Source organism: Phytobacter palmae (assembly GCF_039409775.1).
In the GTDB taxonomy this organism is placed as follows: Bacteria; Pseudomonadota; Gammaproteobacteria; order Enterobacterales; family Enterobacteriaceae; genus Phytobacter; species Phytobacter palmae.
Map to the genome: position 1 here is coordinate 1 of NZ_JBCIVJ010000014.1, position 57,671 is coordinate 57,671.

The window sequence follows — 57,671 nt, forward strand, 5'->3', positions numbered from 1 at the left end:
AAAAGCCAGCTTACGCTGGCTTTTTGGCTCATTGACGATGTCTTATTTGGCAATCTGCGCATGCATTTCCTGAACGGAGGTCACCTTGTCGGTGGCATCAGCGTTCAGCGCCATCGCGGTAGCAAAACCACCATTCAGCGTAGTGTCGTAATGCACCTTGTACTGCAGCGCGCTGCGGCGAATCAACTTGGAGTCTTCAATCGCCTGACGGCCTGCGGTGGTGTTGATGATGTAGGTATATTCGCCATTCTTAATACGATCCTGAATGTGCGGACGACCTTCATGCACCTTATTCACCAGACGCGGATTAATACCGGCTTCACCCAGTACAATCGCCGTACCGTGGGTCGCATCCAGTTCGAAACCGAACTTGAGCAGTTTCGCTGCCAGGTCAACCACACGCTCTTTGTCTCCTTCACGCACAGAGAGCAGCGCACGACCATATTTCTTCATCGTTGAGTTGCTACCCAGTTGCGCTTTAGCAAACGCTTCAGCAAAGGTACGGCCCACGCCCATCACTTCCCCGGTAGAACGCATTTCTGGTCCTAACAGCGGGTCAACGCCCGGGAATTTATTGAACGGCAGCACCACTTCTTTCACCGAGTAGTACGGCGGGATAATTTCTTTGGTGACGCCCTGCTGTGCCAGAGTCTGGCCAACCATCACACGTGCCGCCACTTTCGCAAGCGCAACACCGGTGGCTTTGGAGACGAACGGTACGGTACGCGCCGCACGCGGGTTAACTTCAATCAGATAAACTTCGTTATCTTTCACTGCGAACTGGACGTTCATCAGACCACGAACCTGCAGTTCGAAGGCCAGTTTCTGCACCTGCTGGCGCATCACATCCTGAATATCCTGGCTCAGGGTGTAAGCAGGCAAGGAACAGGCGGAGTCACCAGAGTGCACGCCTGCCTGCTCGATATGCTCCATAATGCCGCCAATCAGCACCATTTCGCCATCACAGATAGCATCCACATCCACTTCTACCGCGTCGTCCAGGAAGCGGTCCAGCAACACCGGCGCATCGTTGGAAACGCTGACGGCAGTCTGGAAGTAACGACGCAGGTCGGCTTCGTCGTAGACAATTTCCATCGCACGGCCGCCGAGCACGTAAGACGGGCGTACTACCAGCGGGTAGCCAATCTCTTTCGCCCGCTCAACAGCTTGTTCGATAGCCGTTACGGTAGCGTTCGCCGGTTGTTTCAGTTTCAGACGATCAACCGCCTGTTGGAAACGCTCACGGTCTTCGGCACGGTCAATGGCATCCGGGCTGGTACCGATAACCGGCACACCTGCCGCTTCCAGCGCGCGCGCCAGTTTCAGCGGTGTCTGGCCGCCGTACTGCACGATAACGCCTTTCGGCTTCTCGATGCGCACGATTTCCAGAACATCTTCCAGGGTTACCGGCTCAAAGTAGAGGCGGTCAGAAGTGTCATAGTCGGTGGAGACGGTTTCCGGGTTACAGTTGACCATGATGGTCTCGTAACCATCTTCACGCAGCGCCAGCGAGGCATGTACGCAGCAGTAGTCAAATTCGATACCCTGACCGATACGGTTCGGGCCGCCACCCAGAACCATAATTTTATCGCGGTCCTGGTTCGGATTCGCTTCGCACTCCTCTTCATACGTGGAGTACATATAGGCGGTGTCGGTGGCGAATTCTGCCGCACAGGTGTCCACACGTTTGTAGACCGGGTGCAGATTGTACTGATCGCGCAGCTTGCGAATTTCCGCTTCACGCACGCCTGCCAGTTTAGCCAGACGCGCATCGGCAAAGCCTTTACGCTTGAGCAGACGCAGGAAGTCGGCGTCGAGGCCGTTAATGCCCACCTCGGCGACTTTTTCTTCCAGGCGCACCAGTTCTTCAATCTGCACCAGGAACCAGCGGTCAATGTTGGTCAGGTTAAAGACGCCATCAACGGACAGGCCAGCACGGAAAGCATCAGCGATGTACCAGATACGCTCGGCGCCAGCATCTTTCAGCTCGCGACGAATTTTGGTCAGCGCTTCCGGGTCATCCAGGCTCACTTTCGGATCAAAACCCGTCGCGCCCACTTCCAGACCACGCAAGGCTTTCTGCATAGATTCCTGCTGCGTGCGACCAATCGCCATCACTTCACCGACAGATTTCATCTGGGTGGTAAGGCGGTCGTTAGCACCAGCGAATTTCTCGAAGTTAAAGCGAGGGATCTTGGTAACAACGTAGTCGATAGACGGTTCGAAAGATGCCGGAGTACGGCCACCGGTGATATCGTTCATCAATTCGTCGAGGGTGTAACCCACCGCCAGTTTCGCCGCCACTTTGGCAATCGGGAAGCCGGTCGCTTTCGAGGCCAGTGCGGAGGAGCGGGATACGCGCGGGTTCATTTCGATAACAATCAGACGGCCATTTTTCGGGTTAACCGAGAACTGCACATTTGAACCGCCTGTTTCCACGCCGATTTCACGCAGTACCGCCATCGAGGCGTTACGCATGATTTGATACTCTTTATCAGTCAGGGTCTGTGCAGGCGCAACGGTGATGGAATCACCGGTGTGGATGCCCATGGCGTCGAAGTTTTCGATGGAGCAGACGATGATACAGTTGTCGTTTTTATCACGCACCACCTCCATCTCATACTCTTTCCAGCCAATCAGCGATTCATCTATTAACAGCTCTTTGGTCGGTGACAGATCCAGGCCGCGGGCGCAGATCTCTTCAAACTCTTCACGGTTATAGGCGATACCGCCACCCGTACCGCCCATGGTGAAGGACGGACGAATAATGCACGGGTAACCCACGTCAGCCGCAACGGCCAGCGCCTCTTCCATATTGTGCGCGATACCGGAACGCGCGGTTTCCAGACCGATTTTCTTCATCGCCACGTCGAAACGGCGGCGGTCTTCTGCTTTATCAATCGCGTCAGCGGTCGCACCGATCATGGTGACGCCAAACTCTGCCAGGACACCCTGACGTTCCAGCTCCAGCGCACAGTTCAGCGCTGTCTGGCCGCCCATGGTCGGCAGAACTGCATCCGGACGCTCTTTTTCGATGATTTTGCGCACCACTTCCCAGTGGATCGGCTCAATATAGGTTGCATCCGCCATTTCCGGGTCGGTCATGATCGTCGCCGGGTTGGAGTTGACCAGGATGACGCGATATCCCTCTTCACGCAGCGCTTTACACGCCTGCGCGCCGGAGTAGTCGAACTCACAGGCCTGACCGATAACAATCGGACCGGCGCCAAGGATCAGGATGCTTTTTATGTCTGTACGTTTTGGCATGGCTCTTTTTCGCTCCTGATTATTTAGCAGACTGACGGTAAATCTTAATTAACTCGATAAAATGGTCGAACAGCGGCGCAGCATCGTGCGGACCAGGGCTCGCCTCCGGGTGGCCCTGGAAGCTGAATGCCGGTTTGTCCGTGCGATGAATCCCCTGCAGGGTGCCATCAAACAGCGATTTGTGCGTAACACGCAGGTTGGCAGGCATGGACGCTTCATCCACCGCGAAACCGTGGTTCTGTGCGGTAATCATCACGGTGTTGTTATCGATATCTTTTACCGGGTGGTTGCCGCCGTGGTGGCCGAACTTCATCTTCACGGTTTTCGCGCCACTCGCCAGCGCCAGCAACTGGTGACCGAGACAGATACCGAATACCGGAATATCGGTCTCAAGGAATTTCCCGATCGCCTCGATGGCGTAGTCGCAAGGTGCCGGGTCGCCAGGGCCATTAGAAAGGAAGATACCGTCCGGGTTCATTTTCAGCACATCTTCTGCCGACGTCTTCGCCGGAACCACCGTCAGGCGGCAGCCTCTGTCCACCAGCATACGCAGGATGTTACGTTTCGCGCCAAAATCGTAAGCCACAACATGCAGCGGCAGTTCAGCTTCGCTTTTCGCTTCCGGCAGCTCGCCTTTCAGTGTCCAGCTCCCCTGCGTCCAGCTATATGGCTCGGCAGTCGTCACTTCTTTCGCCAAATCCATACCGTTCAGCCCCGGGAAGCTTTTCGCTTTCTCCAGCGCCAGTGCGGCATCCAGGTTGTCCCCGGCGATGATGCAGCCATTCTGCGCACCTTTTTCACGCAGCAGACGCGTCAGCTTACGGGTATCAATATCGGCAATCGCCACGATGTTATGGCGTTTCAGATAGGAAGAGAGATCTTCGGTATTGCGGTAGTTGCTGGCAATCAGCGGCAGATCACGAATAACCAGGCCTTGCGCATGTACCTGAGAGGATTCTTCATCGGCGGCGTTGGTGCCGACATTACCAATATGAGGATAAGTAAGGGTGACAATTTGGCGGGAGTAGGAAGGATCAGTGAGGATTTCTTGATAACCGGTCATTGAAGTATTGAAAACGACTTCCCCAACCGCCGAACCTGTTGCCCCTATGGCCCGACCGTAAAACTGGGTTCCGTCTTCCAGAACCAATAGCGCTGACTTAATCAAAACACCCTCCAGAGAATATTCACTCACTTTATTTGCATATTAATTCAATTATAAGCCTTGAATCAATGCAAATTTGCGTAACCGCGAATTTTTTGCAAACGGCGGCATTCTGGAGACATGAAGGGTAAAAGTCAACTCATAGCGCATCTTTTTCATGTCTTTTTGCGCCCCAGAAAAGAATAGCACGATTTATAGGGCAAAAAGATCACATTACCAGAGCAAGGAAAACGCTTGCGTCGCCATTAAACTGGTTACATTCACCATGGCTTAGTAAAAAGTAGACCAAATGGTCAAAATTTACATTTTAGCAACCAAAATGAGATGAGATATTTGAATTAACAGGGAACTAAAGGAGAAAATCATATGAAATCGACAAAATAAAAGGGCAATAAAATATTGCCCTATGCAATCAAGAAATTACGACTGCAACAACCACATCACGATGGGTAATAACTCTTACAAATTGTTCAGATCCAGCACATCTCGCATATCAAAAAGGCCAGTATCTTTATCTTTTAGCCACAAAGCGGAGCGAACAGCGCCATTGGCAAAAGTCATTCGGCTTGATGCTTTATGGCTAATTTCAACGCGTTCACCGATATCAGCAAACATTGCCGTATGTTCACCGACAATGTCGCCCGCGCGGACGGTCACAAAGCCAATTGTGCCCGGTACGCGTTCGCCGGTATGACCTTCACGTGCATAAACTGCGCAATCTTTTAAATCTTTATTCAGTGCATGGGCAATAGACTCCCCCATGGCCAACGCAGTCCCCGACGGCGCATCCACTTTGTAACGGTGATGTGCTTCGATAATTTCGATATCGGTGTACTCCCCCATCACCTTTGCCGCTTTTTCCAGCAGCTTAAGCATCACGTTCACGCCAACACTGAAATTCGCCGCGAAGACAATGGCAACCTCTTGCGACGCATCGCGAATTGCCGCTTTGCCCGCGTCATCAAAACCGGTTGTACCAATAACCATCCCTTTGCGGTGCTGGCGACAAAATGCCAGGTGAACCAGGGTCCCTTCCGGGCGGGTAAAATCAATCAATACATCAAAATCGTCTTTTACCGCCTGCAGATCGCTGCTCACGATAACGCCTGTTGTACCCACGCCAGCGAGCTCTCCTGCATCACTACCCAGCAGGGAAGAACCTTCTCGCTCCAGCGCTGCGCCAAGCGCAACGCCGTCCATCTGCAGGGTTGCCTGAATTAACTGGCGGCCCATACGCCCACCGGCGCCCGCGATGGCTACGCGGATTTGTGCATCATGCATAGTTGTACTCTTTTGTTAATGAAATGCTGAAAATCGTTCTCAGATTAACCAGCCCACGGCGGGGCTACCAGCCGAAAACACCGATAATTAGAATTAAATGATAAACAGCGGTAAATATCAGTAAAAGACATGAGTTCGCATGTTGCGAATTGAGTAGCAAAACCCACAGAAGACACTGATCATCGGAGTACTAAGAAGATTTTCCGCTACGGCGAAGCGTTACCGCCTCGCCTTTTGCTGAAAGACAACACACCGCGCGTCAGTGAACGATCAGCCTTCATCCACCGTATAGCTGACAATGAGCTGGCCTTTTTTCATTTTGATACTGGTGAGTGTGATTTGCCCGATTTCACGCAGCGAGCAAACATGAGTACCACCACAGCCATAGGCAGGCAATTTGCCAAAGCGAACCTGCCGCTTCCCTTCGGAAAAATCGATGTGGCGCGGCAGATCTTCATCTATCCATGCGTTGATTTTTGCCGTCAACATCTCTGCGGTGACATTCCCGTTACCGTTAAATGTGATGCGCCCTTCCCCTGGCCAGTGATGAGCTTTGACAGGCTGCCAGCCGAATTCTTCACCCGCAGTGCCAATGAGATGCCCGGCCGAATGCCAGCGCGCATGAACGCGGCGTAATTCATCATCGACACAGAGTGTAACCGGGCCTGGCGCGACTGGTGTGGCCGTACGATGCCATACGGTCTCGCCGTTGGCGAAAACCCGCTGTACGGGTACGTCGCCTATTGTGCCACCGTCAGAAGGCTGCCCGCCGCCCTGTGGATGGAAGAGCGTGGCATCCAGCTCAATCACAAAACCGTCCTCCCCATCGGGAATGCATTGCACAACGTTGGCCCGACCGTGCGTCTCATCGCAGGTGTAGTAATTTCGTGTTGTCATTTTTTCCTCCTGATTGCACGACCAGTATATTATTTTCACTGACTATGATAATCCGTTGTGCTCTCAACACACTTTTGCCTGGCAGACACAAATGAATACCACCCTGCTTCCCGATCTCGCCACCTTTGTTCTGATTGTCGATCAGGGCAGCTTTTCTGCCGCCGCGCGTATTTCCGGTGCGACGCCATCGGCAATGAGCCGCTGTGTTTCCCGCCTTGAACAGGCGCTGGGCAATAAATTATTGCACCGCACAACGCGAAAACTGCGGTTGAGTGAGTCTGGTCGCAGCGTGTACGAACATGCACAGATGATGCTGGAAGCCGCGAAGCAGGCAATGAATGCGGGCAGCAGCGTGCAGGATTGTGCACAAGGCACCCTGACCATCAGCGTCCCCAAAGCCGTGGGGCGATTTGTTATCCACCCGCTCATGGGCGAATTTCTGACCCGTTACCCGCAGGTTGATATACGGCTGCGTCTGGAAGATCGTTATATGGATTTAATTGATGACGGCGTCGACCTGGCACTGCGCATTACCAACTCGCCTTCTCCCGGCCTGCACGGTAAGCCGTTGATACCGATTAAGCACTTGATTTGCGCCACTCCGGCGTATTTGCATCAGCACGGCATTCCCGAGAAGCCAGAAGATTTGCGCGAACATAGCTGCATAAGTCTTGGCGAAACACCCACCGATTCACGCTGGAAATTTCGTAAACGTGGCAAAAGCGAAACCATTCAGACCCATGGGCGCTATGCCGCGAACCATACTGGTGTTCGCCTTGATGCGGTGTTAAATCATCTGGGGATAGGCAGCCTGCCGCTGTTTACCGCCAGTGCGGCACTGGCGCGAGGCGAGATAGTCCAGGTGCTGCCGGACTGGGAATTTATTAGCGACTATTCAGGACAACTCTGGCTACTGTGGTCGTCAGGAAAACATATGCCCGCCAGGATGCGGGCAATGATTGATTATTTAAGTGAGAAAATGCCCCTGGTCTCGCTTACGGCGCCTTACTGAGCACCTCTGCCACCCAGGCGCGAAATGCATCAATATCAATGTCCAGTGCTACCTGCGCATTCGCGGGTTTACCCAGACGATTTTCAATATCCACAACAGTCGTGCCAGCGGTGTACATCCCCTGGGTTTCCACCGCCACAAAGCAGGATTTCAGGGTAAAAATCTCCGGGCGCACCAGCCAGGCAATCGCGCAGAGGTCATGCATACGTAACCCGGTCACCATGCTACCGCTGCGGTAGTGACTAAACAGGGCATGCAGCATTTTCCCGGTTTGATTTCCCGCAGGCAGGGTGGCCAGATAATCCGGGGTGAGTGTGGCAGAGTTAGTCACATCCAGGCCGCACATCACAATCTCCAGCCCGCTTTCAAAGACACGCGCGGCCGCTTCCGGGTCAATGGCGATATTGAATTCGGCATTTGGCGTGAAATTACCACGCCCGGCAGAACCGCCCATCATCACCAGACGACGAATGTTGAACTGGCATTCCGGATAGTGGGATAACAACAGGGCAATGTTGGTCAATGGGCCAATCGCCACCAGCGTGATCGGTTCAGGTGATGCCATCAGCACATCGCGGATCGCCTGAAACGCCGGCTTTGCCAGCGGCTGGCGCTGATGTTCAACAAAGTTATAGCCTTCCATGCCAGATTCACCGTGCACACTCGCCGCATCGCGCAATGGGCGCAGCAACGGCGTCGCGGCACCCTGCGCCACCGGGATACTCGCATTCCAGAAATGAAGCAATTGCAGGGCGTTGCGGGTGGTTTTCTCAAGCGAGACATTACCTGCAACTGTGGTCATCAGTTTGAGATCAAGCTCAGGAGCAAAAAGCGCGGCGGCAATAGCCGCAGCGTCGTCAATTCCAGGGTCGGTGTCGAGAATAATGGGCAGGCGTTCCATAAGTGATTATTCCTCCAGTCCTTATTAGCCAATTGACCGGCGATTAGCTTACTATGTAGCGCATGACTGTGAACGTATTTAGCCGAGAATTGCAATGAAAGTCCCACAGGCCAGTATTTCTGAAACGGTAACTCAGCATCTTGCTGGTCGTATCCTGCGTGGCGAGCTCCTGCCTGGCACCGCGCTGCCGGGTGAAAATGAGCTGGCGACAGAGTACGCCGTCTCACGTACCTCGATTCGCAATGCACTGGCCGTGCTCGCCGCCAAAGGGTTGATCTCTATTCAGGCTAAAAAACGCAGTACGATCACTCACCGTGACCAGTGGAGCCTGCTCGATCTTGATGTTCTCAACTGGCTTTCAAAAGGCCATGTTGACGCACAATTGGTTGAACAGTTGATGATCACCCGCCTCATTTTCGAACCCAACGTCGCGACGCTTGCTGCAATGAACGCGAATGGGCATGACCTCGCAGCGCTGGAAGACGCCCTGACGCTGATGCGGCGCGGACAAAAAGAAGCCGATCGCGAACCGTTTGAAGAGGGCGATATCGCATTTCACCAGGCGCTTCTGCGGGCAGCGCATAACCCTTTTCTTCTGGCGTTAGGTAATGCGTTAAGCGCGGCAATGGTGCTTTCGTTCCGTCAAACACTGGAAGAGGACGTGCGGCTTACCAAAACCGCCATTGATGAGCACTATCGTCTTTTCGAGGCTATTCGTCTGCGTAATGCCGATGATGCTCGCCAGCACATGCGTTCAATCCTTCTCCATGCCGCGCAAAAAAGCATCTGGCAACAGCGGCCTGCTTTCATCGACAGCATTCTCTGATCCTTTTCTGATGTAATTTCGATCAATCTCACAGATTGCGGTTATCTTTTACCCTAGCATTCTTGTATTACAAGATTAACATTGTTGTATTACTTGAAATGAAAAGAGACTGGATAGCCGTTGACTGGGGTACGACCAATTTTCGTGCCTTTCTCATGAATGAAAACCGCGTCATTGCCCGCATATCCGCACCATGCGGCCTGTTGACCATCGAGAACGGTGCGTTTGCTGACACACTTCACCAGCAGTTACGGCCCTGGATCGTCGAGGCTGGCCCTGTTCCGGTGTTGATGGCAGGAATGGTAGGTTCGCAACAAGGATGGCAGAACGTGCCTTATGTCACTCTTCCCGCTGCGGCAAAGGATGTACTGGCCGGTGTACAGCCGGTTGAGACACCCTGGGGAAGTCTGGCATGGATCACGCCGGGTTTATGCGGACAAAGCGCGTGGGATCAACCGGATGTGATGCGCGGTGAAGAGATTCAGTTGCTTGGCCTTAACGCCCTCCATCCGGCACAAGAGCACTACGCACTGTTGCCGGGTACGCACAGCAAACACGCATGGATGAAAAATGGCTGCATCACGGCATTTTCTACGCTGATGACAGGCGAACTCTTTTCCGTCCTTAGCGAACACTCTCTGTTAGGCCGCGCGCTGCCACCGCAACAGGAAGATAATCGTAGTTTTCTCGCTGGCGTCAGCGCGGCGCAACGTTCTGTCCCATTCAGCCACCTGATTTTTTCCGCCCGAACCCGGCGTTTATCGGGAGAGATCGCCGCTGAGCATATCCACAGTTTCCTGTCAGGGCTGTTAATTGGCGACGAACTTTCTACCTTGCCGTCAGGGCAACGGGCCTGGATAGTGGGCTCGACATCACTTACTGCACGCTACCAACTCGCGGCCACTGTGACTGGCGCATCTCTTACTACCGTTGATGGCGATGACTGCTTCCTCCAGGGACTGGCGTTGCTTCGTTCACATCTTCAGGAGCTTACTCCATGAACCACACCTCCTTTTTTGAGCTCTGGCGCCATGAGCCGTTACCTCTGATCGCCATACTGCGCGGCATCACACCGGATGAGGCTGCCGACGCTGCGCAAATCCTGATCTCTGCCGGATTTCGCTGGATTGAAGTTCCGCTTAACAGCCCATCCCCGCTGGATTCCATCAGGATAATGCGCGACGTTGCTGGCGATCGCGCCAGGATTGGCGCAGGCACGGTATTGACTGTCCGCCAGGTCGATCAGGTTGCAGAATGCGGTGGGCAACTGATCGTCTCGCCCAACTGTAACCCTGATGTCATTCGCCATACTCGCCACCTCGGTCTGGTCAGTCTGCCGGGCGTGATGACACCCTCAGAAGCCTTTACCGCCATCGATGCGGGAGCCAGCGCACTGAAATTGTTCCCCGCCGAGTTTCTCAGCGCAGAGTTAATGAAGGCTTTCCGTACCGTATTGCCAGCGGACATAGCCTGCCTGCCCGTTGGCGGAATCCGCCCGGACAGTCAGCAAATGCAACGCTTTCTCAACAATGGTGCCAATGGATTTGGGTTAGGGAACGGTATCTATCAGGCCGGGATAAACCGTGACGAACTTAAGCTCCGCGCCGGGGCATGGCGCAATGCCTGGCAAGAAATAACACGCTGACCTTTTGCACTTTTCAGACAGAAGAACGCCGCACTCTGGCGGCTGATTATTGATTCATACGAGACAATAAAAATGAAAACACCTACCGTCTTTGAAAATGCTGTTTACAGTAAAGTGACCCGCAGGCTGATCCCGTTTCTGATCCTCTGTTACTTTTTTGCCTATCTTGACCGCGTCAATGTAGGTTTCGCCAAACTGCATATGCAGGATGCGCTCAGTTTCAGCGATACCGTCTACGGACTGGGAGCAGGAATCTTCTTTATCGGCTACTTCCTGTTTGAACTGCCAAGCAACCTGTTAATGCAGCGTTTCGGGCCGCGTTTCTGGATCGCCCGTATCATGGCGACCTGGGCGGTACTTTCGGCAGGGATGATGTTTGTGACCACGCCGACCCAATTCTATGTGATCCGCTTCCTGCTCGGCGTCGCGGAAGCTGGCTTCTTTCCAGGGATTGTCTTTTATCTCACGCTGTGGTTTCCGTCCTGGCGTTCTGCGCGCACGCTGGGACTATTTATCCTGGTGACGCCCCTCTCCACGATTATCGGCAGTCCGTTATCGGGTCTGATTCTTAAACTGTTCGAAGACGTTGGCGGGCTGCATAACTGGCAGTGGCTGTTCCTGATAGAAGCCATTCCCTCATTCCTGTTGGCGTTTGTGGTCTTGCGCTATCTGGATAACGACGTTAAATCAGCGAAATGGCTGAATGACTCTGAAAAACAGGTGATTCTGGACGATCTGGCAAAAGATGCTTTACATCGTGCGCAAAGCGCCCACGGAAAGGTCGACAGTTCTCTCAGCGCTATGTTCAAAAACGGCTATGTCTGGCTGCTGGCGCTAACCTTCTTTAGCTTCAATATTGGCTACTACGGCATCAATTTCTGGCTCCCCTCCATCATCAAAACCTCCGGTATCAGTGACGATTTCCAGATTGGTTTGCTGGCTGCCCTGCCCTATATATTCGGCGCGGCGTTTATGGTCTGGAACAGCCGTCACTCCGATTTAAAACAAGAGCGTCGCTGGCACATCGCCATTCCCGCCATCATTGGCTGCGTGGGTTTGACGCTCAGTGCATATTGCAGCGGTTCTACTTTCTGGATGATGACCTGGATTTGCCTCGCCATGTCCGGAACGCTGGCGTTAATTCCTACCTACATCAGTCTGCCAGGCGCCATGCTGTCGGGAACGGCGGCCGCGGCGGGCATTGCGCTGGTTAACTCGATTGGAAACCTCGCGGGTTTCTTTGGCCCAACGGTGCTCGGCTGGTTGAAAGACACCACCGGCAGCACAGACAGTGGGTTGTACATCCTTGCAGGATTTTTATTGCTGGTCGCCCCGCTGATTATGGCGTTACCTGCACGGCTCGCGAATCCAGGGCGGAGTTCTGTCACGACAGCCGCTGACAAGCAACACAACGCCACCCAACACACCTACCGTTAGATTAAATGAGACTGCTATGAAGAGTGAATGTGGAGGATGTGCCCATTGCGGCACGCATTTCAGCCCAATCCTCGAGGGTGACGATGGCGCACTGAAACGCGCCCTGTATAAATCGATGGGGCACACGGACGAACAACTGCGCCGTCCGGTTATTGCGGTTGTGAATAGCTACACCAACGCCACCGCCGGACACGCTAATCTTAACGAGCTTACCGCTCATGTATTAAAAGGGATTGATGAGGCGGGCGGCGTCGGCATGGTCTTCGGCACAATTGCCCCCTGCGATGGCATTGCCGAAGGGCATCTGGGAATGCGCTACATTCTCGCCGCCCGGGAAGTAATCACGATGTCCATTGAGAGCATGATGCGCGCCCATCGTTTTGACGGCATGGTGTTACTCGGCTCTTGCGACAAAATTGTACCCGCCATGTTAATGGCGGCCGCACGGCTGGATCTCCCCGCCATCATGGTCAACGGCGGGCCGATGTATCCGGCGGAATACAAAGGCAAACACTGGGATGGCAATATTGTCACAGAAGCCATCGGCTGGAAAAAACGCGGCGAAATCGACGACGCCGAGTTTGCCCATATTGAAAATATCGCCGAACCGGGGCCGGGTTCCTGCACCATGTACGGCACCGCTAATACCATGTGCAGTATCGCCGAAGTGCTGGGGATGAGCCTGCCGGGCAGCAGCATGTTGCCCGCCGTCTCGAAAGAGAGACGCGCCTGTGCTCTGGAAACGGGCAAACAGGCGGTGACGCTGGTCCGCGAAGGCATAAACGCCCGTAAAATTATCACCCCGGATGCGATTCACAACGCAATGGTCTATCTGCTGGCAACCGGCGGTTCAACCAACGCGATTCTGCATCTCCAGGCTATTCATTACGAAGCGGAGTTAGGCCATTTGCCACTGTCGGCGTTTGACGAATTAAGCCACCACGTACCGCTGGTCGCCTCGCTCTATCCGGCATCCGAGTACGACATGATTGATTTCTGGGAAGCAGGTGGCGTACCCGCAGTGGAGTATGAAATCGCTGCGCTGATGAAGCCAAACGCCCTGACCGTTGTGGGTAAAACCAAGGGCGAGCTGTTGCAACAGGGACATCGCACTTCACGCCCGGAGGTGATTCATACACTGGCGATTCCGGTGCGTAACGAAGCGGGCGTCGCCGTGCTGCATGGCAATTTATCGCCGCTGGGTTGCGTCGTGAAACCAGCGGCCGTCCCGGAAAATCTGATGACGTTTAGCGGCCCGGCGGTGGTGTTCAACAGCGAACAAGAATCTGTCGACGCGATTCTGTCCGGACATATTCAGCCCGGAAGTGTGCTGGTATTGCGCTATGAAGGGCCAAAAGGCGGTCCGGGCATGCCGGAGATGTACAAGCCGATGAAATGTCTGGAAGGGATGGGATTATCCGACAGTTGCGCGCTGATCACCGATGGTCGTTTTTCCGGCTCCAACCGCGGTCTGTTTGTCGGGCATATCTCGCCGGAAGCGACCGACGGCGGCGCGCTGGGTCTGGTGGAAAATGGCGATACGATCAGTATCGACATACCAACACGCACGTTAACACTGCATGTTGATGATCAGGTACTGGCTGCGCGTCGTGCATGCTGGCAACCGGTGAAGAAAGAGGTGCCGCGCGGCTTTTTACGTCTTTATCGTCGCTGGGCGTTACCCGCTGCGCAAGGCGCTGTACTGGCTGACCGGGAGGAGATGGAATGAGTACACATTACACCGCAACTGATATTCGCGGCGTCAATCCAATCGTGGCAATGCCGTTCACTTCACAGGGCGAAATCGACGAGCGCAGTTTTATCCGCCTGCTGGAACATCTCGCCAGCACCGGTGCGCACGGTGTAACGCTGTTTGGCATCGCCAGCGAATTTCCAAAACTTGACGATAACGAACGCGACAGACTGTCGCAGCTTTTCATCAGTACGCTGGCGGGCGGCCCCTTATACCGTGCAATGTCCATTACCGACCACAGTACGGAGCTTGCCGTAAAACGCGCGAGGCGTTACCGCGCTCTGGGCGCAGATGCGCTGATGTTACTGCCGCCGTTCTTTCTGTCACCCAGCCCACAGGCGGTACAGGCGCATATTTATGCGGTACTGGAGGCGGTCGATATTCCGGTGATGGTGCAATATGCGCCAGGTGAAACCGGATTGCCGATCACCCCACAGCAGCTTGCGGATGTGGCTGAACGCTATCCTCATGCCGTCTTTAAAATTGAGTGCAATCCGCCGGTGGAGTACACGCGGGAGTTCTTGCGCTTCGCCCCACAGGCCAGCGTGCTGAACGGTTACGCCGGATTGTATATGTTAAAAATGCTCGAAGCGGGCGGCAAAGGCGTGATGCCAGGATGTTCATTCACCGAAGTGTATGTGCAAATTTATCGCCACTGGCAGGCCGGGGAATACGGGCAGGCCGACGCCCTGCATCAGCGCCTGTTACCCTTTATCCAGCGCTGGATGAGCCACTGTGAGTACATTATTCAGGTGGAAAAAACGGTGCTGCTGGAGCGCGGCATTATCGCCAGCGACTACTGCCGCCGTCCGGGCTGGACGCTAACAGAGACAGATCGTTCAGCAATAGATGATTTCCGCCAAACGTTCGGTTTGTGCTGATGCCATTGAAAAAGGGGTCATCACCCCTTTCATATTATTGACCAACTCTACGAAACTTTTGCCGGATAGCGGCTAATGCCTTATCCGGCCTACAAAAATTTGTATTCTGTAGGCCAGATAAGCTTACGCCATCGGCATTTTAACGTTTGTCTGCAGTCTCACGGAAAGCCTGGCTCCCGTTTATTAATCCACTTGCTGAATATCAAGACGCAACTCTTTCGGTACTTCGAAAACGATGTTCTCTTCACGACCTTCCAGGGGAATGGCTTCCCCGCCGCCGAGTTCCTGCAGACGGGAGATAACGTTTTGCACCAGCACGTCAGGCGCCGACGCCCCGGCGGTTACGCCAACGCAACGGATATCGCGCACCCACTCTTCCTGAATATCAGAGGCATCATCAATCAGGTAAGCGGATTTACCCATACGCTGGGCCAGTTCAGCCAGACGGTTGGAGTTCGACGAGTTCTTCGATCCGACAACCAGTACCACTTCCGCCTGTTCCGCCAGCGCGCGCACGGCTTCCTGACGATTGGTTGTGGCGTAGCAAATATCATCTTTACGCGGCCCGACGATTTTCGGGAAACGCTGACGCAGCGCATCAATCACGTCGGAAGTATCATCCACGGAGAGGGTCGTCTGGGTCATAAAGGAGAGCTTATTGGTATCTTTGATCTCAAGCGTTTGTACGTCTTCCGGCGATTCCACCAGGTACATTCCCCCTTTGGGGTTGCTGTACTGGCCCATGGTGCCTTCAACTTCCGGATGGCCAGCATGGCCAATCAGGATAGCCTCTTCCCCACGACGGCTGGCGCGAGCAACTTCCATATGCACTTTGGTCACCAGCGGACAGGTGGCATCAAACACGGTCAGATCGCGGCTTTTCGCTTCGTTACGTACCGCCTGTGAAACACCGTGCGCAGAGAAAATCAGGATCGCGCCATCCGGTACTTCACTGATTTGTTCAATAAAAATGGCCCCGCGTTCACGCAGGCTGTCTACCACGTAACGGTTGTGGACCACTTCGTGACGGACATAAATGGGCGCCCCATAGATCGCCAGCGCGTTTTCAACAATGCTAATCGCGCGGTCTACGCCTGCACAAAAACCACGTGGGTTAGCCAACAGGATCTGCATGCATCCCCTCCAGTGCCGGTTCCACTTCCAGCACGTCGACATCAAAATGAACGGTCTGTCCTGCCAGCGGGTGATTGAAGTCAACGGTAATAGAATCGCCGTTAATCTCACGGATCACGCCAGGCATTTCGCTGCCATCCATTGCGGTAAAAAGCATAATCGCGCCGATTTCTGGCTCGCCCGCGTCCATAAAATCACGGCGCGAGAAGTACTGAATCAGATCGGGAACCGGCGTGCCAAATGCCGCGTCCGGTTCAAGCGAAAACGCTTTTTTGTCGCCTGCTTTCAACCCCAGCAAATGCTGCTCAAGCCCTTCAGACAGCGAACCGTCCCCCAGACGAAACAGTGCAGGTTTACCATTATTGCGGGTTGACTCAGCGGTGGAGCCATCTTCGAGTTTGAGCGTAAAGTGCACCAGCACCGCGCTATTACTCTGTACAGATTTTGACATGCAGGTTCGCTCACTTGTTTTGCCCGGTGACGATAATGCTTACCGGATCTACGGATAACCCAGGCCGGGCAAGCGTAACGCCGCCCGGCAGGTTTTGTTACGCCTGTTTCTTCGCAGCCGCGTTTGGCAAGAAGCCTTCCAGCACAATCAGCGCCGCGCCGACGCAAATGAAGCTGTCGGCCAGGTTGAAGGTGGCGAAATGCCAGTCGCCGACATAAAAGTCGATCATATCAACGACAAAACCATGCCACAGGCGATCGAACAGATTGCCTAACGCGCCACCGATAATCATCGCGTAGGCGATATTGTTCAGCTTCTGCGACGCTTTTGAACGGTACATCAGCACCGCCAGCACGACGGAGATACCGATGGCGATACCGGCGAAGAACCAACGCTGCCAGCCACCGCTATCAGCAAGGAAGCTAAACGCAGCGCCATAGTTACGCGCGTAATGCAGATTAAGCGACGGGAACAGCGACACCGTATCCCCCAGCGCAAAGTGCTGGAGGATAAGGAACTTGCTGCCCAGATCGATAATCAGCACGACTACCACCAGCCACAACCAGCGTAGCCCTGTTGAAAAGATCGGTTTACTCATCAGGCAAACTTACGTTTTTCGCCGTCACCGGCGACGTTGCTGACACAGCGTCCGCAGATTTCTGCGTGTTCCGCTACCTTGCCGACATCCTGAGTGTAATGCCAGCAACGCGGGCATTTCTCACCTTCGGCTTTGCTTAACGCCACTTTCAGGCCTTTGAGCAGTTCGCTCTGCTGAGCATCAGCAGAAGCCTCGGCATAATCCGCAACTTTCGCACCAGAGGTCAACAGGACAAATCGTAATTCGTCACCCAGCGCCGTCAGCTTCGCCGCCAGCTCCGGTTCGGCGTACAGGGTGACTGCCGCTTCCAGAGAGCCGCCGACTTTCTTGTCTGCACGCGCCTGCTCGATAACCTTGTTCACTTCGCCACGGACTTTCAGCAGCTCGTCCCAGTAGGCGTCGTTCATGGCTTCGGTTTCCGCCAGACCAAACAGCCCCTGGTACCATTCGCCGGTGAACACATATTTCTCGCGCTCGCCTGGCAGGTAGCCCCAGATTTCATCAGCGGTGAAGGACATGATCGGCGCCATCCAACGCACCAGTGCTTCTGCGATATGGTACAGCGCAGTCTGGCAGCTACGACGAGCAACACTATCGGCCTTCGCGGTGTACTGACGGTCTTTGATGATGTCGAGGTAGAAAGAGCCCATCTCGATGGAGCAGAAACGCATCAGACGCTGCACAACTTCATGGAAATCATAAGAGTCATACGCGCTGATGATATCTTTCTGCGCTGCCTGCGCGCAGCCAACCGCCCAACGATCCAGCACAACCATCTCTTCCGGTTTCACCATGTCTTTTGCCGGATCGAAACCATTCAGGTTCGCCAGCAGGAAGCGCGCGGTGTTACGAATACGACGATAGCTGTCGGCGGCACGTTTGAGGATCTCGTCAGATACCGCCATTTCACCGGTATAGTCAGTTGATGCCACCCACAGACGCAGAATATCTGCGCCCAGTTTGTTCATCACGTCCTGTGGAGAAACGGTATTACCGATAGATTTGGACATCTTACGGCCCTGACCATCTACGGTGAAACCGTGGGTCAGTACCTGGCGGTAAGGTGCTTTACCTTTCATCGCGACGCTAATCATCAAAGAGGACATAAACCAGCCGCGATGCTGGTCAGAACCTTCCAGATACATATCCGCGGCGTGACCACAGAATTCCGGACGCGCGTCAACAACAGAGTAGCTTGTTGAACCGGAGTCAAACCAGACATCCAGGGTATCCGGCACTTTCACGTAGTTGTCAGCGTCATCGCCCAGGATTTCACGTGGGTCAAGGTCCCACCATGCCTGAATACCGTCTTTCTCAACGTATTTAGCCACAGCTTCCATCAGTTCAGTGGTGCGCGGATGCAGCTCTTCGGTGTCTTTATGCACGAATAGCGCCATCGGCACGCCCCAGGTGCGCTGGCGAGAGATACACCAGTCAGGACGGTTCGCGACCATCGATTCGATACGTGCTTTACCCCATGCCGGGATCCAGCCGCTCAGGTTCTCTTTTGCCAGACCTTCCTGCTCAATGCGATCGATCTCTTTCAGAGACTGAATGCGCAGGCCTTTCTGATCCATGCTGACGAACCATTGTGGAGTCGCGCGGAAAATGATCGGCGACTTGTGACGCCAGCAGCATGGATAGCTATGTTGCAGTTTTTCAACATGCAGCAGTGAACCATTGTCACGCAGCAGATTGACGATAATGTCGTTTGCTTTGAAGACATTAACACCATCCAGAATCGGATACGTACCCGGCAGGTAGGCACCATCCGGGCCAACCGGGTTAGCGATTTCCAGACCGTATTTTTGGCTGATCGTGTAGTCATCAGGGCCGTGACCACCTGCGGTATGCACCGCACCTGTACCGGCTTCCAGCGTCACGTGATCGCCCAGGATCGCAGGCACATCAAATTCAAGGAACGGATGCTTAAAGCGCATCAGCTCCAGCTCAGAACCTTTCACTACACCCAGCACGGTAAACTCACTGATGCCAGCGCGTTTCATCACGCTGTCTACCAGGTCTTTCGCGAGGATCAAGGCCTGGCCTTCAATCTGCACCAGCGCATAGTCAAATTCCGGGGACAGGGAGATTGCGCGGTTCGCCGGTAGCGTCCATGGGGTGGTGGTCCAGATAACCAGGGAAACCGGGCCGCTAACGCTGGCAACGCCAAACTTCGCTTTTACCGCGTCAGCATCAACGGCATGGAACGCCACGTCGATGGACGGAGAAGTTTTGTCGTAATACTCAACTTCTGCTTCCGCCAGAGCTGAACGGCAGTCTACGCACCAGTGCACCGGCTTGGCGCCCTTGTGCAGATGGCCGTTGCCGATGATTTTACCCAGCGCACGGATGATGTTGGCTTCGGTTTTGAAATCCATGGTGCGATACGGATGTTCCCAGTCGCCCAACACGCCAAGACGGATAAAGTCTTTGCGCTGGCCGTCGATCTGGGCGGCTGCGTATTCACGGCATTTTGCACGGAATTCCGCCGCGGTGAATTTCTCACCCGGCTTACCAAACTCCTGCTCAACTTTCAGTTCGATCGGCAGTCCATGGCAGTCCCATCCTGGCACATACGGCGAGTCGTAACCCGCGAGGCCTTTGGACTTCACGATAATGTCTTTCAGAATCTTGTTAACCGAGTGACCAATATGAATGCTGCCATTCGCATAAGGGGGGCCATCATGCAGAATGAAGGTTTTTTTGCCTTTTTTGGCTGCACGAATGATGCCGTACAGGTCATCATCAGTCCAACGCGCCAGCATTCCCGGTTCGCGTTTGGCGAGATCGCCACGCATCGGGAACCCTGTTTCCGGCAAATTCAGGGTTGATTTATAGTCACTCATCAGATTCTCGGTTCCGTATTTATCACGTAGGCATTTAAGCCGGGTTTGATAGCCCAAACAATGCGCGGGCCGTTAACTCATCACGCGCGATCTGCGCTTTTAGCTCATCCAGCGAAGTAAATCGCTGCTCGTTGCGTATTTTTTTACGCAGTACTACATCTATATGGCGTCCATAGAGGTCCATTACAACATCCAGCAGATGGACTTCAAGCTGCTGGCGAACCCCGGCTACCGTCGGGCGCGTACCAATATTGGCTACACCGGGCAGTAAAGTATCGCCTAAGCCAGCCACTTCTACCGCATAGACCCCTTTGACCGGGGAAACCTGGCGGCGCAGCGGTATGTTCGCCGTCGGAAAACCAATAGTACGTCCCAGTTCGTCACCGTGAACCACACGCCCGGAGATACTAAACGGATGGCCCAGCAGTTGTTCCGCGAGCTCAAGGTTGTCGTCGGCCAGCGCCTGACGAACCGCCGTACTGCTCACACGTGCCCCGCCAGAGCAGAAGGTTTGTGTGCTGGTAACATCAAAGCCGTATTTCAGACCGGCTTTCTGTAATAACAAGAAATCACCCTGGCGACCAGCGCCAAAGCGGAAGTCATCACCCACGGCGAGGAATTTCACGCCGAGTTTGTCAACCAACAGATCGCTGACGAAGGCTTGCGCCGTCAACGCGGCAAAACGTCGGTCAAAACGTACGCACAGTACGTAATCGACGCCACATTCAGCCAGCAGGCGCAATTTTTCCCGCAGACGGGTCAGACGCGCGGGCGCTTTATCACCAGCGAAAAGTTCGAGAGGTTGCGGCTCGAATATCATCACCACTACGGGGAGATCACGGGTACGGCCCTCTTCGCTAAGCCCTTGTAAAAGCGCCTGATGGCCGCGATGCACGCCGTCGAAATTACCAATAGTCAGCACACACCCGTGCGGTGCCTGGCTGAGATTATGTATGCCGCGTATCAGCTTCATGTCTGGCTCAAAACAGTGAAAATCGTCAGAGTATACCTTGTACAACGTGCGACGTTAACCGACGATTGCCCGAACCCGCCAGAAAGGAGAAGGATTTCATCAGGCTGCCTTCTTACCGCATGAAAAACTGGCCCGGAAAGCGATTTTTATAGTGGAAAAGCTGTATTCGATGACCACAAGCTGGTAGAATCCTGCGCCATCACTACGTAACGTAGCGTCGTAGATTAACGGCGCTTATTTGCACAAATCCATTGACAAAAGAAGGCTAAAAGGGCATATTCCTCGGCCTTTGAATTGTCCATATAGATCATATTTGGGAGTTGGACCTTGGCTAATATCAAATCAGCTAAGAAGCGCGCCGTTCAGTCTGAAAAGGCTCGCAAACACAACGCAAGCCGTCGCTCTATGATGCGTACTTTCATCAAGAAAGTGTACGCTGCGATCGAAGCTGGCGACAAAGCTGCTGCACAGAAAGCATTTGACGAAATGCAACCGATCGTGGATCGCCAGGCCGCTAAAGGTCTGATCCACAAAAACAAAGCTGCGCGTCATAAAGCAAACCTGACTGCACAGATCAGCAAACTGGCTTAATCGCCCGCTTGTTGTGCTTTGTGAAAGAACCCGCGTAAAGCGGGTTTTTTTATGCCTGCTTACCTGAGGTCAATGCCGAGTAATGTCCGTAACCCCTGCCGACCTTTCGCGGTGAGTGTGACTTCACGAAAACCGGGCGTCCGGCGGATCCACCCCTGCGTTTCAAAATAAATAAGCAAAACCGCTCCCGCATGACCACCCAGATGAAAGCGCCGCTCACTCCAGTCAAGACAGGCACAGCTACGTTTACGCGTTGATTTACTTTCCAGCGGTAACCCCATCCGGGTAAAAAATGCCAGCCCATTTTCGGTAAGTGACGCCTCATCAGCGGTCAGGTAACCTTTCTCCACCAGCGCATCATAAATGTTTACCGCCAGTTCACCCGCCAGATGATCGTAACAAGTACGCGCATGCCGCAGCGCCACGGGCGTGCGCGTTGCTAAAGGTTTATCCCGCCGCCAGGAAATTCCCATCATCATTTCTATCAACCGGGCAACCTCTTTGCCTGCCAGGCGGTAGTAACGATGGCGTCCCTGTGAAAGGAAACAGACCAGTTGACTGTCAACAAGTTTACTCAGATGTGCGCTGGCGGTAGAGGCGGCAACGCCTGCCGCTACACTTAATTCCGTTGCCGTCCATGCCCGCCCATCCATCAGCGAGCATAGCATTTTGACCCGTGAAGGCTCGGCCATCGCCGCAGCAACCGCCGAGACCGAAAGTTCAAGTGCGTCGTCATCAGAAAGATGCTCAGGATGATGTTGCATAAACCGCCCAGGGTTCTGTTGCCTCGCTGGCAACAATATCATTATCCGTCACCAGTATGAGCTGATTCGCGTGATCGCTGTACTGCACGAGAATATTTACGCCCTGCGTCGCAAGCGCTGCCGCTATCTCACCCAGCTCGCCGGGTCGCTCCTGTTTGAGCTTACGAATAACAGGGCGGCGCAGATCGCGGACATCAAACCCATCATGCTCCAGTACCGCTTTCGCCCGTATGCCCTCTTCCACCAGAAAGTGCGCGTGCCCTTCGTTGCCACAGGTAAAGACGCCACCACCCTCAAGGCCAATACCATTGCTGCCCAATGTCTTGCCCAGTTTCGCCAGTTCACCCGGCAGGTTTTTCAGCACTACGTGAATGTCGTACATCACCTTACCCCCCGGCTTTCCGATGAATATTCCCGTTCCAGCCGGGCAATGCGGATGCGATAAAACGAAAAAATTGCTTCTCGCCCCTCCGTCTGAGCCTCGCGGTGAAAGTGATTATTTTTCCACGTCTGAATGGCCTCCTCATCGCGCCACCAGGATAACGAAAGTATTTTCCCGGGCGTAGCCAGGCTTTGAAAACGTTCGATCGCGATAAAGCCGTCGATATCGGCAAGTAGTGGTTTCAGCTCCGCAGCCAGTTCAAGGTAGCGCTCTTGCTTTGCCGCAACCGCATCGGCTTCGAAAAGTACTGCAATCATGATTTATCTCCTGTCCAGTTAACGAGAGATAAATCTACCGTGCTGAAAAAGTCATGCTTCGGCGGTTAACGAACTATGGAACGTGTTACCCGGGGTCATTAAACAGTCGGGAATAATCACGATTACAGATACGCTGAACGGCGGGATGCTGGATCATTCGTTCGGCAAAAATAGCGTGATACTCTTCCATCACGTTATCCACACGCCCAATTTCAACGATATTCTCATCGGCAAAATAATCTTTTGCATAGAGCGTCGGAGCGACAAAAATGGCATTGTGCGCTGCGCCAAAAGATTTCATCAACGCCGCATCATCAAACTCGCCCAGCACTTCAACGTTCAGTCCCTGCGAATTAAACCAGTTAAGTAACTTGCGTCCAAGCATCGAGCGGCGGCCAGGAATCAGCAAACGGCGCTCTTCAAGGCAGGCAGGAAAGGGCTTTTTAAGTGCGGGTTTCTGGCACCAGAAGCTGACGCTGCACTCGCCAATTTTCACCGAGAAGAGCCCTTCCTGATGGGTGGAATCAATCGGGCAATCCGAAATAATCATATCGAGCTTATGCTGGCTCAACTGTTCGAGCAACATCTCATGCGTGGATTCAAAACAGCGTAAATGGATGGGCTCACCTTCCTGAACCGCAGCATCAAGAATACCACTGACCAGTTGTTTAGACAGGGCATCCGCTACCCCGACGTCAAACAACAAATGCGACTCTTTGCGATAATTAACAATATCCAGCATTTCCTGGCTTAACGTAAACATCTTATCGGCGTAACGAAAAACCAGCTCACCAAGTTCGGTCGGTTCCAGTCCCCTTCCGCGGCGCTTAAAGAGCTTGCCTTGCAGGCGCTCTTCCAGCGCCTTGATTTGCCCGGTGATGGTTTGTGGCGTGAGGTATAACGCTTCCGCAGCGCCTACGACAGATCCCGCCCGGTAGACCTGCCAGAAGTAGTACAGATGGTTGTAGTTGATGTTTGACATCGTGTCTTCGCTCCCTGACTGGCGTTTTCGGGAAGGCCATCGCCCGCCTTCCCATCCTGGGATCAGCGGACTATGCGCGAACGCAACAGGCAGTATCCCACCACCGCCGCCAGGATTGAACCCGTAAGAATGCCTAATTTCGCCCAGGCAACCATATGTGTATCGATGTCACCAAACGCCAGGGTAGCGATGAAAATCGACATGGTGAAACCAATCCCGCAAAGTACGCCGACCGCCATAATTTGTTTAAAAGCAGCCCCCTGCGGTAATTTTGCCAGTTTGAGGCGAAGCGCCAGCCAACAAAAGAGAGTAATGCCGACGGGTTTACCGATAAACAGACCAGCAATCACCCCCAATGGCAACAGTGATGTCAGACCGGCAAAGGTGACCCCTTCAAGCGATACGCCCGCATTGGCAAAGGCAAACAAGGGCAAAATGAGCCAGCCGACCCAGGGATGAATCGCATCGACCACCTGACGAGCCGGAGAGACGCCATCTTTCTCTTTCAGAGGAATAAAGAAGCCCAACACAACACCGGCCAACGTGGCATGAATGCCCGATTTCAATACCGCCGTCCACAACACGACGCCCACCAACATATAAATACCTATCCGGCGAACATTCAGGGCGTTCAGTACTGCCAGCACCATAATGGCCGCCGCCGCAATACCCAGCGATAGCAGCGACAGATCGCTGGTATAAAACAGTGCGATAATGATGATCGCGCCAAGATCATCGATAATCGCCAGCGCCATCAGGAAAATTTTCAGCGCCGGGGGAATGCGGTCACCGAGCAACGCCAGAACGCCAAGGGCAAAGGCAATATCTGTCGCCGCAGGAATCGCCCAGCCGTGGCGGGCTAAGGGATCATGGAAATTAAACACCAGGAAAATAAGTGCCGGGGCGATCATACCGCCCACCGCGGCTATCACAGGGAAAATAGCCTGCTGGCGACTGGCAAGCGAACCTTGCATCAGCTCATATTTCACTTCAAGGCCAACCATCAGGAAAAAGACCGCCATAAGCGCGTCATTAATCCATAACAACATATTTTTATTGATTTCCAGTGCAGCAAACCTGAATGCGACCGGTGTATCAAGAAAAGCCTGATAACCGGCTTTGGTCACATCCAGATTGGCGCAGAACATCGCCAGTACGGCAGCAATGATGAGGACAATCCCGCCTGAGATATCACTGCTAAAAAAACGTTGTAGAAATTTCATGTTCTTCTCTCGATTTACAACTCCCTGGGGGCGCTTATATTACCCCGGTAGAATCTTCGATAAAATCAGATAAATTTTGAGGATAAACTCGGTTTTATCGAGTTTATATAATAATACGGTTAACAATGAGGTGTTCAGGTTTTGCGCGCTTCGCCTGAACAGGGGGCATTATCTAATGGCAGAGAGAGGGCTCGCACGGCAGCAAAGTGCGAGTCTGGTTGTATTCATATTTCATGAAATCAAGGGCCATTGTGAGATTTGCCGGGGACAGGCGCGTCATCTGACCATAAAAAGGATGCGACTCGACATAATGAATAAATCGCGTTGCGGGTAACAGTGTCGCATAGCGCAACTGTCCTGGCTTTTTACTGCCGGTCAAATTGGAGACGGCCATCGCGTAGTCAGGCGTTGAAAAATAGCGCCAGACATTGTTACGAATCCCTCCCGCCAGAAAATATCGCGGTGGACGCGTCTGCTGTTGCGGTACAAGTCCGCGCTCAGCGACAAACGATATATGGCAACGCCCGCGTACCACATCTTCATGATTGGCTATCAGGCATCCTCCATAAATAAAGCATTCATGATCAAGGAAATGCTGAACATTGATAGACCGTTCATCCGTTAATTTTTTCACCAAATCGAAATGACGATATGCAGGCAAAACGGGCTTCACTATCATGCCTGCATCGTTTTTACGCAACGCGGCTATGCCGTAATCAATATCGAATAACGTCGCCCGTTGCGCAGTCAGCTTCTCTTTTCGTTGAACTATGTGAGCAAACGTTCCACTCAATGAACGCTCAGTAAAGCTATGGGTGTACTGATACTCTCTTTCTACGCAGACAGGAGAATAGTTGGTGGAGACGGCAACAACTTTGCCACTGTCCGCCTCGGCGGTTACCAGAATATAAAGCAAATTGCCTGAACCCAAATAAGGCAGTACAAAAGCGCGCGTACATAAAGCAATGTCATACGCCTGGAACATAAACTGTGATTCAAGACTATTAACCTGACGCGCCAGTCGGGAGAATTGTCGGCTCAGTGCAGTACTGTCCAGACGCAGTTCTTTACGCAAATCCATTAAGGTAGCACCTGCCGCAATGCCTTTACTCAACTCGCATAAATTCTCTTTTCCCGAACTCACCTGAGTAAAAAGGAAGGTTCTGCTGCAATGACGGCAAAGGAGCCGATTTTTACCATTCGAAGAATAGCCGTGTCGTTTAAAAGCCGTACCGCCACAAAAAGGACACTGTTTTATCAGTCCTTTCCAGTCTTTATTAACTGCTGTACGAAAAACATTCAGAGAGTGTCTGGAAATCCGTGGAAAGGTAAAACCACATTCGCGACAAAGAATATCTTTATCCTGCGGTTGATAATCGGGGCTGTTCAGAATACCAAGGTTTTTGCAGCCGAATGTTTTGCAGCAGTCCACATCGTGATGACGAAACATAGCTTTTCCTCCCTGAAATGCTCAGTTTGCCGATAAAACATGCTTTATATCTGCCGGAGAGTATCCATTCTCAAACAGGGTTTTCATTGCTTGCATTAACGCAGAGGTGTGAGAAAAGAAGCGCTGATAGCCCTGGCAAAGATAATTATGCGGGAATGCTCCCCCTGCCGGGGGTAAAAAGCGATGTTTCGGACACCCTCCATTGCAGGCAAACATCCAGGGGCAGGTACGACATTCATGAGAGAGATATTTGTTTTTAGCGTCGGCAAAATTGTAGTTTTGCTGACTATTGTTCATCTCTCTGATTGTGGTGTTACAGATATTGCCCAGCTTATATTGCGGGTACACATAATGATCGCAGTTATAAACATCGCCGTTCATTTCCATAGCAAAAGCACTGCCGCATGTCGGGGCAAAAACGCAAACCTGGGGTGGCAACCCACACCACGCCGCGAGAGTTTGATCAAAGAGTTGCACTGAAATGTCGCCAATGTCCTCCCGAATCCACACATCAAAAATCGTCGAAAGAAATTCGCCAAATGCCAGCGAACCCACTGACCAGGGCATCATTTCCGCTTGCCGTTCCTGTGGATGAGCAAGTGATTGTGCATCAGGAGCCGCACTTCGTCGCTCCACCAGCGGGATAAACTGCATATATTGACTACCCAGTGCTTTCAGATAGTGGTAAACCCGAAGCGGGTGGGCGGCGTTTGTTGCATTGACCACTGTCAGGGTATTAAACGCGACCCCATGACGGGCAAGAAGATGGATTGCGCGCTCAACTTTTTCATGCGTTGGTTTTCCCGCCCGCGTAACCCGCCATGCATTATGCAACGCCGCATCGCCGTCAATTGAGATACCAACCAGAAAAGCATTCTCACGGAAAAACTCAGCCCAGCTCTCATCAATGAGAACCCCATTGGTTTGAAAGGTGTTCACAATCTGTTTGCCATTCGCATAGCGTTTTTGTAGCGCGATAGCCTGCTGATAAAACGCAATCCCCATCAGTGTGGGTTCGCCTCCCTGCCAGGCGAAAATAACCTCGTCAACATCCTGTGCAGCGATATGTTGGGCGACAAAGCGCTCAAGGATAGTTTCGCTCATGCGGAAATGTTTGTTTCTCTCGGGGTAGAGTTTCTCCTTTTCGAGATAGAAACAGTACCTGCAATCAAGGTTACATACCGAACCGGTGGGTTTGACCATGACCTGGCAGCTTTTTCTTAACACAGTTTTCGTCCCTGAAATAAAATAACCCGATCCCTCTGTGTGAAAGATCGGGCGGGCAACGCCCTGAGTGGCAAAATTACTTCTTCTTGTTATTAAATGCGTTTAACCCCAGGTAACGGGTGTAGGTTTATCACCGCGCGCTTTCATCAGTGAATCGTTATCAATATCCTGTTTATATTTCAGGAACTCTTCATAGAGACGCTTTTCAACCTCCGGATTTTTGCCAATCTGATTCATGGTTTCAGCCCGATCCTGTTTGAGGTTGTAGAGATATTTCGCCTTCCCTTCGCGATCAATGATCATTTTCCAGTCACCATCACGAAGCGCCCACAAATCAGTCGGCTCGTCCTGGAAAGGCATATCAATACCAAAAATGAGCGGTTTTTCGCGTTTCAATTTAGCCTTCCCGAAGAGAGGCATCAGAGACTGGCCATCAATGGTGCGATCTTTCGGCAGATCGAATTTCATCATCTGTGCAAGCGTCGGCATCCAGTCGAGCCCGGAAGCCGGAGTGTCGGTTACCATCCCCTGCGGCAGATGTTTGCCATATTTAATAATCGCCGGAACACGGATCCCCCCTTCCCAGAGGTTATCTTTGCGTCCACGCAGGCCATCGGTTTCACCGGCCATGTTCAGCTCATAGACTTTACGAGCTTCACGCGTTACCGGCCCGTTATCGCTGGTAAAAATAATGATGGTATTTTCTTCTTCACCCATCGCCTTAATTTTTTCTACAACTTTACCCACCTGCTCATCCATGTAGCTGATATTGGCATAATACTCACCCGGCCCACGCCAGGGTTTATCTGCCCAGTCGCCGTAGTACATATCCGGATGTTTCTTCTGAAATTCGCTCATATATTGCGAATACATATCGAGGTATTTTTTCGGCGAGGCCACAGGGGTGTGCACTTCGGTGAAGGCAACATACAAGAAAAACGGCTTATCCTCTTTCTTCTTCTCGCGCTCGTCCAGCCAGTTGACCACTTCGGTACTGACCAGCTCACCGCTGAGTAATTTCGCTTCGCCTATTGGTTTACCATTACGAATAAAGGCATCCGGATAAACGGCACCATAGCGAGGACGCTCTTTTGCATTTGCCAGTCGTTCGTTAGTAATAAATCCACCCGCATGAACCAATGAGTAATCAAACCCAACGTCTTTAGCCTGGGGCTGGTCTGTGCGATTCGCCCCGGCGTTGAGGTGCAATTTACCCATTAACGCCGTATCGTAGCCCTGCTCACGCAATAAATTGGCTATAGTGACTTCGTTACGACCGATCGCAACATCTTTGCCTGCCGGTATCCAGGAACGAATACCAGTGCGGAAAGGCATACGCCCTGTAAGTAAACCCGCGCGTGAAGGAGAACAGAGCGGCGCGGGGGCGTAATAATCGGTAAATTTGACCCCCTCCTGCGCTAATTTATCGATATTGGGCGTTTTGACAATTTGATGACCATAAGTACCCAGATCACCATAGCCTAAATCATCAGTTAAAATTATCACCAAATTGGGGCGTTTCGCCTCTGCTGCATAAACGGGAGATAATGTGCTTCCTGCATATAACGCCAGACCAATCATACTGGCAACAAATGTTTTCTTCATTTCAGATCCTCTGAAAAATTAAAACTCATAGCCCAACATATAAATCATTTGATCGCCGAATCCGTCATAACCAAGCTTATTATCAAAATAGCGCCAGGTGACAGATGCTTTCCAGCGGGGATAAAATTTCCACGCTAATGTCAAACCGCCATTAATTCCGGTATGTCCATGTTGTTGTTCGGCATACGCATCATTTCTGTCGAGTTCAATTTCATTCCAGTTTGACAAGACAAACTTCTCATTAAAAGCATTAAAGAAGTATGCTGCGCTCCAGCCAATAACGTAACCATTCCAGCCACTGGTTTGCCCATATTTTTTTGAATTGTAATCTCCGGATTGGTTATGTAACCCAACATAGGGTTTGAAAAATCCCCATTTCCCTTGCCAGCCCAGATAACCAAGCCCATAAAACATATCTAAATCATCGCTCCATGCGTTATCCCACTGACCATATAGTTTTCCAAAGAAGGTGTAGTCAGAATCGAAGAGACGGACATGAGTCATCGCGGACACTGTATGGTTTCGTCCCGCAACGGCGTGATTTAAGACATTGCTTTCAAAGAATGAATAAATTTCTGCTTCGCGAAAATTAACGCCAAAATCGGCAGTCGCTTTCCATACTTCACCACGGTGAACATTTTCGAAACCACTATTCCAGTCAGCATAACCGGCATTTACAGAACCAAAAGCCCCTTTATACTCCAGAGACCATGCAGGAAGACTGCACAATATGGTCGTCGATATTAGAGCACACGCCAGCAACTTTCCCTTTTTTTGGGGCATATAATATATTCCTCATTATTATAGTTAACTTGAATGCTTCCATAATAAAAAACGATCTCAGGTAATAATGTAAACGTGGCCAGTTTATTAAAAAGGACAGATTGGTTTGTGATAGAGATATCACATTGATGGATTAGCTAAGTGGCTACATTTCAGGTGTCAGAAAATGTTGTTTTCCGTATCGTTAGCTTATGAAAATAAGAAATTGAACTAATAATTATTTTTTACAACCAGCAGGAAGGATATTGAATTTAGCAGGAAGAATAATCCAGAGAGTTACGTTAATAACATGAGGCACCGTGTGAGGTAATTCTTTTCACACCACGGCGGCAAGAAAAGTACCGTCAAAGAAGGCAAGTGATAAGCCATTTTTGGCTTTGGGAATAAAAAAGGGTTGCGTTAAGCAACCCTCTAAAAATAACGCCTGGTTAACGCGTCAGGTCATCAAAGAACTTTTTGACGCCATCGAAGAAGCTTTTGGAGCGTGGGCTGTTGTGTTCACCTGTCGGCCCACCAAAACTTTCCTGCAAATCTTTAAGCAGCTGTTTTTGCTTATCATTCAGGCCAACCGGCGTTTCAACCACCACGCGACACAGCAGATCGCCCTGAGCGCCGCCACGCACTGATTTCACGCCTTTACCGCGCATGCGGAACAGCTTGCCGGTCTGGGTTTCACCAGGGATCTTCAGATTTACGCGACCATCCAGCGTCGGAACTTCGATTTCTCCCCCCAGCGCCGCCATCGCAAAGTTAATGGGGACTTCGCAGTACAGGTTGTTACCTTCACGCTCAAAGATAGCGTGCTGTTTCACCTGCACCTGAACATACAGATCGCCTGCCGGTGCGCCGTGCTCACCCGCTTCGCCTTCGCCTGCCAGGCGGATGCGATCGCCCGTATCCACGCCTGCCGGAATTTTAACGGACAGGGTTTTGGTTTTTTCTACGCGGCCGTGACCGTGACATTTGTTGCAAGGATCTTTAATCAGCGTACCGCGACCCTGACAGTGCGGACAGGTCTGCTGAACGGCGAAGAATCCCTGACGCATCTGCACCTGACCGGAACCGTGACAGGTCGGGCAGGTCTGCGGCTGAGTACCGGCTTTCGCGCCGCTGCCGTGGCAAATGTCACACTCTTCCAGCGTCGGTATACGGATCTCTTTACTGACGCCGCGAACGGCTTCTTCCAGCGTCAATTCCATGTTGTAACGTAAATCGGCGCCACGCGCTGCACGCTGGCGACCACGGCCACCGCCAAAAATATCGCCGAAGACATCACCAAAGATATCGCTAAAGTCAGCACCGCCGCCAAAACCGCCGCCGCCGAATCCACCGCCGCCCATGCCGCCCTGTTCAAACGCCGCATGGCCATACTGGTCATACGCAGCACGCTTTTGCGCATCGGTCAGAACTTCGTAAGCTTCTTTAATCTCTTTAAATTTGGCTTCGGCCTCTTTATCACCCTGATTACGGTCCGGGTGATATTTCATGGCCAGGCGCTTGTACGCCTTCTTGATTTCGCGCTCTTCCGCTGTTTTGGAAACGCCCAAAATCTCGTAGTAGTCTTGTTTCGCCATCTTTTTTTATCTACCCCTAACATGCGAGCACGGGCGTGGAGAAATCTCCTACGCCCGTGCCGATTAATTACCCTGCATCAGGGCGATTATTTTTTGTCTTTTACTTCTTCGAACTCAGCGTCGACAACATCGTCGTCTTTCGCGTTGTTCGCAGAAGCGTCAGCACCACCAGCCTGCTGCTGAGCGTGCTGTTGCTGTGCGATTTCCAGCAGTTTCTGAGAAGCCTGAGCCAGAGCCTGCATTTTCGCTTCGATATCCGCTTTGTCTTCGCCTTTGAGAGACGTTTCCAGCGCGGTCAGCGCAGCTTCGATAGCGGTTTTGTCTTCCGCTGGCAGTTTATCGCCTGCTTCTTCAACCTGTTTACGGGTGCTGTGCAGCAGGTGGTCGCCCTGGTTACGGGTCTGAACCAGCTCTTCGAACTTACGGTCAGATTCCGCGTTCGCTTCTGCTTCGCGAACCATTTTCTGGATTTCTTCCTCGTTCAGACCGGAAGAAGCCTTGATGGTGATCTTCTGCTCTTTACCGCTGTTTTTGTCTTTCGCGGAAACGTGCAGAATACCGTCAGCATCGATATCGAAGGTCACTTCGATCTGCGGCATGCCGCGCGGTGCCGGGTTGATACCATCCAGGTTGAACTGACCCAGAGATTTGTTATCAGCAGCACGTTTACGCTCACCCTGCAGCACATGGATGGTCACCGCAGACTGGTTATCTTCTGCAGTAGAGAACACCTGGCTGTGCTTGGTCGGGATCGTGGTGTTTTTGCTGATAAGCGCTGTCATCACGCCGCCCATGGTTTCGATACCCAGAGAGAGCGGGGTAACGTCCAGCAGCAGAACGTCTTTAACATCACCCGTCAACACACCGCCCTGGACCGCAGCACCGATAGCAACGGCTTCGTCCGGGTTAACGTCTTTACGCGGCTCTTTACCAAAGAACTCAGCAACTTTCTTCTGCACCATTGGCATACGAGTCTGACCACCAACGAGGATAACGTCGTTGATATCAGATACAGACAGACCAGCGTCCTGCAGCGCAACTTTCAGCGGCTCAATGGAACGGTTTACCAGGTCTTCGACCAGGCTTTCCAGTTTCGCGCGAGTCACTTTGATGTTCATGTGTTTCGGACCCGTCGCGTCTGCAGTGATGTACGGCAGGTTAACGTCGGTCTGCTGAGCGGAAGAAAGCTCAATTTTCGCTTTTTCTGCCGCTTCTTTCAGACGCTGCATCGCCAGCGGGTCGTTACGCAGATCAATGCCCTGATCTTTCTTAAACTCTTCAACCAGGTAGTTGATCAGACGGCTGTCGAAGTCTTCACCACCCAGGTGGGTATCACCGTTGGTTGCCAGTACTTCGAAGGTTTTTTCGCCATCAACTTCGTCGATTTCGATAATAGAGATATCGAAGGTACCGCCACCGAGGTCATAGACCGCGATAGTACGGTTGCCCACTTCTTTATCCAGACCGTAAGCCAGTGCAGCGGCAGTCGGTTCGTTGATAATACGTTTGACTTCCAGACCCGCGATACGGCCAGCATCTTTGGTTGCCTGACGCTGAGCATCGTTGAAGTATGCAGGTACGGTGATAACTGCTTCGGTTACCGGCTCACCCAGGTAATCTTCAGCCGTTTTCTTCATTTTTTTCAGCACTTCGGCAGAGATCTGCGGCGGTGCAGTTTTAGTGCCTTTCACATCAAGCCATGCGTCACCGTTGTCAGCAGCGATGATTTTGTATGGCATGATAGAAACGTCGCGCTGAACTTCTTCGTCCTGGAAGCGGCGGCCAATCAGGCGTTTAATCGCAAACAGGGTGTTTTGCGGGTTTGTCACTGCCTGACGTTTAGCCGGCTGACCAACCAGAGTTTCACCATCCTGGGTATAAGCAATGATAGAAGGCGTGGTGCGGTCGCCCTCGGCATTCTCCAGCACACGCGCGGTGGTGCCATCCATAATCGCTACACAAGAGTTGGTAGTACCCAGGTCGATACCAATAATTTTACCCATCTAAACGTCTCCACTAAAAATTCGGTCAACATGTGGTTGTGAACCTGTAATAAGGGCGAATCGTGCGGTTTCAACTACCCTCGTTCGTTTTTTTTCAGGTCCACACATTGCGGTTGACTACAAGATGGGGTCGCAACGAAGCTCATCAAGGGGTAAGGAATAAAAAAATTTATAATTTCCACCTGTTCAGATCATAGACACAGCCAGTGGCGCTATTTATGATGCCGCGCCCCGCTTCCTCTACATTGATGCGGGGAATACATTTCATCCTTCAATGTTGATTTATTTTGAGGAATTATGGGCAAGCCAAAATTCATTTTGGCAAAGAAAATATCACATAAATAGCAATGATAATCATTTCCAAATAGAAGATTTGATGATAAAATAGAAACTGACCAATAAACCACACAAAATAGGAGACCTATTGACCCCAACGCCCATGCTGCCAACATTTGCAGCCCCGGCCGATAAGGAACGCGTGATCCTCGCTGCGATCCTGAATGACACCGGCCTCCGTGCTACAGTCCCCCGGATTAACGTCCTCCATTACCTGAACACAATCGATATTCCCGTAACCGCTGAGATGGTTTCTCGCTGCGTTGATCTGCCGCTATCGACTGCGTACAGAACGCTCACGGCGCTGGAAGTCACTCACCTCGCCGGGGTCACTTTCGGACGCGGGGACGTCACTCGCTGGTTTAGATTCTGCCCTGAGACACCCCAGCATTGCGCCTCCTGCGGGCAGAGTTTTTACGGCGAATACGCCTAACCACCTGATACACAAATACTGACGAGATGACCGCATGAACGGTCACATCAAATGACGCTCAACACAGAGCGCCAGCGGCCTGCTATGGCCTTTATTCAACGATTACAGAGGATTATCAAATGGCAAAGAAGACCGCACAGAGCGCTGCTGAGAGCGATTTAAAGGCGTTTATGACTGAGGCCGCCACCCGCTATAAACCCGACGCCGCCGTGCTGGCCGCGCGTATAGATACAGCCGTCCAACGGTACACAGCTACAAGCACCACACAGCGTTTCAACGCCGCCGCGCCGCTGGCAATCCAGCAACTCCAGGAGAGGATATTGGAAGGGTGGAGGTACGATATCGGCATCCCTCAATCCGTTTATGTTGCCGGTACGGGGAATATGAGTATCACGCTTCGCAAACCGGCGGAGCTGGTGGAGCGGGAGATCGCCGGCCTGAAACGACAGGTGGAAGAGGGCTATCACAACGAACTCGCCGCCGCGATGGAGCGTGAGGTAGACAAACTGGTTCAGGACGCCGCTAACGAGGCACAGCGCCGAGCAGAGGAAGCCGCCGCCGCAGAGCGTGATGCTATGCGCCAACGCCTCCGCGATATGCTCCTGACAGGGGCCACTGTATGACCGCCACTAAAAAGGGGCCACCATGCCCCGCTTACATCGACCCGGATGCACTGGAACGAGCTATTGCCGCCGCTCGCAAAATCAAAGATGCCAACCCGGACAAGTACAAATCGCTGCCCGTCCAGCCGGAGGTTAAACAATGAAAATTTATGACATCACAGTGACAGGAACTACCGCCGACTGGCTGACCGCCACGCGCGGGAATATGCCTCTGCCGGTATTCGTCCGTAAGCTGCTGACTGAGATCGCCAGCCAGCCCGAGAAATACAGTGATCTGACCAATACAATTAACGACTCAGTGGAGTGCAAATGCCAAACCCGAACAACGAAAAAATAATTGATAACGCCGCCAATGATTCCGATGGGATCTACATCGACGAAAAAAACGGACATGAGCGACTGGCACACCAGTTTGCGGAATACCTGATTAACCTGGGCTTCATCTATCTGTCCCGGAAAAATGGCGCAGACCTGTACAGCACGTTGACAGGTAAATTCCATCCGTTCCACGCGGAGACTAACCTCTATCAGCAGTGGCTGCGAAAACAGTCAGAGCACAGACGTAGTGGTCACAATCCCCTGTTACACGATATTCTCCGCCAGCGGATTAAATATGCATCGGCGCGCGAGTTTATCCCCGGAGGCGCACGCCCTCTGGTATACGAGGCGGACGGTGTACCCGTGCTGAATACCTGGAAGCCATACGAACCACAGACAACCGCCGCAGCCGGTATTGATTTGTCACTCTGGACAGAATATCTGGAGCGCCTTTTCCCGGACGCTGACGAGCGGCACACCGTTGTGCAATGGCTGGCGCATATGTTCCAGTACCCGGAGGTTAAACCCTCATGGCACCTCATGCTGACGAGTGCGACCGGCACAGGGAAGGGATTCCTGTTCGATCAGGTTCTCTCACCTCTGCTATGCGGGCAGGCATCGTTACTCAGTTCGTATGACAAACTGACTGGTCAGTTCAGCAATGTGATCGCCAATAATTTGCTGGTGTTTCTGGACGATTGCCGCAGTAGCTCAAAATCGCTGCATACCCGGTTGAAATCCCTGCTGACAGAGCGCCGCCAGCAGATCGAGGAGAAGCAGGAGCAGGCCCGGATGGTCTCAACCTATACCCGGTTTATCCTCGCCAGCAACGAGCGACGCCCGATCCGCTTTTCACCGAACGAGCGCGAGCGCCGTTGGTTCGTCGTCCGGTTCATGGAGCATCGCCATAACCCAGAGGAGACCGGCGAATTTATCGGTCGATTAGCACAATGGTTAACGCAGGATGGCAGCCTCGATGCCATTTACTGGTGGTTGATGGCCTGTGACCTGACCGGATTCAACCCGCATCATTGCCGTGCGACTGAGACACTGGCGGAGATGCAGGAACAATCGCGATCCATGCTGGATATCGAGTTATCCGACTGGCTGGAGTCAAACCGGGTATTCAAAATGGAAACGGTACGCCTGCTGTTTGATGCACCGGCAGACCTGATTAAGCACAGGCTGGAGGAACTTGGATATCGACAAGCGCCAATCAATACCAATGGTGCTGGTGTTGACCGTTCCCGCTACTGGTTCCCGGCAGACTGGAAGCCCAAACAAGCGGCGCAGTGGCTGGAGGATGCAGCAGACGGTACGACAGAGCAATTCTGACAGGGAGCTATACGCTCCCTTTTTTGCATCCATCAGTCGAAAAATCCCAAATAATCCCACCCATAAAGCAAATAATCCCACGATAATCCCAGCATGGAAATCAATAAAACACCTATAAATCAATACGTAAAGTGAATAATCCCAACAATCCCAATAATCCCACGACCTTATTTATATACAACGTAGTTACTGTGGCGCACGCCAGTAAGCAACAGGGGCAGCCGTAGGCAAAGCGTAGCGCCGTGTGCAAATCCTAAAGCGGCTCTGTTCCTGCTCAGGGACAAAGACGGTGCTGGTGGAGGAATGCATATGCAACGCCGGATCGCTAAACAAGGTTCGACTCCACCGGGCCAGCCTTACGCACACGAAAAAATATCTGGGGTCATTTCCCATGACAAATTTGACGACAGCAGACGCACCAACGCCCACGGCGATCCGCACGTTGCCGATTTTCTCACATTAAAAGGCTACAAAATAAAGCGTTGTATGAGTGAAAGAGAAAACCACGTTCAAGTTTTCACAAAGGGTATACCCGAAATGAAGAGCGTAATCGTGAATAAGGTCATTCACAATGAGTAGTAAAAATTGACTCTATGTAGATTATTCACGTAAGATACCAATATGACAACTTAATATGAAAAAAGATAATGACAACGACACACGCATACCTCAGGGCATCCACCGACGACCAGGACGCGACACGCGCTCTTGATACACTTAATGAGTTTGTGGAAAAACACCAGCTAACAAATGTTGTTCACTACGTTGAAAACTTCTCTGGTGCCAAGCTGGAACGCCCGGAACTTACCCGCCTGATTGCCGCAGCCAAAAAAGATGACTTTTTGCTGGTGGAATCTATCGACCGCTTGACCCGACTCCCCGCAGCACAATATGAAGCCCTAAAGGCTCGTATTGAAGTGCGCGGCTTACGTGTCATTGTTGTGGATCTGCCAACCTCCCACGATGCATTAAAATCCAAACCAGGTGATCGCATAATAGAGCTTATCAATGGTCTGATGATGGACATTGCCGCCCATTACGCACACGAGGACTACACCAAACGCCGCCAGCGTCAGGCACAGGGCATCGCCAAGGCTAAGGCTGAAAACAAGTACAAAGGGAGACCGGCAGATATCAATCTGCGAAGTAAGATTGAGTCGTACCTCAACAAAGGCGGGAATACCTATGCGGAGATCGCGAAGTTATGTGATTGCTCCGTCGGCATGGTCGCCAAGGTGAAGAAAATTATTGAGGCGATCTGACATACTGCGACCACCCGCACACTACGGATATTTGCCCAAGATCCTTCATGGCGTTTTCGAGTGGAAGCAATCAGTTAGACAGTGCAGCCCATGCGCCAGCCGTACAATCACCGGCAGGATATTTGCAGCCCGCCGGTTTAGATATGGTGGGGATATCAGCGATCTCGCGCCGGGGCGGGGGTCAATACGACCTGCCATATTCAGTTGGTCAGTTAAACCGGCAGCGGCTTCCAGATGGCGAACCAATAAGGAACATCATTTTTTCGCAAAGAATACTTACTGTCTGCCCTTTTCTCAAACTGGCGGCTTTGTTTTTTTCAGTTTCTTCCATACCAAATCGAGCAGGCATGAATTCATTACCACTTTGTAGTAAAACCACTACACTACCGGTGAAATCCTTATCAATACTCTGGACTACACCTTTAACCTCAACTTTTCGACCACCAATCTTGTCATCCGCTGCAACTTCATTTTCATCGTACATTGCCGTTAATGCTTTGGCCGTGGTTCGATAAATGCCGTCATCAGAGGCGACACTACCGTTTTCGGTCGCAGTAGATTGCTTCGGATCACTTAATCCAGCAGTGAACTGAGACATAAAACCCTTTTGCACTATATAACTCACGAATTCACTACAAGTATGAATTTCAGTCTTGTCTTGTGCGATGGTTTTCCCTTTCTTCTTAAGATTCACGCCTACGGCAGCCCCGAGCATAACGGTATCATGGATTGTAGAATAGGCAGAGGTGCCTTTCTCCATGCCCTGTGTGGCTTGAACTACCAACCCTTTTGTAGATTGCTCAACCGGCATGTTCGCATCGATCCCACCTTTCAATGCCAATTCACAGGTAGTGCTAAATAAAGTGCTAATGTATCCCTCGGCAGAATTACGATATGGTTGCAGGTTAACAGCAGAGCTGGGAGATGGTTGCTGGTCAGCTACAGAAGCGAAAGAAAAAACGATTAAAGACAGGGTTATAATTTTTTTCATATCCATTCCTGAGAAAAAATAAAATTGAATTAATGTTTAGCTACTTACTAACAAACCACGACGCTTTTAGCGGAGGAAAAGCGGATAACATCTCATCAACTTTGTCATACTGCGCCTTTATCAACTCGCCGAACTTTGAAGACAGGTCAGACTCAATGCCATCATGCATATCAACATTCCGATCTTCGATATGTATGGAGTACCCTCGGGAAAGCCTGCCTCTATCATCAGCCAGAATCTCCCCCCGGAAAATAAATCGCTGATGATCATAACCATCAAAGATTAACCTCAAGGCTTTATCTCCTCCTTTACTGATCGTGACGCGGCCTATAACAGCCCGGACAACCTCCCGGATATTCAACCGGTCTGGATCTGTTGTGTCCTCAAGCAATGCAGGGGTTATCAACTCCATCGTATCAACGATTTTTTCAATCTGCTGGTCACGGGAACCTTGCAACAATTCGCGCTGAGTTAACTTGTCCAGATCAACCAAAATGGCGGACTTTCTGGACTCCAACCCTTGAAGTAAAGCTACCAAAGAGCCAAGATTTCCGCCCATTGATATCGCGGTAGTGGTGTTATCGATCTGCGACTGTATAGCCTCCAATTCACCCCGTTTAGAATCTATCAGCCCGGAAATGGATTGCTCTGAATCCTGCTTATCCATCACCAGCGAGATATAACCGGTTATGAGCGGCTGTAACAAACATCGCTCAACCAATTCCCCCGAGACGCTCCATGCTTTGCAAGACGACATGCGCTTTTTACCTGACTCACACATATAGCGGATTTTTTCCTGTTTACTAAAGGAGGTCATAGCACCGCCACAGTGACCACAACGCAGAATCCCCATACCAGAAAGCAGTGTGATCACTTGCTTCTGCTCCCCTTGCGGCATCTTGTTGTTGCTGGCTACATCTTGAAGTCTTGCAAACTCAGCGGGTGTACAAACGGGCGGAAAATAGTTTTCCAGATGATGAGTAACGTTGTTCAGGGTTAAAACCTTCTCCCCCATCAACGCACGATTCAACCGCATCTTCTTAATATTCGGCACCGTCCAGCGCACTTCTTTTTTTTCGTTCTTACTCTTCTTACCTGCCGGTGGCGGATAAATCTTACAGTTATCGTTCAGATAGTTGGTCACCCGATAGTTACCCCAGCCGGACAATAAGAGCCTTACGGCCTCTTTTGCGGCTTTGAAGTGTATCGGGTGCTGCTTGACAGATTCATTATTTGGCCCGGAAGCGTCGATCCACCAAGGAGAAGAACCCGCACTTTTTATGTTTACAGGAAGCCCGGAACGGTATCGTTCTATAAGTTTAAGCGTGGTTTCAAAAGCACGTTTTTGCTTGGTGAGGGATTCCTCATTGGCTCTCATGAATAGCAGTATGGACAACATCAGATCCGTGGGATTCTGATTCACGCTATCGCGGGTAAAGGTCTTCCCATCCATACCGGTGACCAGAGTCAGCCCCAGACGCAGGAGACGGAGGAATAATTCATTGGCGGTAGTGGCATCGGCACGACTCAGACGATCAAGATTTTCTACATACAGCCACGAATCAGAGGGAATAACCCCACTTTCTACAGCAGAAATAAATCCTGCCAATTTACCGCTTGTGCTATTCTTCGCGCGAAACGCTGAGACGCCCGCATCAAGGAGCTGGACGTACTCCAAACCATGAATAGCAGCGTACTGTTTCGCCTTTTCAGTCTGACGCTCCAGGGAGGTATTCCCTGTTTGTTTGTCAGTGGACCACCTTACATAGGAATAGAGTTTTTTCATGGCTCACACAGAAAATAAGAAAGATTCTGAGATTATCACCTTTTCGAACTTGGGCAACATCAAGTTGGCTAATCCGGCTCCGCTGGGCCTTATGGGCTTCGGCATGACCACTATTCTGCTTAACCTGCACAATATTGGCATGTTCCCGCTGGATGGTATTATCCTGGCTATGGGTATTTTCTATGGTGGTATCGCGCAGATTTTTGCGGGTCTGCTGGAATATAAAAAAGGCAACACTTTCGGTTTAACCGCATTCACCTCTTACGGTTCCTTCTGGCTCACCCTGGTTGCAATCCTGCTGCTGCCTAAAATGGGTCTGGCAGATGCGGCGAATGGCCACTTCTTGGGTGTCTATCTGGCTATCTGGGGCGTGTTCACCCTGTTTATGTTCTTCGGCACGCTGAAAGGCGCACGTATGCTGCAGTTCGTCTTCCTGAGCCTGACCGTGCTATTCACACTGCTGGCGGTAGGACACCTGGCGGACAATGAAGGTATCGTTCATGTAGCCGGCTGGATTGGTCTGGTATGTGGCGCAAGCGCTATCTATCTGGCGATGGGTGAAGTTCTGAACGAGCAATATGGCCGTACCGTTCTGCCGATTGGCGAACAAGAGCAGCACTAATCCCTGTTTCGTGCCTGCACTGCGGGCACGAATTCCCCCCTTTTTGCCCTCCTGTTGATTACGCATTCACCCACTTTATGGGATGATGACGGCATTTCTTCGCAGACAGAATCTGACAATGACTACGCTTTTCCAGGGCCGTGCTTACTGGTTACAACGTTGGGCTGCGCTTCTTCTTACCGGGATGATGGCCGGGCTTGGCGGGATGTTGCTCGCCATGCTGCTACATGAAATTCAGCATCTTGCATATGGGTATAGTCAGAACCAATTGATAAGCCCTCGGACATTTTTAGAGGGTGTGACGGATGCCAGCGCGCAGCGACGCTTTATCGTGCTGGTCGCCGCCGGCATCGTTGCCGGCGCAGGATGGTGGCTACTTGCGCGTTATGGCCAAAAGCGCGTCAGCATCAGTACGGCGGTAAATACCCCCGAGAAACCGATGCCACCGCTCACCACACTTATTCATATTCTGCTGCAAATCATCACCGTGGCGATGGGCTCGCCGCTCGGGCGCGAAGTCGCTCCGCGTGAAGCGGGCGCGTTCTTTGCCGGGGGCACAGCGCGGACATTGCGCCTTACCCCCGCCGAAATCCGACTGATGACCGCCTGCGGTGCGGGTGCGGGACTTGCTGCGGTATATAACGTGCCGCTGGCGGGAGCTATATTTACACTCGAAGTCTTACTGGTGAGTTTTAGCTGGGATGCGGCTATCGCGGCGCTGGTCACATCGGCGCTGGCAGCCTGGGTCGCGACCCTGGGACTGGGGGATGAGCACCAGTATCACTTCACGACGGAATTTGCCGCCACCTCGTTGATTTTCTGGAGCGTGCTTTGTGGGCCATTTCTGGGTGCGGGCGCTTTTCTTTTTCGTCGCCTCACCCAATATGCGAGCAGCAAAGTACGGGATAACTGGCAAATGCCCGTGGTCAGTCTGATTGCCTTTACGCTGTTGGGTATCTTTTCCATCTGGTTTCCGCAACTTCCCGGCAATGGCAAAGGGGCCGCGCAGCTGGCGTTAAGTGGCGAAATGACGGCCTGGCTTGCTGTCGTTTTACTGGTACTGAAAGTATTGGTTATCTGCGCGGTGATTCGTGCAGGGGCGGCTGGCGGATTGTTGACGCCTGGCCTTGCCGTCGGTGGGTTACTGGGGTCGCTGCTGTTTATGCTTGTCGGGCCGCTTTTCCCCGGTAGCGACATGGAAAGCTTCGCCCTGTTAGGCGCTGCCGGGTTCCTGGCCGCCTCAGCGCATATGCCCGTCACCACACTCGTCTTAGTGATGGAATCAACGCGAATGGACCACAGCTTCCTGATACCTGCCGCATTATCAATCGCAGGGGCGTATGCCACCTGTCGCGCGCTGGAAATGTGGCAGGATGCGCGTTTTTCGACCAAAACCATAACCGCAGCTAAACGAGATAGTAATAAAAATCCCATTTAATTGATAAGCATTATCATTTCAAATATGGTCGCCGGGAGCATCCCGGATATTGGATATCATGCAACAGCCTGGACAGGAACGTTGGGGGATACATCGATTCTGTTGTGTTGCATAAGGTAAGCCAATGAGTTCCCCTCTTGTCGCCAGTATTAAGCCTGACGAATCCGCAGTGTCGTCACATTACAGAAAAATCGTGCTGCGGCGTTTCGCGCTCTCTGGCGTGATCCTGACGTTTATTCTGCTGTCACTGGTTCTGGATTTCACCATCGGGCCTTCCGGGCTCTCTCTTTCTGCGCTCTGGCATGCGCTTGTTGATGCCGGATCTGCCGATGCGGGAACGCGCGTTATTGTCTGGGAGTTACGCCTGCCCATTGCATTAATGGCGATCGTTGTCGGGATGGCGCTCGGTCTGGCGGGGGCAGAGATGCAGACCATCCTCAATAACCCGCTCGCCAGCCCCTTTACTCTCGGTGTCTCCTCCGCCGCGTCATTTGGTGCCGCGCTGGCTATCATTCTTGGCTTTGGTATTCCGGGCATTCCCGACCAGTGGGTTATCTCAGTTAACGCCTTTGTCTTCGCCCTGCTGGCCTGCTTTATTCTTGATGGCATCAGCCGCTGGACGCGGGTGGCAACATCGGGCGTAGTGTTATTTGGCATTGCGCTGGTATTCACCTTCAATGCGCTGATTTCCATTCTGCAATTTGTGGCCAGCGAAGATACATTACAGGGACTGGTCTTCTGGACCATGGGCAGTCTGGCGCGCGCCTCATGGGACAAGCTTGCTATTCTCAGCATCGCCCTGCTTCTTATCGTGCCCCTGTCGATGAAAAATGCATGGAAGCTTACGGCCCTTCGCCTGGGGGAAGACCGGGCCGTCAGTTTTGGTATCAATGTGCGCAAACTGCGTATGGCGACACTGCTGCGCATTAGCATAATCTCCGCGCTGACCGTGGCCTTTGTTGGTCCGGTTGGCTTTATTGGCCTGGTGGCTCCACATATTTCACGCATGCTGTTTGGTGAAGATCACCGCTTTTACTTGCCCGGCAGCATGTTGACTGGCGCCCTGGTACTTTCGCTGGCGTCTGTGTTATCGAAAAACATTGTCTCCGGCGTCATCATTCCCGTAGGTATCGTTACCTCACTGGTCGGCGTCCCGTTCTTTCTGAGCATCATCATTCGCCATCGGGGGAATTTATGACCGACGGACTGCGCATCCATGCTCTGCATACCGGCTATCGTAAAAAGAAAATTATCGACGGGCTGACCACGCCAGTACTGCCACGCGGGCAAATCACCGCCCTGCTTGGGCCAAACGGTTCGGGCAAATCCACCCTGCTGCGCGCGCTTGCCGACCTCAACCCGGCCCGGGGACAACTGTGGCTGAATGGCGAAGATTTGATGACGCTGCCCCCGGCAAAGCGGGCGCAAAAGGTGGTTTATCTGCCGCAGTCATTGCCGCAGGGTGTGCATCTGCATGCGCTGGAGTCAGTCATTGTAGCCCGACGCGCCAGCGGCTTCTGTTCCGGGGAAAACGTTGAGCAAGAGGCCTACGACATTCTGCATAAGCTCGGCATTTCACATCTGGCGATGAGCTTCCTCGACCAGCTTTCCGGTGGGCAGAAACAGCTGATTGGCCTTGCCCAGTCCCTGATCAGGAAACCGGACCTTCTGCTGCTGGACGAGCCACTTAGCGCACTCGATCTCAACTATCAGTTCCATGTAATGGATATCGTCGCACGCGAAACGCGTCTGCGTAACATCGTGACGGTGGTGGTGATCCATGACATCAACATTGCGCTGCGCCATGCCGAATATGCGGTGATGTTAAAAAACGGCGCACGGGTTGCCAGTGGTATTCCAGGCGAGGTCGTTACACCCGCGAACCTGGCGACAGTCTACGGGGTAAAAGGCCGGGTCGAATATTGTTCGCAGGGACTACCACACGTGGTAGTCGATGGATTAACAACCTAAAACAGCTATCAGACGGGGAAGAGATGAATCTGAAAAAGATAATCATGGGGATCGCGCTGATCTTTGCGCCACTGCTGGCGATGGCGCAAGACTGGCCAGTTACGGTGACGGATCTGGATAACCGCAGCGTTACGATCCCGCAGGAGCCGCAGCGCATCATCCTGCAGGATGGCCGCGATATTCTGGCGCTGGCACTGCTGGAGCGCGACGATCCTTTTACCAAAGTGGTCGCGTGGAACAACCTGCCGAAAAAACAGGACACGGAAACCTGGAATGTCCTCAAGCGCAAATGGCCGGAAGCCGAAAAGATCCTGGATATGCAGTTTTCGGATCAGGGTAATGTCGATCTGGAAACAATCATCTCGCGCCATCCTGATCTGATGATTGCGCAGCTGCGCGCCAAACCTGCACTGGAACAAAGCGGTGTGCTGACCAAACTTGAGGCATTGCATGTACCGGTGGTGTTTGTCGATTATGAATTGCATCCGGTAAACAACACCCTGCCCAGCATCGCGCTGCTGGGTAAAGTGCTCGGCCAGAATGAGCGCGCAAAACAGTACATCAATTTCTATCAGCAGCGTCTGAACATGCTGCATCAGCGTCTGGCCAATACCCACAAAAAACCACTGGTGTTTATCGAACCCATTGCAGGTGTCGCAGGGCTGGATAATGGCTGTTGCTTTACCCATGCCCGCAATGGCTGGGGTGGTCTGGTCGAAGCGGCGGGCGGCGTGAACATCGGTTCACAACTGTTGCCAGGGGCAGCGGGAAATGTCTCAGTAGAGAAAATCATCGCCATGAACCCGGACTACTATCTGATGACCGGTTCAAAACGCCCGGGCAAAGGGACGGCTATTATTCCATTCGGCTACAACGTGGACGAAAAAGCGGTAGCGTCTGCCTTCGGTGCCTTACTGGCACGTCAGGGCGTCAGCAGCATTCCTGCCGTTACCCAGGGTCATACTGGCGCGCTCTATCACCACTTCTACAATAATCCGTACAACATCGTCGCCATTGAAACGCTAAGTAAGATCTTCTACCCGGACCTGTTTAAAGACATCGATCCGCTGGCGGATTATCACACCATCATCAAGGATTACACCAGGATCCCCGATGACAAAATCATCCTGAGCTACACGCCTTCGCATTAATCTTTCTGAGCGCCATCGTCCGATGGCGCGTTTTTTATCAAACTTGCGCTTAGCGTGTGGACTTCGCCAGCATCGGGCTCTCTGTAGCGACCAGATCCTGGCGCAGCCATAACCCCAGCCCCAGGCCAATCAGCGACAGCGCCAGCACATACCAGGCGGGCGCCATTGGTGAAATGCCCATCAGCATCGTTACCGCAATCGGCGTCAAACCGCCAAAAATGGCATAAGAGACATTGTAAGAGAAAGAGATCCCGGTAAAACGCACTTCCGCCGGGAAAGCGCGAACCATTACATAGGGCACAGCCCCTACAACCCCAACGCAGAAACCGACCAGCCCGTACAAGACAAACAACTGCTCAGGGTGGTTGCCCGTCAGGTGATAGAAGGACCAGCTTGAACAGGCCAGCATGATACTGCCGACAATAAAGGTTTTGCCGGGGCCAACGCGGTCTACCACCAGCCCGGCGGTCAAACAGCCGAAACAGAGCATGATCGTAGCAATACTGTTCGCCTGCAGGGTCAATGCCGGCGCGAAACCATACTGTTTTTGTAGCCAGACGGGAGACATCAGAATAACCACCACAATCCCGGCCGAAAGCAACCAGGTCAGCAGCATTGAGATCACTACCGCTTTTTTATGCTTCATGACGACGGCTTTCACCGGTAGCTCTTGCGCCAGCGCTTTACGCTGCTGCATTTCGAGGAAAATTGGCGTCTCCTGTAACCAGCGGCGCAGGTACATCGCCACCAGACCAAACGCGCCACCCAGCAGGAAAGGTATACGCCATCCGCCATCGTGAATCGCCTGCTGCGTCATGCTGGTATTGATGAGCGTTGCGACAACAGAGCCAAGCAGAATCCCGACAGTCAACCCGGCAGTTAATGTTCCGCAGGCAATCCCGATACGGCGTTCCGGTACATGCTCCGCCACAAATACCCACGCGCCTGGCACCTCGCCACCAATCGCCGCCCCCTGTAACACGCGCATTAACAGCAACAGCAATGGTGCAACGATGCCCATTGAGGCATAAGTCGGCAACAGACCAATCGCCAGTGTGGGTACCGCCATCAGCAAGATGCTCAGGGTAAACATTTTCTTACGCCCCACCAGATCGCCAAAATGGGCCATCACGATGCCCCCCAGCGGGCGCGCCAGGTAACCCGCAGCAAAGATTCCAAACGTCTGCACCTGACGTAGCCACTCCGGGATGTCTGCCGGGAAAAACAGCTCACCGACAACGGCGGCAAAGAAAACGAAAATGATGAAGTCGTAAAACTCAAGCGCACCGCCTAACGCGGCAAGCGTGAGGGTTTTGTAATCCTGCTTATTGAGGGGACGTGTGTAGTTTGACATAACGGACCATTTGTAAAGAGGAAGTGTTGATTTCGTTTTTACGTAAACTGTAAATTTAAAATTACTATACCGTAAATAAATCAACACTCCAGTGCCCGTATAACTTAATTTAAAAAACGCCTGTTTTTAGGATATTGTCGCGCGAATCGCATTTTTTGGGCGAAAAGCCGCTACCACACTGGGATCGGTTTCAATATAAGGCCCTTCGAGGAGCTGTACACAATACGGTACACTGGCAAAAATACCCGGCACAATAACCTGACCATCTGCCTGTTTCACACCTTCAAGCGTCTCTTTGATGGATTTTGGCTGTCCTGGTAAATTCAGGATCAGCGCTTGCTTGCGGATCACCCCCACCTGACGGGAGAGAATGGCGGTAGGCACGAAATTCAGGCTAATTTGGCGCATCTGCTCGCCAAACCCCGGCATTTCGCGGTCAGCAACGGCAAGTGTTGCATCAGGAGTGACATCACGACGCGCCGGACCAGTACCGCCAGTAGTTAAGACCAGATGGCAGCTCATCTCGTCCACTAACTCGCAAAGCGTTTGTTCAATAATGCTCTGCTCATCCGGGATAAGTCGTTTTTCGATGGTAAAGGGGGTCGTCAGCGCCTGCGCCAGCCACTCTTCCAGAGCCGGGATGCCTTTATCCTGGTAAACACCGCTTGAGGCACGATCGGAAACAGAAACTAAGCCAATGCGTAATGTATCCATATTCATTCCGTTAAAAAAATAATGGTTAACGGAAATGATACACGCTGAGGGGAAATGCAGACAGAGGGGAAAGCGTGGCCGGGTATCCGGCCACGCCTGAATGATTACAGCAGATCGCCGATCATTTTTTCCAGTTTTTCCTGGTCAACAGCAAACTTACGGATACCGTCCGCCAGTTTGTCTACTGCCATCGGATCCTGGTTATGCTGCCAGAAGAATTGCGCTTCGGTAATACGTTCCGGGCGCGCTTTTACTTCGCCAGAATAGGACAGTTTACGCTCAATAGCACCTTCGCTTTCTGCCAGTTCTTTCAGCAAGCCCGGAGCGATAGTCAGGCGGTCACAGCCTGCCAGTTCCAGAATCTCACCAACGTTACGGAAGCTTGCACCCATCACAACGGTTTCATAACCGTGCTGTTTGTAGTACTGATAGATTTCCGTTACGGAAACCACGCCCGGATCTTCTGCCGGTGCGTACTCTTTTTTATCCGTATTGGCTTTGTACCAGTCGAGGATACGGCCCACAAACGGAGATATCAGATAAACGCCAGCTTCCGCACAGGCACGTGCCTGCGCGAAGGAGAACAGCAGCGTCAGGTTACAGTTGATACCTTCTTTTTCCAGTTGCTCAGCTGCGCGAATACCCTGCCAGGTGGACGCCAGTTTGATCAGGATACGATCGTTGCTGATACCCGCATCGTTATACAGTTTGATCAGGCGTTTTGCTTTCGCGATGGACGCGTCGGTATCATAGGACAGACGTGCGTCGACTTCGGTAGAAATGCGACCAGGGATCAGTTTGAGGATTTCCAGACCGATATTCACCGCCAGTTTGTCCGTTGCATCTACCACTTGCTGCGCGCGGTCGCTGCTCTGTTCTTTCGCCCAGGCAATAGCGTCATCAATCAGTTTGCGGTATTCAGGGATTTGGGCAGCGCCAAGAATCAGAGAAGGGTTGGTGGTAGCGTCCTGCGGCTGGTACAGCTTCATAGCCGCGATATCTCCGGTGTCAGCAACAACAGTCGTGTATTGACGCAGAGAAGTCAATTTATCCGTCATGATAGTGTTTCTCTTTGAACTTGTTAGGGGGATGTAACCGGTCTGCCCTGATGATAACACGACGCCCTGCCAGCGCAACCGCAGACATTGCGCACGCCCGGTATGGTAAACTAGATTTATTAATTGCCTGCAAAGTAGTGCCTTATTAATAATAGCGCTGCTTATCAATCTGCGAACCGGCATAAACAAGAGGGATGTTGATGCCTGAATTCTTCTCTTTTATCAGCGAAATCCTTTGGGGTTCATTGATGCTCTATCTGCTGCTTGCGGCAGGTATCTGGTTTGCTTTTAAAAGCAAATTTGTACCATTTCGCCTGATTGGCGACTTTTACCATAACCTCAAACATAGCCGCGCCCAGTCAGGTGGACTGACTTCGTACCAGGCGCTGTTTCTCAGCCTTGCCGGACGAATGGGGTCCGGTAATTTAGCTGGGGTAGCATTAGCTATTGCGGCAGGCGGTCCCGGCGCGATTTTCTGGATGTGGGTATCGGCCTTGATTGGCATGGCTACGTGTTTCGCCGAAAGCATACTGGCGCAACTCTACAAAGAACGCGACGCCAATCAGCAATTTCGCGGGGGGCCTTCCTGGTATATGGCGCGAGGCCTTGGCATGCGCTGGATGGGAGTGCTGTTTTCTGTCTTCCTGTTGTTAGTTTACGGGCTGTTATTCAATACCATTCAGGCCAATTCGGTAGCGCGTGCCGTCCATTTTGCCTGGCATATTAATGAGATCTACACCGGTCTTATTTATGCAGGCATGATTCTGTTAATGATTACAAAAAGCATGAAACAGATTGCTTGCATCATGCAGTGGGTTGTTCCACTCATGGCCCTTGCCTGGGTAATGACCTGCCTCGGTATTGGCATTGCGCACTTAAGCGCATTGCCGGAGATGCTCGCCACTATTGTAAAAAGTGCCTTTGGTTGGCAGGAGGCGGCAGCAGGTACCATGGGTTACACGCTTAGTCAGGCGCTCACCAGCGGTTTTCAACGCAGTATGTATTCCAACGAGGCAGGAATGGGTTCAACGCCGAATGCCGCCGCAGCCGCAGCATCATCTCCCCCTCATCCTGCCGCTCAGGGCTTTGTGCAAATGATCGGCGTGGTTGTCGACACGTTTATGGTTTGCACCGCCAGCGCATTTATTCTTCTGCAGGCAAAGGATACGCCAACAGATAACGCTATCATTGGCGTTCAGCGAGTTCAGGAAGCGATGGTAACGCTGACGGGGTCATGGGGAGCCAGCTTTGTCGCCGTCATTATTATCATGTTTGCGTTCAATTCAATTATCACCAATTATGTTTACGCTGAAAATAACCTCATTTTCCTGCGTATGAACAGCAAGCGTAACATTTGGCTGTTGCGTATCGGGATTTTAGTAATGGTGTTGATCGGCGCTCAATTGCGTATACCGTTACTCTGGCATGTGGCAGATGTGATGATGGCGTTTATGGCCATCACTAACATGACGGCAATTCTGTTGTTGTCTCCCGTCGTCACCCTTATCGCCGCCGATTATCTACGCCAACGTAAGATGGGTGTAACGCCGGTATTCGATCCAAAGCGTTACCCGGACATCAACCAGCAACTCGCGCCAGGTGCATGGGACGATAAAGCGGGATCGTAAATGACAATCGCAACTATTGATCAATCACCGGCCATTTTTTGTTACAGTCAGCGGAAATTTTCCTGCAAGGACTGACTATGCTGATTCTCATCTCGCCCGCGAAAACACTGGATTATCAAAGTGAGCTGGCCACCACGCGCTACACGCAGCCTGAATTGTTGGATTATTCGCAGCAGTTGATTAAGGTCGCGCGTCAGCTTAGCGCGCAACAAATCAAAGCTCTGATGGGCATCAGTGATAAGCTCGCCGACCTGAACGCCACCCGTTTTCACGACTGGCAGCCGGACTTTACGCCGAAAAACGCGCGTCAGGCTATTCTGGCCTTTAAAGGCGACGTCTACACCGGCCTGCAGGCAGAAACTTTTACCGAGGCTGATTTCGATTTTGCCCAGCAGCATCTGCGTATGCTCTCTGGTCTGTACGGCGTGTTGCGTCCACTGGATCTGATGCAGCCTTACCGTCTGGAAATGGGGATCCGCCTGGAAAATCCAAAGGGGAAGGACCTATATCAGTTCTGGGGAGAGGTCATCACCAACACGCTGAACGACGTCATTAAGGCGCAAGGTGATGACATCGTGGTGAACCTGGCATCCGATGAGTATTTTAAGTCGGTCAAAACACAAAAACTGAATGCGCAAATTATCAAACCCGTCTTTCTGGACGAGAAAAATGGCAAGTTTAAGGTGATTAGCTTCTATGCCAAAAAAGCTCGCGGCCTGATGAGTCGTTACATCATTGAAAACCGCCTGACAAAACCGGAACAGTTAACCGCGTTTGATAGTGAAGGCTATGTCTTTGATGAAGAGCTGTCTGGAAAGGGCGAACTGGTCTTTAAACGTCACGAGCAGTAAGGCTGTGGCCCCCTCTTTCAGGAGGGGGCAGACTAAGCGAAGAGATTAATCGTGGCGCCAGTCTGGCCCCGGACGATGGTCATCGTGACGATAGTCATGATGGTCGCCACGGAAGTCGCGGTGGTCGTCACCGTGCGGACGCCAGTGGTTTTCCCGCCATTCATAGTGTCTGTGCCACCAGTCATGGTCGCGCCAGTGGCCGCCATCCCAGTAGTTACCGTGACGATCCTGATCGCCAATTTGCAATTTTACTGCCGGCACAAGGGTAATTTCAGCGGCCTGCGCCGCCAGCGGAGCCACCATCAGCAGCGAAAGCGCTAAGAATACAGGTTTAAACATGGGTTACTCCTTTGTTCATCTTGCCCGTTGTGGGCCGATGTAAGGAGATTAAGCAAAGTGATGGCGGCTTGTTATTCTCTGCAATCCTAATCTCTAAGCTCCCGCATTTTATGGGAATTTCTCCGTTTTCCCTGTCGTATTTCTCCTTAATTTCTCCGAATTCAGACGTAAAAAAACCGGGCCGCGATAACGCTCACCCGGTTCTGGTTTGAGACAACGTGGATTACGCTTTGCTCATCATCAGTTTACGCAATTGAGCGAAATCTGCAGGCAGATGATGCGACAACAGCTCAAGATTCGCACGCTCTGCCAGTTCTTTCGGCAATGGCAGTGTTTCACCGAGGATGTCTTCAACGCTCTCTTTGAATTTCGCCGGATGCGCGGTCCCCAGGAACAGGCCGTACTCACCTGGATGCAGCTGATCGCGGAGCGCACGATAGGCAATGGCGGCATGCGGTTCGGAGATATAGCCCTTGCCTTTCAGCTCACGCATGGTCTCTTTGGTCGTTTCGTCGTCCACTGCGGCATAGCCCAGCTCGTTCAGACGCCAGATTTTACGGCGGAACAACTCTTCTACACGCGGCCAGTTGTTCGGCTGGCTGACGTCCATCGCGTTCGACAGGGTTGCCTGTGTCGCTTTTGGCTTCCACTCACCGTCCTGCAGGAAGCGCGGCACCGTATCATTCGCATTGGTCGCAGCGATAAAGCGTTTAATGGGCAGCCCCAGCGATTTTGCCAGCAGGCCAGCCGTTAAGTCGCCAAAATTGCCGCTCGGCACGGAAACAACCAGTTGATTACGTGCCTCTTGTGGCAGTTGCGCTACCGCTTCAAAGTAGTAGCAAATCTGTGCCAGCAGGCGGCTGATGTTGATAGAGTTGGCTGAATTCAGGCCCAGCGCCGCTTTCAGTTCTTCATCATCAAAAGCCTGTTTTACCAGCGCCTGGCAGGCGTCGAAATCCGCATCAATCGCAACGGTTTCGATATTACCACCCAGCGTACAGAACAGTTTTTCCTGTAGCGGACTGATTTTACCGTTCGGGTAAAGGATGACGACACGGACGTTTTTCAGGCCGTAGAAGGCATGCGCCACAGCCGCCCCGGTATCACCAGAGGTCGCAGTCAGGATCGTCACCGGCTTATCACCGCTAATGGTGGTCAGCATTTGCGCCATAAAGCGCCCACCGAAATCTTTAAACGCCAGCGTCGGGCCATGAAACAGCTCCAGGCAGCCAATGTCACTCTCAACCGGCTGAACGGGTGCCGGGAAAGCAAACGCCTCCCGGACGCGCGCTTCCAGAATTTCCTGCGGAATTTCATCACCGATGAACGCACCGAGGATTTTGGCGCTGCGCGCAACGAAATCCATGGTCAGCATGTCATCAATTTCAGTCAGGCTGAATTCCGGCAGATCATGCGGGAAAAACAGCCCCTGGTTCTTGCCAAGCCCTTGCGTGACGGCCTGCGCGAAGCTGACCTGTTCGTTGTGATCTTTTAAGTTATAGAGTTTCATTGGTTATCCCACTACTCGTGCACCCGTCGTGTCCAGACGGCAAATATGAACAAAGCCTTCCTGATTTTGCAAATAGTGTTTGCTCAGCCAGTCTGCCACACGTTGCGCCGTTTCCGTTTTATCGCACAACGCAAAAAGCGTTGGGCCGGAACCCGAAATACCACAGGAGAGCGCACCAATTTCAGCAACCGCCTGACGCGCCTCATTAAAGCCTGGCAATAATTTCATACGATACGGCTCAGCAATAACATCTTTCATCAGCTTCGCCGCAAGCTGAGGCTGACGGGAGTAGCAGGCATGAATAAAGCCCGCCAGATGTCGGCCATGAGCGATACAATCCTGACGACGATACTGAGCAGGCAGGATAGCGCGTGCCTCAGCCGTAGAAACCTTAATGCCCGGATAGGCCAGCACCCATAGCCATTCATCAAAGCCTGGCACCTGCTGGCTAATAATGCCGTTTTCCTCGATCATCAATTGCATGCCGCCGAGGTAGCAAGGCGCCACGTTGTCGTAATGTACACTGCCGGAAATACGCCCTTCCAGCTCGCCCATCAGCGCCAGCATGCGCGTCTCATTTAACGGTTTGCCGCAATATTCGTTCATTGCCACCAGCGCAGCGACAACGGAACAGGCGCTGGAACCCAGTCCCGAGCCAATCGGCATGTTTTTTTCCAGCGTCATCGCCACAGGAACCGTTTTGCCAATCTCCTGGCAGAAACGCTCCCAGCACTGATAGACAATGTTTTCACGAGGCTCTGTCGGCAATTTGCTGGCAAAACGTCCCAGATTTTTCAGACTAAAGCTGTCCGCTGCCTCAACCGAGACGTTATCACCCAACAGCGTGCCATCAACTGGCGTTACCGCTGCGCCCAGCACATCAAAACCCACGCTCATATTGGCGCTGGAGGCCGGAGCATATACTTTCACCATCTTAAACTCCCAACTTCCAGGACAGCGTACGCAACAAGTCTGCAAATACACCTGCCGCAGTAACATCATTGCCCGCACCATAGCCACGCAGGACCAGCGGCAGCGGTTGATAATAGTGGCTATAAAACGCGAGGGCGTTTTCGCCGTTTTTCACTTTAAACAGGGGATCGTTACCGTCCACTTCAGCAATTTTCACCCGACAGGTGCCATCTTCTTCGATGTTACCGACGTAGCGCAGCACTTTGCCTTCGTCACGCGCTTTTGCTACGCGATCGGCAAAGTGGTCATCAAGCTGCGGCAGACGCGCCATGAAGCTGTCAACATCACCGCTGTCATCGAATGTTGTCGGCAGCACAGGTTCAATCACGATATCGGAAAGCTCCAGCTCACGTCCGGTTTCGCGGGCCAGGATCAGAAGCTTACGCGCCACGTCCATACCGGAGAGATCATCACGTGGGTCAGGCTCGGTATAGCCCATTTCACGTGCGATTTTAGTCGCGTCCGACAGGCTCATCCCTTCATCAAGCTTACCGAAAATAAACGACAGCGAGCCGGAAAGAATGCCGGAGAAACGTTGTAATTCATCACCCGCATTGAGCAGGTTTTGCAGGTTCTCGATAACCGGCAAGCCCGCGCCCACGTTGGTGTCATAAAGGAACTTGCGGCGTGATTTCGCTGCTGCATGGCGCAACTGGTGGTAGTAAGCCATCGACGAAGTGTTGGCCTTTTTGTTTGGCGTCACCACGTGGAAACCTTCGCGCAGGAAGTCGGCATACTGATCGGCAACCGCCTGGTGTGACGTACAATCCACAATTACCGGATTCAGCAGGTGGTATTCCTTCACCAGGCGAATCAGACGACCCAGGTTGAAAGGTTCTTTGGCCTCAGCAAGCTCAGCCTGCCAGTTTTCCAGATTTAAACCGTGCACATTCGTCAGCAACGCTTTCGAGTTTGCCACGCCACAGACGCGCAAATCGATATGCTTCCCTTTGAGCCATGTCTGCTGGCGTTTAAGCTGTTCGAGCAGCGCACCGCCGACACCCCCTACGCCAATCACAAACACTTCGATAACCTGGTCGGTGTTAAACAGCATCTGGTGAGTGACGCGCACGCCAGTAGTGGCATCATCGTTACTTACCACGACAGAAATCGAACGCTCGGAAGAACCCTGCGCGATCGCCACGATGTTGATATTGGCGCGGGCCAGTGCAGCAAAGAATTTCGCGGAAATGCCACGCAGCGTGCGCATGCCATCGCCCACGACGGAGATGATGGCCAGGCGCTCCATCACAGCCAGCGGCTCCAGCAAGCCCTCTTTCAACTCCAGATAAAACTCATCGCCCATTGCACGCTGCGCACGGGCACAGTCGGATTGCGGTACACAAAAGCTGATGCTGTATTCAGAAGAGGACTGGGTAATCAACACAACAGAGATACCCGCACGCGACATTGCAGCGAACACGCGCGCCGCCATGCCAACCATGCCTTTCATACCCGGACCAGAGACACTAAACATCGCCATGTTATTGAGGTTAGAAATGCCTTTCACTGGCAGACCGTCTTCGTCAGAAGTGGCGCCAATCAGGGTGCCGGGTGCTTGCGGGTTACCGGTATTTTTAATAAGGCACGGGATCTGGAACTGAGCGATAGGGGTAATAGTACGCGGATGGAGCACTTTCGCACCAAAGTAGGAGAGTTCCATCGCCTCCTGGTACGACATGGATTTCAGCAGACGGGCATCCGGCACCTGACGTGGATCACACGTATATACGCCATCAACATCCGTCCAGATTTCACAACAATCTGCACGCAGGCAGGCAGCCAGAACCGCAGCGGAGTAATCAGAACCATTGCGCCCCAGAACAACCAGCTCACCTTTTTCGTTTCCGGCAGTAAACCCTGCCATCAATACCATATGGTCGGACGGGATACGGCTGGCGGCGATGCGGCGCGTTGATTCCGCAATATCCACCGTAGACTCAAGATAGTGCCCAATAGCCAGCAGTTTCTCGACCGGATCAATCACACTCACCTTATGGCCACGCGCTTCCAGCAGCCCCGCCATAATGGCGATGGATAGCTTTTCGCCGCGGCAGATGAGCGCTGCATTGATGCTGTCAGGGCACTGCCCCAGCAGGCTTATCCCATGCAATACGTGTTTAATCTGGGCAAATTCTTGTTCGACAAAGGTTTTTAACTGTGCGAGGGGAAAACCAGGCTGTGCATCCGCCAATCCTTGCAGTAGCTCAGAAAAAATACGTTCGGCATCGCTAATATTCGGTACTGCATCCTGACCCCCGATCGTTTTTTCGATCATTGCGACCAGATGGTTGGTGATTTTCGCCGGGGCAGATAACACTGTTGCCACCTGCCCCTGCCTGGCATTGCTCTCCAGGATGTCGGCAACACGCAGAAACCTTTCCGCATTTGCCACTGATGTACCGCCGAACTTCAACACTCGCATGGTATTACCCCTTGATCTTTGCTCGAAAAAAAAGCCCGCACTGTTCAGGTGCGGGCTTTTTTCTGTATTTCCTGTACGCGTCAGCCCGCACCGTTACCTGTGGTAATGGTGGTGGTAATAATGGTGACGGTGCCGGTGCGTTTCATGGATGTTGTGTGCTCTGTAATTTTATTCTGTCTGTGCTCTGCCTATATTGGTTAAAGTATCTGCCGCCTTAAGTCAACGAATTTTTAGTTTTCAGCTATTTTCCGCGACCTTCCGCTACACTCGCTACGCATTGACTAATCATAGGTAAAGACCATACAAGTCGCATCATTGCAGTGACTTCATCCATAAAACATGCTTATGACAGTGGTTTACTCGGCGAGATTTTTTTCAATGTCATGAAGCAAACGGTGCAACATTGCGGTGTCTCGCTGTTCCAGCATCCCCACACGCTGATCAAGCCAGTCGACCATTTTTATGTCATCCGCCACATCAAGTTTTTCGAGTAACGCATGCGCCCGCGAACGCAAAGCGCGAAGCTGGTTATCATCACGTTGCGTTACCACTTTGGCAGTATTTTGTATTAAAGATGCTAATT

52 protein-coding genes, 1 pseudogene and 1 other annotated feature (1 of these 54 running past the window's edge) are annotated in these 57,671 nt (G+C 52.3%); of the genes and pseudogenes, 21 read left to right on the forward strand and 32 right to left on the reverse strand.

The window, feature by feature from the left end; all coding sequences use genetic code 11:
- Positions 1-42: 42 nt before the first annotated feature.
- The 4 genes from carB to AAIG39_RS16770 all read right to left on the reverse strand — a co-directional run bounded on the left by carB (position 43) and on the right by AAIG39_RS16770 (position 6,610).
- Positions 43-3,267, reverse strand: a complete 3,225-nt coding sequence (gene carB / locus AAIG39_RS16755) for a carbamoyl-phosphate synthase large subunit (RefSeq protein WP_090081526.1) — start codon at positions 3,265-3,267, stop codon at positions 43-45.
- 19 nt (positions 3,268-3,286) lie between these two features.
- The gene (gene carA, locus AAIG39_RS16760; protein WP_090081525.1) at positions 3,287-4,435 is read right to left on the reverse strand and encodes a glutamine-hydrolyzing carbamoyl-phosphate synthase small subunit; all 1,149 of its coding nucleotides are present in this window, start codon (positions 4,433-4,435) and stop codon (positions 3,287-3,289) included.
- 456 nt (positions 4,436-4,891) lie between these two features.
- Complete coding sequence (dapB, locus tag AAIG39_RS16765) at positions 4,892-5,713, reverse strand: 4-hydroxy-tetrahydrodipicolinate reductase (RefSeq protein ID WP_343194303.1); 822 nt, start codon at positions 5,711-5,713, stop codon at positions 4,892-4,894.
- A 270-nt stretch (positions 5,714-5,983) separates the two neighbouring features.
- Positions 5,984-6,610 (reverse strand): alanyl-tRNA editing protein, encoded by a 627-nt coding sequence (locus tag AAIG39_RS16770; RefSeq protein WP_343194304.1) that lies wholly within the window; start codon positions 6,608-6,610, stop codon positions 5,984-5,986.
- A 91-nt stretch (positions 6,611-6,701) separates the two neighbouring features.
- Between AAIG39_RS16770 and AAIG39_RS16775 the strand changes: the two genes are divergently transcribed.
- Positions 6,702-7,622 (forward strand): LysR family transcriptional regulator, encoded by a 921-nt coding sequence (locus AAIG39_RS16775; RefSeq protein ID WP_343194305.1) that lies wholly within the window; start codon positions 6,702-6,704, stop codon positions 7,620-7,622.
- Here the strand turns inward: AAIG39_RS16775 and rihC are convergent.
- The gene (gene rihC / locus AAIG39_RS16780) at positions 7,606-8,523 is read right to left on the reverse strand and encodes a ribonucleoside hydrolase RihC (protein WP_343194306.1); all 918 of its coding nucleotides are present in this window, start codon (positions 8,521-8,523) and stop codon (positions 7,606-7,608) included. The two genes, AAIG39_RS16775 and rihC, sit on opposite strands and share 17 nt — an antisense overlap.
- A gap of 94 nt (positions 8,524-8,617) precedes the next feature.
- On the opposite strand from rihC, the gene AAIG39_RS16785 reads away from it, so the two are divergent.
- The 6 genes from AAIG39_RS16785 (at position 8,618) to AAIG39_RS16810 (ending at position 15,065) form a co-directional block, all read left to right on the forward strand.
- Positions 8,618-9,349, forward strand: a complete 732-nt coding sequence (locus tag AAIG39_RS16785; RefSeq protein WP_343194307.1) for a FadR/GntR family transcriptional regulator — start codon at positions 8,618-8,620, stop codon at positions 9,347-9,349.
- 98 nt (positions 9,350-9,447) lie between these two features.
- Positions 9,448-10,350 carry a 2-dehydro-3-deoxygalactonokinase gene (locus AAIG39_RS16790; protein WP_343194308.1) on the forward strand — a complete coding sequence of 301 codons (903 nt, stop codon included), beginning with the start codon at positions 9,448-9,450 and terminating at the stop codon, positions 10,348-10,350.
- Positions 10,347-10,994, forward strand: coding sequence for a 2-dehydro-3-deoxy-6-phosphogalactonate aldolase (locus AAIG39_RS16795; protein ID WP_090081514.1), 648 nt, complete (start codon positions 10,347-10,349; stop codon positions 10,992-10,994). The genes AAIG39_RS16790 and AAIG39_RS16795 overlap by 4 nt, the downstream gene beginning before the upstream one ends.
- A gap of 72 nt (positions 10,995-11,066) precedes the next feature.
- Entirely contained in the window at positions 11,067-12,431 is a 1,365-nt protein-coding gene (locus tag AAIG39_RS16800; RefSeq protein WP_343194309.1) for an MFS transporter, read from the forward strand.
- 16 nt (positions 12,432-12,447) lie between these two features.
- A complete protein-coding gene (ilvD, locus tag AAIG39_RS16805; RefSeq protein WP_343194310.1) occupies positions 12,448-14,160 on the forward strand; it encodes a dihydroxy-acid dehydratase in 1,713 nt (570 codons plus the stop codon).
- Positions 14,157-15,065 (forward strand): dihydrodipicolinate synthase family protein, encoded by a 909-nt coding sequence (locus AAIG39_RS16810; RefSeq protein ID WP_090081507.1) that lies wholly within the window; start codon positions 14,157-14,159, stop codon positions 15,063-15,065. Before ilvD ends, AAIG39_RS16810 begins: the two co-directional genes overlap by 4 nt.
- A 183-nt stretch (positions 15,066-15,248) precedes the next feature.
- On the opposite strand, the gene ispH is transcribed toward AAIG39_RS16810, so the two are convergent.
- The 6 genes and pseudogenes from ispH to AAIG39_RS25720 form a co-directional block, all read right to left on the reverse strand.
- On the reverse strand, positions 15,249-16,199 hold the full coding sequence (gene ispH, locus AAIG39_RS16815; protein ID WP_090081504.1) for a 4-hydroxy-3-methylbut-2-enyl diphosphate reductase: 951 nt from the start codon (positions 16,197-16,199) through the stop codon (positions 15,249-15,251).
- Positions 16,180-16,650 carry an FKBP-type peptidyl-prolyl cis-trans isomerase gene (gene fkpB / locus AAIG39_RS16820; protein ID WP_039078301.1) on the reverse strand — a complete coding sequence of 157 codons (471 nt, stop codon included), beginning with the start codon at positions 16,648-16,650 and terminating at the stop codon, positions 16,180-16,182. The genes ispH and fkpB overlap by 20 nt, the downstream gene beginning before the upstream one ends.
- 97 nt (positions 16,651-16,747) lie before the next feature.
- On the reverse strand, positions 16,748-17,248 hold the full coding sequence (lspA, locus tag AAIG39_RS16825) for a signal peptidase II (RefSeq protein WP_047371888.1): 501 nt from the start codon (positions 17,246-17,248) through the stop codon (positions 16,748-16,750).
- Positions 17,248-20,097 (reverse strand): isoleucine--tRNA ligase, encoded by a 2,850-nt coding sequence (gene ileS, locus AAIG39_RS16830; RefSeq protein ID WP_343194311.1) that lies wholly within the window; start codon positions 20,095-20,097, stop codon positions 17,248-17,250. The genes lspA and ileS overlap by 1 nt, the downstream gene beginning before the upstream one ends.
- Before the next feature lie 34 nt (positions 20,098-20,131).
- Positions 20,132-21,070 (reverse strand): bifunctional riboflavin kinase/FAD synthetase, encoded by a 939-nt coding sequence (gene ribF / locus AAIG39_RS16835; protein ID WP_090081499.1) that lies wholly within the window; start codon positions 21,068-21,070, stop codon positions 20,132-20,134.
- Positions 21,071-21,095: 25 nt separating this feature from the next.
- Positions 21,096-21,295: pseudogene (locus AAIG39_RS25720) on the reverse strand (DUF2575 domain-containing protein).
- Between the two features lie 102 nt (positions 21,296-21,397).
- Between AAIG39_RS25720 and rpsT the strand changes: the two are divergent.
- Positions 21,398-21,661 (forward strand): 30S ribosomal protein S20, encoded by a 264-nt coding sequence (rpsT, locus tag AAIG39_RS16840; RefSeq protein ID WP_039078297.1) that lies wholly within the window; start codon positions 21,398-21,400, stop codon positions 21,659-21,661.
- Positions 21,662-21,720: 59 nt separating this feature from the next.
- On the opposite strand, the gene AAIG39_RS16845 is transcribed toward rpsT, so the two are convergent.
- From AAIG39_RS16845 to dnaK, 11 genes are all read right to left on the reverse strand, one after another.
- Positions 21,721-22,425: an ArsR/SmtB family transcription factor gene (locus AAIG39_RS16845; protein WP_343194312.1), complete on the reverse strand. Its 705-nt coding sequence runs from the start codon at positions 22,423-22,425 to the stop codon at positions 21,721-21,723.
- Positions 22,409-22,807, reverse strand: a complete 399-nt coding sequence (locus tag AAIG39_RS16850; protein WP_090081492.1) for an amino acid-binding protein — start codon at positions 22,805-22,807, stop codon at positions 22,409-22,411. Before AAIG39_RS16850 ends, AAIG39_RS16845 begins: the two co-directional genes overlap by 17 nt.
- Positions 22,807-23,124, reverse strand: coding sequence for an antibiotic biosynthesis monooxygenase family protein (locus AAIG39_RS16855; RefSeq protein ID WP_090081489.1), 318 nt, complete (start codon positions 23,122-23,124; stop codon positions 22,807-22,809). The genes AAIG39_RS16850 and AAIG39_RS16855 overlap by 1 nt, the downstream gene beginning before the upstream one ends.
- An 85-nt stretch (positions 23,125-23,209) precedes the next feature.
- On the reverse strand, positions 23,210-24,106 hold the full coding sequence (nhaR, locus tag AAIG39_RS16860; RefSeq protein ID WP_090081486.1) for a transcriptional activator NhaR: 897 nt from the start codon (positions 24,104-24,106) through the stop codon (positions 23,210-23,212).
- Positions 24,107-24,168: 62 nt separating this feature from the next.
- On the reverse strand, positions 24,169-25,329 hold the full coding sequence (nhaA, locus tag AAIG39_RS16865; RefSeq protein ID WP_343194313.1) for a Na+/H+ antiporter NhaA: 1,161 nt from the start codon (positions 25,327-25,329) through the stop codon (positions 24,169-24,171).
- A gap of 172 nt (positions 25,330-25,501) precedes the next feature.
- Positions 25,502-26,779 (reverse strand): IS1/IS1595 family N-terminal zinc-binding domain-containing protein, encoded by a 1,278-nt coding sequence (locus AAIG39_RS16870; protein WP_343194314.1) that lies wholly within the window; start codon positions 26,777-26,779, stop codon positions 25,502-25,504.
- Positions 26,780-26,800: 21 nt separating this feature from the next.
- Positions 26,801-27,982, reverse strand: coding sequence for an anaerobic sulfatase maturase (locus tag AAIG39_RS16875; protein ID WP_425503333.1), 1,182 nt, complete (start codon positions 27,980-27,982; stop codon positions 26,801-26,803).
- Positions 27,983-28,108: 126 nt separating this feature from the next.
- On the reverse strand, positions 28,109-29,611 hold the full coding sequence (locus tag AAIG39_RS16880) for a sulfatase family protein (protein ID WP_343194316.1): 1,503 nt from the start codon (positions 29,609-29,611) through the stop codon (positions 28,109-28,111).
- Between the two features lie 18 nt (positions 29,612-29,629).
- Positions 29,630-30,394, reverse strand: a complete 765-nt coding sequence (locus AAIG39_RS16885) for an outer membrane protein OmpK (RefSeq protein WP_249569341.1) — start codon at positions 30,392-30,394, stop codon at positions 29,630-29,632.
- Positions 30,395-30,822: 428 nt separating this feature from the next.
- Positions 30,823-31,968, reverse strand: coding sequence for a molecular chaperone DnaJ (gene dnaJ, locus AAIG39_RS16890; protein WP_090081469.1), 1,146 nt, complete (start codon positions 31,966-31,968; stop codon positions 30,823-30,825).
- An 86-nt stretch (positions 31,969-32,054) separates the two neighbouring features.
- Positions 32,055-33,971 carry a molecular chaperone DnaK gene (dnaK, locus tag AAIG39_RS16895; RefSeq protein ID WP_090081468.1) on the reverse strand — a complete coding sequence of 639 codons (1,917 nt, stop codon included), beginning with the start codon at positions 33,969-33,971 and terminating at the stop codon, positions 32,055-32,057.
- A gap of 888 nt (positions 33,972-34,859) precedes the next feature.
- Here dnaK and AAIG39_RS16900 point away from each other — a divergent pair.
- From AAIG39_RS16900 to AAIG39_RS16925, 6 genes are all read left to right on the forward strand, one after another.
- The gene (locus AAIG39_RS16900) at positions 34,860-35,363 is read left to right on the forward strand and encodes a hypothetical protein (RefSeq protein ID WP_343194317.1); all 504 of its coding nucleotides are present in this window, start codon (positions 34,860-34,862) and stop codon (positions 35,361-35,363) included.
- Complete coding sequence (locus tag AAIG39_RS16905) at positions 35,360-35,506, forward strand: hypothetical protein (protein WP_343194318.1); 147 nt, start codon at positions 35,360-35,362, stop codon at positions 35,504-35,506. The genes AAIG39_RS16900 and AAIG39_RS16905 overlap by 4 nt, the downstream gene beginning before the upstream one ends.
- Positions 35,503-35,700, forward strand: a complete 198-nt coding sequence (locus tag AAIG39_RS16910; RefSeq protein ID WP_343194319.1) for a hypothetical protein — start codon at positions 35,503-35,505, stop codon at positions 35,698-35,700. The genes AAIG39_RS16905 and AAIG39_RS16910 overlap by 4 nt, the downstream gene beginning before the upstream one ends.
- Positions 35,673-37,016 (forward strand): primase-helicase family protein, encoded by a 1,344-nt coding sequence (locus AAIG39_RS16915; protein ID WP_343194320.1) that lies wholly within the window; start codon positions 35,673-35,675, stop codon positions 37,014-37,016. Before AAIG39_RS16910 ends, AAIG39_RS16915 begins: the two co-directional genes overlap by 28 nt.
- A 303-nt stretch (positions 37,017-37,319) precedes the next feature.
- Positions 37,320-37,595, forward strand: coding sequence for a hypothetical protein (locus AAIG39_RS16920; RefSeq protein ID WP_343194321.1), 276 nt, complete (start codon positions 37,320-37,322; stop codon positions 37,593-37,595).
- A gap of 68 nt (positions 37,596-37,663) precedes the next feature.
- Positions 37,664-38,278 (forward strand): recombinase family protein, encoded by a 615-nt coding sequence (locus AAIG39_RS16925; RefSeq protein ID WP_343194322.1) that lies wholly within the window; start codon positions 37,664-37,666, stop codon positions 38,276-38,278.
- Positions 38,279-38,486: 208 nt separating this feature from the next.
- Here AAIG39_RS16925 and AAIG39_RS16930 read toward each other — a convergent pair whose 3' ends face one another.
- Complete coding sequence (locus AAIG39_RS16930; protein ID WP_343194323.1) at positions 38,487-39,269, reverse strand: OB-fold protein; 783 nt, start codon at positions 39,267-39,269, stop codon at positions 38,487-38,489.
- Between the two features lie 40 nt (positions 39,270-39,309).
- Positions 39,310-41,055: a recombinase family protein gene (locus AAIG39_RS16935; RefSeq protein ID WP_343194324.1), complete on the reverse strand. Its 1,746-nt coding sequence runs from the start codon at positions 41,053-41,055 to the stop codon at positions 39,310-39,312.
- A 49-nt stretch (positions 41,056-41,104) separates the two neighbouring features.
- Between AAIG39_RS16935 and satP the strand changes: the two genes are divergently transcribed.
- From satP to AAIG39_RS16960, 5 genes are all read left to right on the forward strand, one after another.
- Positions 41,105-41,677 (forward strand): acetate uptake transporter, encoded by a 573-nt coding sequence (gene satP / locus AAIG39_RS16940; protein ID WP_343194379.1) that lies wholly within the window; start codon positions 41,105-41,107, stop codon positions 41,675-41,677.
- 118 nt (positions 41,678-41,795) lie between these two features.
- Positions 41,796-43,115 (forward strand): chloride channel protein, encoded by a 1,320-nt coding sequence (locus AAIG39_RS16945; RefSeq protein ID WP_343194325.1) that lies wholly within the window; start codon positions 41,796-41,798, stop codon positions 43,113-43,115.
- 124 nt (positions 43,116-43,239) lie between these two features.
- Complete coding sequence (locus AAIG39_RS16950; RefSeq protein WP_249569343.1) at positions 43,240-44,313, forward strand: FecCD family ABC transporter permease; 1,074 nt, start codon at positions 43,240-43,242, stop codon at positions 44,311-44,313.
- Positions 44,310-45,086 (forward strand): ABC transporter ATP-binding protein, encoded by a 777-nt coding sequence (locus AAIG39_RS16955; protein ID WP_343194326.1) that lies wholly within the window; start codon positions 44,310-44,312, stop codon positions 45,084-45,086. Before AAIG39_RS16950 ends, AAIG39_RS16955 begins: the two co-directional genes overlap by 4 nt.
- Before the next feature lie 23 nt (positions 45,087-45,109).
- Positions 45,110-46,237: an ABC transporter substrate-binding protein gene (locus AAIG39_RS16960; RefSeq protein WP_343194327.1), complete on the forward strand. Its 1,128-nt coding sequence runs from the start codon at positions 45,110-45,112 to the stop codon at positions 46,235-46,237.
- A gap of 49 nt (positions 46,238-46,286) precedes the next feature.
- Here the strand turns inward: AAIG39_RS16960 and AAIG39_RS16965 are convergent, their stop codons facing one another.
- From AAIG39_RS16965 to tal, 3 genes are all read right to left on the reverse strand, one after another.
- Positions 46,287-47,591, reverse strand: coding sequence for an MFS transporter (locus tag AAIG39_RS16965; protein WP_249569345.1), 1,305 nt, complete (start codon positions 47,589-47,591; stop codon positions 46,287-46,289).
- Positions 47,592-47,717: 126 nt separating this feature from the next.
- Positions 47,718-48,305: a molybdopterin adenylyltransferase gene (gene mog / locus AAIG39_RS16970; protein WP_343194328.1), complete on the reverse strand. Its 588-nt coding sequence runs from the start codon at positions 48,303-48,305 to the stop codon at positions 47,718-47,720.
- Between the two features lie 104 nt (positions 48,306-48,409).
- The gene (tal, locus tag AAIG39_RS16975) at positions 48,410-49,363 is read right to left on the reverse strand and encodes a transaldolase (protein WP_090081447.1); all 954 of its coding nucleotides are present in this window, start codon (positions 49,361-49,363) and stop codon (positions 48,410-48,412) included.
- Positions 49,364-49,563: 200 nt separating this feature from the next.
- Here tal and AAIG39_RS16980 point away from each other — a divergent pair, with 200 nt between their 5' ends.
- Both AAIG39_RS16980 and yaaA read left to right on the forward strand, forming a co-directional pair.
- A complete protein-coding gene (locus AAIG39_RS16980) occupies positions 49,564-50,991 on the forward strand; it encodes an alanine/glycine:cation symporter family protein (protein WP_090081444.1) in 1,428 nt (475 codons plus the stop codon).
- Between the two features lie 77 nt (positions 50,992-51,068).
- The gene (gene yaaA, locus AAIG39_RS16985) at positions 51,069-51,842 is read left to right on the forward strand and encodes a peroxide stress protein YaaA (protein ID WP_343194329.1); all 774 of its coding nucleotides are present in this window, start codon (positions 51,069-51,071) and stop codon (positions 51,840-51,842) included.
- A gap of 45 nt (positions 51,843-51,887) precedes the next feature.
- On the opposite strand, the gene AAIG39_RS16990 is transcribed toward yaaA, so the two are convergent.
- From AAIG39_RS16990 to AAIG39_RS17010, 5 genes are all read right to left on the reverse strand, one after another.
- A complete protein-coding gene (locus AAIG39_RS16990; protein ID WP_090081439.1) occupies positions 51,888-52,181 on the reverse strand; it encodes a DUF2502 domain-containing protein in 294 nt (97 codons plus the stop codon).
- Positions 52,182-52,404: 223 nt separating this feature from the next.
- Positions 52,405-53,691: a threonine synthase gene (thrC, locus tag AAIG39_RS16995; protein WP_090081437.1), complete on the reverse strand. Its 1,287-nt coding sequence runs from the start codon at positions 53,689-53,691 to the stop codon at positions 52,405-52,407.
- Between the two features lie 3 nt (positions 53,692-53,694).
- Positions 53,695-54,624 carry a homoserine kinase gene (gene thrB / locus AAIG39_RS17000; RefSeq protein ID WP_090081435.1) on the reverse strand — a complete coding sequence of 310 codons (930 nt, stop codon included), beginning with the start codon at positions 54,622-54,624 and terminating at the stop codon, positions 53,695-53,697.
- A gap of 1 nt (position 54,625) precedes the next feature.
- Positions 54,626-57,088 (reverse strand): bifunctional aspartate kinase/homoserine dehydrogenase I, encoded by a 2,463-nt coding sequence (gene thrA / locus AAIG39_RS17005; RefSeq protein WP_090081432.1) that lies wholly within the window; start codon positions 57,086-57,088, stop codon positions 54,626-54,628.
- Positions 57,089-57,112: 24 nt separating this feature from the next.
- Positions 57,113-57,227: a sequence feature (Thr leader region), on the reverse strand.
- A 217-nt stretch (positions 57,228-57,444) separates the two neighbouring features.
- On the reverse strand, positions 57,445-57,671 hold the 3' end of the coding sequence (locus AAIG39_RS17010) for a tRNA/rRNA methyltransferase (protein WP_343194330.1). 460 nt of this gene lie beyond the right edge of the window; only the last 227 of its 687 coding nucleotides appear in the window; its start codon lies off the right edge, out of view; it ends in the stop codon at positions 57,445-57,447.

Excerpts from the sequence above, each read along its gene's own strand:
- carB (WP_090081526.1), bottom strand. The coding sequence starts at position 3,267 with ATGCCAAAACGTACAGACATAAAAAGCATCCTGATCCTTGGCGCCGGT.
- dapB (WP_343194303.1), bottom strand. The coding sequence starts at position 5,713 with ATGCATGATGCACAAATCCGCGTAGCCATCGCGGGCGCCGGTGGGCGT.
- AAIG39_RS16770 (WP_343194304.1), bottom strand. The coding sequence starts at position 6,610 with ATGACAACACGAAATTACTACACCTGCGATGAGACGCACGGTCGGGCC.
- AAIG39_RS16775 (WP_343194305.1), top strand. The coding sequence starts at position 6,702 with ATGAATACCACCCTGCTTCCCGATCTCGCCACCTTTGTTCTGATTGTC.
- rihC (WP_343194306.1), bottom strand. The coding sequence starts at position 8,523 with ATGGAACGCCTGCCCATTATTCTCGACACCGACCCTGGAATTGACGAC.
- AAIG39_RS16785 (WP_343194307.1), top strand. The coding sequence starts at position 8,618 with ATGAAAGTCCCACAGGCCAGTATTTCTGAAACGGTAACTCAGCATCTT.
- AAIG39_RS16790 (WP_343194308.1), top strand. The coding sequence starts at position 9,448 with ATGAAAAGAGACTGGATAGCCGTTGACTGGGGTACGACCAATTTTCGT.
- AAIG39_RS16795 (WP_090081514.1), top strand. The coding sequence starts at position 10,347 with ATGAACCACACCTCCTTTTTTGAGCTCTGGCGCCATGAGCCGTTACCT.
- AAIG39_RS16800 (WP_343194309.1), top strand. The coding sequence starts at position 11,067 with ATGAAAACACCTACCGTCTTTGAAAATGCTGTTTACAGTAAAGTGACC.
- ilvD (WP_343194310.1), top strand. The coding sequence starts at position 12,448 with ATGAAGAGTGAATGTGGAGGATGTGCCCATTGCGGCACGCATTTCAGC.
- AAIG39_RS16810 (WP_090081507.1), top strand. The coding sequence starts at position 14,157 with ATGAGTACACATTACACCGCAACTGATATTCGCGGCGTCAATCCAATC.
- ispH (WP_090081504.1), bottom strand. The coding sequence starts at position 16,199 with ATGCAGATCCTGTTGGCTAACCCACGTGGTTTTTGTGCAGGCGTAGAC.
- fkpB (WP_039078301.1), bottom strand. The coding sequence starts at position 16,650 with ATGTCAAAATCTGTACAGAGTAATAGCGCGGTGCTGGTGCACTTTACG.
- lspA (WP_047371888.1), bottom strand. The coding sequence starts at position 17,248 with ATGAGTAAACCGATCTTTTCAACAGGGCTACGCTGGTTGTGGCTGGTG.
- ileS (WP_343194311.1), bottom strand. The coding sequence starts at position 20,097 with ATGAGTGACTATAAATCAACCCTGAATTTGCCGGAAACAGGGTTCCCG.
- ribF (WP_090081499.1), bottom strand. The coding sequence starts at position 21,070 with ATGAAGCTGATACGCGGCATACATAATCTCAGCCAGGCACCGCACGGG.
- AAIG39_RS16845 (WP_343194312.1), bottom strand. The coding sequence starts at position 22,425 with ATGCAACATCATCCTGAGCATCTTTCTGATGACGACGCACTTGAACTT.
- AAIG39_RS16850 (WP_090081492.1), bottom strand. The coding sequence starts at position 22,807 with ATGTACGACATTCACGTAGTGCTGAAAAACCTGCCGGGTGAACTGGCG.
- AAIG39_RS16855 (WP_090081489.1), bottom strand. The coding sequence starts at position 23,124 with ATGATTGCAGTACTTTTCGAAGCCGATGCGGTTGCGGCAAAGCAAGAG.
- nhaR (WP_090081486.1), bottom strand. The coding sequence starts at position 24,106 with ATGTCAAACATCAACTACAACCATCTGTACTACTTCTGGCAGGTCTAC.
- nhaA (WP_343194313.1), bottom strand. The coding sequence starts at position 25,329 with ATGAAATTTCTACAACGTTTTTTTAGCAGTGATATCTCAGGCGGGATT.
- AAIG39_RS16870 (WP_343194314.1), bottom strand. The coding sequence starts at position 26,779 with ATGTTTCGTCATCACGATGTGGACTGCTGCAAAACATTCGGCTGCAAA.
- AAIG39_RS16875 (WP_425503333.1), bottom strand. The coding sequence starts at position 27,982 with ATGGTCAAACCCACCGGTTCGGTATGTAACCTTGATTGCAGGTACTGT.
- AAIG39_RS16880 (WP_343194316.1), bottom strand. The coding sequence starts at position 29,611 with ATGAAGAAAACATTTGTTGCCAGTATGATTGGTCTGGCGTTATATGCA.
- AAIG39_RS16885 (WP_249569341.1), bottom strand. The coding sequence starts at position 30,394 with ATGCCCCAAAAAAAGGGAAAGTTGCTGGCGTGTGCTCTAATATCGACG.
- dnaJ (WP_090081469.1), bottom strand. The coding sequence starts at position 31,968 with ATGGCGAAACAAGACTACTACGAGATTTTGGGCGTTTCCAAAACAGCG.
- dnaK (WP_090081468.1), bottom strand. The coding sequence starts at position 33,971 with ATGGGTAAAATTATTGGTATCGACCTGGGTACTACCAACTCTTGTGTA.
- AAIG39_RS16900 (WP_343194317.1), top strand. The coding sequence starts at position 34,860 with ATGGCAAAGAAGACCGCACAGAGCGCTGCTGAGAGCGATTTAAAGGCG.
- AAIG39_RS16905 (WP_343194318.1), top strand. The coding sequence starts at position 35,360 with ATGACCGCCACTAAAAAGGGGCCACCATGCCCCGCTTACATCGACCCG.
- AAIG39_RS16910 (WP_343194319.1), top strand. The coding sequence starts at position 35,503 with ATGAAAATTTATGACATCACAGTGACAGGAACTACCGCCGACTGGCTG.
- AAIG39_RS16915 (WP_343194320.1), top strand. The coding sequence starts at position 35,673 with ATGCCAAACCCGAACAACGAAAAAATAATTGATAACGCCGCCAATGAT.
- AAIG39_RS16920 (WP_343194321.1), top strand. The coding sequence starts at position 37,320 with ATGCATATGCAACGCCGGATCGCTAAACAAGGTTCGACTCCACCGGGC.
- AAIG39_RS16925 (WP_343194322.1), top strand. The coding sequence starts at position 37,664 with ATGACAACGACACACGCATACCTCAGGGCATCCACCGACGACCAGGAC.
- AAIG39_RS16930 (WP_343194323.1), bottom strand. The coding sequence starts at position 39,269 with ATGAAAAAAATTATAACCCTGTCTTTAATCGTTTTTTCTTTCGCTTCT.
- AAIG39_RS16935 (WP_343194324.1), bottom strand. The coding sequence starts at position 41,055 with ATGAAAAAACTCTATTCCTATGTAAGGTGGTCCACTGACAAACAAACA.
- AAIG39_RS16945 (WP_343194325.1), top strand. The coding sequence starts at position 41,796 with ATGACTACGCTTTTCCAGGGCCGTGCTTACTGGTTACAACGTTGGGCT.
- AAIG39_RS16950 (WP_249569343.1), top strand. The coding sequence starts at position 43,240 with ATGAGTTCCCCTCTTGTCGCCAGTATTAAGCCTGACGAATCCGCAGTG.
- AAIG39_RS16955 (WP_343194326.1), top strand. The coding sequence starts at position 44,310 with ATGACCGACGGACTGCGCATCCATGCTCTGCATACCGGCTATCGTAAA.
- AAIG39_RS16960 (WP_343194327.1), top strand. The coding sequence starts at position 45,110 with ATGAATCTGAAAAAGATAATCATGGGGATCGCGCTGATCTTTGCGCCA.
- AAIG39_RS16965 (WP_249569345.1), bottom strand. The coding sequence starts at position 47,591 with ATGTCAAACTACACACGTCCCCTCAATAAGCAGGATTACAAAACCCTC.
- mog (WP_343194328.1), bottom strand. The coding sequence starts at position 48,305 with ATGGATACATTACGCATTGGCTTAGTTTCTGTTTCCGATCGTGCCTCA.
- tal (WP_090081447.1), bottom strand. The coding sequence starts at position 49,363 with ATGACGGATAAATTGACTTCTCTGCGTCAATACACGACTGTTGTTGCT.
- AAIG39_RS16980 (WP_090081444.1), top strand. The coding sequence starts at position 49,564 with ATGCCTGAATTCTTCTCTTTTATCAGCGAAATCCTTTGGGGTTCATTG.
- yaaA (WP_343194329.1), top strand. The coding sequence starts at position 51,069 with ATGCTGATTCTCATCTCGCCCGCGAAAACACTGGATTATCAAAGTGAG.
- AAIG39_RS16990 (WP_090081439.1), bottom strand. The coding sequence starts at position 52,181 with ATGTTTAAACCTGTATTCTTAGCGCTTTCGCTGCTGATGGTGGCTCCG.
- thrC (WP_090081437.1), bottom strand. The coding sequence starts at position 53,691 with ATGAAACTCTATAACTTAAAAGATCACAACGAACAGGTCAGCTTCGCG.
- thrB (WP_090081435.1), bottom strand. The coding sequence starts at position 54,624 with ATGGTGAAAGTATATGCTCCGGCCTCCAGCGCCAATATGAGCGTGGGT.
- thrA (WP_090081432.1), bottom strand. The coding sequence starts at position 57,088 with ATGCGAGTGTTGAAGTTCGGCGGTACATCAGTGGCAAATGCGGAAAGG.